We start from the raw sequence: 56,393 nt of genomic DNA on the forward strand, positions 1-56,393 counted from the left end.
TATAGAGATCCAGGGATGTCTATAAATCGGTCGCGGTAGGAACTGACTGATCCCGAGACTACTGGGCGACCTCGGTTTTGACAGCATTTGAATCCTTAACAATGCGTCTTCGGACGGTTTGCTTTCGCTCATCGTCTCAATACGTACCTGACGCCGCTATCGGCGCCTTTTCCAACGGTCGCTCACCACGTTCAAATTGGAATGTTGCACCACCTGCGCCAAACCGACCAAACGACCGTTGCGATAGCCCAAATGAACGCAAGGTAATAGGGCCACAACACCCAACGTTTGAGCGCTAAAGGAATAGACGCCAGTTCGGCTTCGGTCACAAGACCGGCTTTCACATGGCGTTTAGAGTCTGCAAGGTATTCAAAAATCAGCATCATGCGATATTGCCTGTCGATCCACTGATTTCGTCGCCAAAAGCGCTTGTTATTGCGAACTTCTTCGTTTTCACTGAAGTAACTTTCCAATTCGTCGAGTTTTGTATATTCGGCAAATAGCAGCAGTCCCAAGACGACAGACATCCCAACAAACAACACAATGGAATATGCGAGAAAAAAATCCATGGTTAAGCCCCCTCTGGCTGGAATATCAAATCACCAATGAAGTTGGCGTCGAAATATAGGCAAGCGAATACCGTCCGAACACAATCCCTTAGGGGGCTCAATCACATTTAGGAAGTTGCCCACACAGAAGAAGATCGGCGCCTACAGAAAAGTGCTAATACCTGGTCATCTCCAGAGCCCCTTAAACCTCGCCGGCCCTTCCAGTACGGAATACTCAGGTTCATCCAGGTGGCGGTGAAGACAGGTGAGCTACCATCGGTACCAAATGCCCCAAACGACTGATGCAGCCAGCCAAATAAAAGCAAGACGATACGGCCAAAGTGCCCAACGCTTGAGGGATATCGGGATTGAAGCCAGCTCTGCCTCAGTCACATCGCCCCGCTTTACATGCAGTTTTGGCATTCCTAACAATTGATTGATCAAGAGCATGCGCTGAAACCTGTCGATCCGCATATTTCTTCCCCAAAAGCGTTTGTTATCGCAAACCAGCTTGTTTTCACTGAAGTAGCTTTCCAACACTTCGAGCTTTTTGCACTCGGCGTATAACATCAGCCCTACGCCAACCAGAGAGCCTACACACAGTAAAATACTAAAGACGAGAAAAAGATCCATAGTCAGGCCCCCTCGGGTTGAAAGATAAAAACACCATCGTTCTCTATGATCTTGCCGCCCAGAAACGCACCGCTATCCCCCCCTGCATTTCCTCCTATATACCCTCCCCCGGCGCCGCCGATAATTCCACACGTCAGTGCTCCGGGGCCTTTAGTTGCAATACCCAAAAAAATCGTACAGGCGCGACGCGTAGCAATAGCACCCGCCGCAGTGAGCCAGGATGCTCCTGCCACCCCGATTACTAGCCTCCCCGTCTCCACATACTTCGCCCGCCGACACTGCGCCTCCCGCCCCACCATACACGCCTCCTTGATCTCCAAACCCGCTGCACCCACATCCAGCGCCAACCCAATATAAGTGCCCTTGCCCAACCACTTCGACGTCTGCGAAATCGCCTTCAACCGCTGTGCATACCCGGCGATCTCACCTTTATTCAGATAGCTTTTGGTCGAAATCCCCAGCACCTTCTTCAGCGATTGATTGCCGCGCAACCCCGTGCCAAATCGTGCGGCACCGCGCAGTTGCGTGCCCAGCAGCGCCAGCAGCACCTGGCGCTGGCGGATAAACGCCTGGCGATCCAACCCGCCCGCTTTCAGGCGTTGATGCAGGCGCTCGATTTCCTCCAACGTATTCACGACTTCATCCAGGTGCCGCGACCACGCCGATGTTGTACTGCCGATACCTATCGAGCCATACGTCAGAAGGCTCTGCAGCAGGTCGTAGTTATCGATCATCGTCTGTGCAGCCGCAGCATCCAGCTCCAGGTTGCGATCAATTTCCTCGGCATAACGCACCCACCAGGATTCGTTCCAGGAGCAACTGACGCTCTCTGTGTCTGGAACAATCACCATCCGCCCCGGCATCACCCACCCGCCGCGCAGGTGCTGATTCAATACGTCAAAATGATCAGAGTGCTGGCGGCTCATGCTGTGGCCCATCAGCCAGGTTTTCAAACTGCTGTAGCTGATTGGCTTGTCGTTGATGTATCCCCGCGCCATGCCTTACATCCCGAATGCAATGAAGATGGCGTCGGAATATAAGCAAGCGAATACGGCCAGGACACAAGCCCGAGGGGGCTAAATCACATTTGGGAAGTTGCCTACGCAGAAGAGGATCAGCACCTACAGAAAAATGCTAATACCCGGTCATCTCCAGATACCCAACCCCACCCTCAAACTGCACCGGTCCTTCCCAGTACGGAATATTGAGGTTCATCCAGGCCTTCGGGTTGACGGCTTCTGTGGTGATATCGAGCTGTTTGCCGGGAATTTTCAGCGACCAGCGTGTGGGAATACGCCGCCCGTCGATGTCAGTGGTGGCCAGTGGCGTAAGTTGGATATCGGCGTTGTGCAAGGTTTGGGTATGGCCCTCGCGGTCGATCCAGGTGCCGGTGAGATAACCCGTGCCGTCCTTTTGTCTTACGCGAAACAGCATCAACTGCTCGCCACGGTCCAGGTGCAGGGAAAACCAGTCCCAGCCGGTCTGGCTGGCGGCCAGGGGTTGGCTGCTCCACTCGCGGTCGAGCCAGGCCGGGCCCGTGACCTGATACACCTTGCCGTCGAGACTGACGCTGCCGTTGGCGGTGAAAAACGGCTGACTGTAGTAGTACGATGCCTGGCCTTGGTCGGACTTGCGGCTGTAGCCGTTGTCGCCTTGCAGCACCAACGGGCGACTGGACGTCAGGTGCAAGTCGTAGGCGAATTGCGGGCCACTGGCCTTGAGCTGCATGTCCGCCAAGGGGCCGGTTGCGCCTGGGCGGGTGGCGAAGTTCCAGTCGTCGATCCAGGCACTGAACGGCGCGGCCTGGGCCCCGGCTTGGCCGACGCCGCCACGGGCGTAGCGCTCGGCGGCGTAGTGCCGGGTGGCCGAGGTGACGGCGGCGTGGCCGAGCCAGATCGTTGAATCCTGCCAGCCCGATTGCGTCGGCCCGGCCTTGAGAGCATTGCGAAACAAGGTCCATTGCACGCCGAATACATGGCCCTGGGCGTCTTTCAGGTTGGCGGTGACGTACCACCACTCGATGCGAAAACCGGCGTGGGGGCCGTGGTCCTCGGGAAAATCGAAGACTTTGCCTGGCAGCACCTGGGCAAAATCTGCCGCCTCACTGCCCAGGCCGGCGAAACTTTCCTCGGGCGCGGGGGCTTTGTCACAGCCGCTCACCAGCAACAGAACGACGCACAGCAGCGCCTTAATCTTCATGGACGAACGTCCTCAACAAATCCGCCGGGCGACTGCGGTACAACTGCCACAGTGGCCACGCCGACGCCAGCAACGTGGCAAGCAGCGCCAGCCCCAGCAGTTGCGCCAACTGCCAGGGGAAAACGTGCAATGGCAGGCGCCAGCCAAATGCCTGCACATTGATCACCGCATCCAGGCACCACGCCAACAGCAACCCCAAGGGCAGAGCCAGCAGCAGCGTGAGCAACGCTAATAACCAGGTCTGCCCCAGGTTGAGCAGCATCAATTGCCGGCGCGTTACGCCCAATGCCCACAGCGGGGCGAGTTGGCCGAGGCGGCTTTGGCTCTGGGTCAGCAGGCTGATGAACAGCGCCACGCCTGCCACGCCGAGGGTCAGGCTATTCAGCGCGGCGGTGGCGGCGAAGGTGCGCTCGAAGACCTGGCTCGACCAGCCTTTGAGTTGCTGCTGATCAACGATACGGCTGTCGTCCAGGGCAAACTCGCGCTGCACTTCACGCACCAGCGGCGCCACGTTTTGCGGGAGTACGCGCAGGTTGAAGCGCGCCGGCGACAGCGTCGGCCAATGCGCTAACAGGTGCTGCGCATTGACCAGCACGTGGCCCTTGGGGTTGCCATAGTCGGCGTAGATCCCCACCACCTGGGGCGACCACACACCCTGGGGCGTGGGGATCTCAACGGCGTCGCCGACTTGCACGTTCAAGCGCCGCGCCAGTTGCTCGCTGAGCATCAGCGTGTCATTGCGCAGTAATTGGTCCCACGGCGCACGCGCCGCTTCCAGCAACGGCCAGTGCTGGCGATAGGTCGGGGCGTCGACCACGCCGAACACATCCGCCGGCCAGCCCTGCAATCGCACGGCGACCTGCCAGGTGGGCAGCACCGCCTGCACCAGCGGTTGTTGCGTGAGCCAGGTATTCAACTGTTCGGCCTGGGCCGGGTTGCGTGGGTTGAGGTACAGCTCGGCGGTGAGGCGTTGTTCCAGCCAGTGGTTGAAGGTCAGGCGAAAGCCCGAAGTCATGGAGCCCGCGCCGATGTTGGCCGCCAGCGCCAACAGCAACGCCATCAGCGCCAGGCTCAAGGCCGGCAACTGCTGGCGGCAGTCGGCAAGAAACCATTGCCCGAGCACCGAGCGACTGCGCCCCAACAGCGCTTTCAACAGTGCATTGAGCAGCACCGGCAGCCCCAACGCGGCACCGAGCAGCAAGGCCGCCATCAGCACAAATCCGGCGGCGAGACTGTCGCCCCACCACAGCGCCAACAGCGCGATCAGCAACGCCGCACTCGCCACCCAGCCTTGACGCCGCAACCAGCGCCCATGGGCCTCATGCCAGGCCTGGGGATTGGCCAGCGCCAACAACGGCAAACGCGCCGCCCGCCACACACTGCCGGCGCCGGCGAGCAACGCACCGAGCAGGCTCAGGCCCAACCCGGCGAGCCACCACCAGGGGCTGAGGCTCAGTTGCCCCGGCACTTCGGCACCGTACAGGCCGCGCAGGCTGGCCGCCACGTCCGGCAACAACAGACTGGCGAGCACATAGCCACTGGCAACACCGAGCACACCGCCAAGCAAGGCCAAGGCACCCAACTCCACCCCCAGGCCGAGGATCAACATCCGCGCACTCACCCCACAAGCGCGCAAGGTGCGCAGCAGCCCACGCCGTTGCTCCAGGGCCAGGCCGATGGCGGCATGGACAATAAACAGCCCGACCACAAAAGATAAAAAGCCCAACGCATCCAGGTTCAGGTGAAAGCTCTCGGTGAGGCGCGCGAGGTTATTGTCCTCAGCCTGTTTGAGTTGCAGTCCGGCCGGCGGCGTGGGATGGGCGGCGGCGAACGACTTGTCGAGCAGCAGCCGGGACAGGCGCCCAGGCATGTCCAGCAACGGTTGGGCAAAACCGATATCGGTCAGCAACATGCCAGGGGCCATGTCCTGTTGCACCTGCAACGGCGGCAGGGCTTGCCCGCTCGCCGTCAGCGGCCGTTCACCGGCCTGCAACCCCAGCGCCTGCAAAGTGTGCGGGGCAATCCAGGTACGCCCCGGCGGGTCGAAGAACGCGACCATCTGCGCCTGACTCAAGCGCTGCCCCGCCACCGCCCCGCTGCCGGGCAGCGACAGCGGATCGATGCCCATCAATTGCAGGCGCTGATCCTCATGCCCCTTGAGCAACACCCGCCCCTGCACCACCGGCGACACCGGCCAGCCGGCGCGGCGCAACTCGGCAAACAGCGCCTGGGGGAAACTGGCAGCGTCCGGCGTGCTGAGGCTGGCCTGGGGTTCGCCGCCGATCAATTGACTGGCTCGCGCGTAGCTGTCCCGCGCCTGGCTGTTGAGCGCTTGCACCCCGGTCAGCAGCGCGGTGGCGAGCCACAGACCGGTCAGCACACTGAAAAACTGCACGGGATGGCGCCGCCAGTGGCTGAGCAACGCGCGTAACGTCCAATAGAACACCGCCATCTCAGCCGACGTCCGCAGGCAGGACGTGGCCGCGGTGCAACACCACCTGCCGGTCGAGCCGCGCGGCAATGCGCGGGCTGTGGGTGACCATCAACAGGCTGGTGGGGGTGTCGCGCAACAGGTCCAGCAGCAGTTGCAGCACTTCATCGCTGGTGGCCTCATCCAGATTACCCGTCGGTTCGTCCGCCAGCAGCAAGCCGGGTCGAGACGCCAGCGCCCGCCCCACCGCCACCCGTTGCTGCTGGCCACCGGAGAGTTGTTCCGGGTAGCGCTTGAGCAGATCCCCCAGGCCCAGGCGCTCGATCAACTGCGCTTGCCAGTGCGGATCAAAGCGCCCTGCCAGGCGCGCCTGGAACGCCAGGTTGTCATCGACGCGCAAGCTGCCGATCAGGTTGAATTGCTGGAACACCAGGCCAATCTCAGTGCGCCGCCAATCGGCCAGTTGCCTCTCACTCAACTGATCCAGGCGCTGCTCACCCACGCGGATACTGCCGCCGTCGACGCGATCCAAACCGGCCACCAGGTGCAGCAGCGTGCTTTTTCCGCTACCGGACTCGCCCATCAGCGCCAGGCTGCCACCCTGCGCCAAGTGCAGATCGACCCCGGCCAATACCGTCAGCGGGCCCTGCGCAGTGACGTAGCATTTATGGACACCTTGCACCTGCAACATGGGAATGCTCGCTCGCCAATGGACTGCAACCGAGGATAACGGCTGACTGCCCTTGTCACGCAAATTTTTCACAAGCATTTCACCGGTTACCTACCGATCACCGAATAAAGTGCCGAACAAGCGCCAATAACGCTCAACTTATTAGTTGTCGGCACACATAACTTTTAACGCTCCAGTTTTCAGCAAAAAGACAGCAACCGTATGACAGGCTCTTGCTCCACTACGGGCACAGTCAAACGGTTGTGCCTGACTAATAAAAAGCTGCCTGACATCCCACGGTGAATAGTGTGGTTAACCTGACCTTGACCAAACCGCGTTCGTATCAAGCTCAAGCAAAACGCCTGAAGAAACTCTGGCTGGGCATGGCTGCGCTCGCCCTGTTCGGCACGTTGCTGACAGGTTTGCTGGCCTGGCCGGTGTCGCCACCGGACCTGGGCTCGGGCAATCGCCTGCTGACGTCGGGCCTGCTGGCCAGTTGGCGCGACGGCAATCTGGTGGTGCTGGTCCGCCATGAAGAACGCTGCGACCGTTCCTCCAATCCTTGCTTCGGCCCCACTGACGGCCTGACGATCAACGGTACTCAACAGGCCGTCGACATAGGCAAAGCCTTTAAAACGCTGGGCATGGAGAACAGCGATGTACTCAGTAGCCCGACCACACGCACCGCCCAGACCTCGCTGTTCATGTTCGGCAAGACCGAACTATTGCCAAGCCAACTGGCAATTTGCGGTGATGCCATGGGTGAAGAAATCCTCAGCCAAAAGGCGCCTGGACACAACCTGGTGCTGCTCACTCACAGCGCCTGCATCAGTGACATCGAACGGGCCCTAGGCTACCCCCACGCAAAAGCCACCGAATACGGCAGCGCGTTGTTCGTCGAGGTGCTGGGCAGCGGCAAGCTCAAGGCCGTGGGCATCATAAACAGTGGAGATTGGCCGGCGGCGCTCAAGCAACTGTAGACACTTTTCACCTATACAAGACGCAGATGTTCAGCCAAACGACAGCCAACTTCTGGCATGTTTAACTGCGCCTGTTAGTTAAGGACGTCATGAATACTTTCAGCCAATTAGTGAACACTGTGAGCTTTTATCGCACTATTTTCTTACATCCTTTTCCTGCACTTAAACGTCAAGGAGCGACGTTCGCATGACCCGATTCAAACCCCTGCCTTTATTGCTGCTGGCCTTTGTCGCATTTTATCTCCTGCCCCTGAGTCTGCATGGTCTATGGATACCCGACGAGACCCGCTACGCCCAGGTCAGCCAGGAAATGCTCATGAGCGGCAATTGGGCCGCACCGCATTTCATGGGCGTGCGTTATTTTGAAAAGCCCGCCGCCGGCTATTGGCTGATTGCCCTCGGCCAGGCGGTGTTCGGCCAGAACCTGTTCGGCGTGCGCATCGCCTCGGCGTTGACCAGCGGCCTGAGCGTGCTGCTGGCCTACCTGATCGCCCGGCGCCTGTGGAACGACCCGCGCAAAAGCTTCGCCTGCGCCTTGCTCTACTTGAGCTTTGGCCTGGTGGCGGGGCAAGCCGGCTACTCCAATCTCGACCCGCAATTCACCTTCTGGGTCAACCTCAGCCTGGTGGCGCTGTGGTTTGCCCTCGATAGCCGCACCCCGCGCGCCCGACTCGGCGCCTGGGCAGTGCTGGGGCTGGCCTGCGCGATGGGCTTCATGACCAAGGGCTTCCTCGCGTTGCTGCTGCCGGTGCTGATCGCCGTGCCCTATATGCTCTGGCAACGCCGCCTGGGCGAGTTGCTGCGATATGGCCCGCTGGCGATCGTCGTGGCAGTCCTGATATGTCTGCCGTGGGTGTGGGCGATCCATGTGCAGGAGCCCGACTACTGGCGTTTCTTTTTCTGGCATGAACACATCCACCGTTTTGCCTCCGGCACCGCGCAACATGCACGGCCATGGTGGTTCTTCCTGCCGATCATGGTCGTCGCGTGCCTGCCCTGGGCGGCGCTGCTACCGACCACGCTGCACAAAACCTGGAAAGAAAAGCGCCAACCGGCGATAGCCTTTCTCGCCCTGTGGATGCTACTGCCGCTGGGCTTTTTCAGCCTGAGCAACGGTAAGCTACCGACCTACATCATGCCGTGCCTGTTACCGCTGGCGTTGTTGATGGGGCATGCCTTGATCGACTTGATAAGCCAGGGCAAAACACGCGCCATCTGCATCAACGGCCTGCTCAACTTTGTGGTCGGCATGGCCGCGATGGTGACGCTGATCTATCTGCAAATCGATGATCCGCTATACGGCAACAGCCACGCGGAGATGTTCAGCCTGTCGTTGACCTTCATTGTGCTGCTGGGCTGGGTCCTGACCAACCTGCTGCAAGCCTTTCGCCCGCTGACACTCTGGGCGACGCCAGCCCTGGGCATCGGCTTGCTGGTGCTGCTCCTGCCAGCAGGCATGCCGGCGCGGATATCGAATAACGAAATGCCTGACCAGTTTGTGCTGGAGCATCTGGAAGAACTGCAGCAAACCCACGCCCTGCTGAGCAACGAATTAGGCTCGGCCTCGGCACTGGCTTGGCGCCTGAGCCGGCCGGATGTCGCGTTTTATAACACCGAAGGCGAGCTGCAATACGGCCTGCAATACCCAGACGCGGCACACCGCAAAGTCGGGCTGGACGATGTCCAGTCGTGGCTGGCCGAGGCCCGCCAACAGGGCTCGGTCGGGGTGCTGATGCGCGTCAGGAGCACCAGCGAACACCTTGAAGAAGGGCAACTGCCACCCGGCGGCAAGCGCTATCGCAAGGGCGACCTGGTGCTCACCCTCTATCCAACATCCCCTTAGGAACCGTCCATGACTGTCTGGAAAACCGAACGTGGCGCCTTGCTGCTATTGCTGGGCGTTTCCGCCCTGCTCCTGCTGCTCGGCCTGGGCAGTCGCGACCTCTGGGGCCCGGAAACCCGCTGGGCGAACATCGCCGTGCAGATGCTGCAAAGCGGTGACTACTTCGACCCCTACCTCAAAGGCACGCCGTATTACGACAAGCCCCTGCCCTCCTATTGGCTGATCACCGGCTTCGCCAATCTGATGGGCGGGCTGGGGCCGTGGTCGCTGCGTCTGTCGTCGGTGATTTCCGCATGGTTGAGCATCTGGCTGGTGTACCTGATCGGCGAGCGCCTGTTTCGCAAAGGCACCGGGCTGATTGCCGGCTGGATGCTCGCCACCACGTTCTATTTCCTGTTCTGGGCGCGCGTGGCCACGGCGGATGTGCTCACCGTGTGTGGCGTGCTGGCGGCGGTGTGGTGGTACTGGCGCGGGCCGGATGACACACGACTGTGGCGCTACACGGTGTTTTTCCTGCTGTTGGCCGCGACCTCGCTGCTCAAGGGCTTGATCGGTTTTGTGCTGCCGGGCCTGGTGCTGCTGCCGCACCTGCTCAGCGAGCATCGCTACAAACGTCACCTCAACCTGCGCCTGGTGCTGGCGCTGTTGATTGCCGCAGGGTTCTATGCCATCCCCTTTGTGCTATCGCACCTCTACGGCGCGCCGACCTATGGCGAGAGCGGCCTGGCCCTGGTATTCCGCGAAAACGTCGTGCGTTTCTTCGACCCCTTCGACCATATGGGGCCGATCTATACCTATCTGATTTACCTGCCCGCCTACACCCTGCCCTGGGCACCGTGCTGGTTGCTCGGCCTGTGGCTGGTCGTGCGACATTGGCGTCAGACCCCGCCCAACGTGCGCTGGCTGGTATGGGGCCTGGGGCTGCTATTCGTGTTCTTCACCGCCAGCGGCAGCCGCCGCAGTTACTACGTGCTGCCACTGGTGCCGTTCGCCCAGTTGTTGGGCGCGTGGTGGCTCAGCGAACGGCTGGCAAAAAAAACCGCCAGTTGGCCGCGCTGGCAGAAAGGCTTTGGCATTGCCGCCGCACTGATGCTGCTGGTGCTCGGCGTGGCGTACCCGTGGACCAACGGCAACGGCGGCGTGACGCGTTTCGTCGAGGACGTGCAAGCTCAAGCCGAGAAGACCGCGCCGTGGAACCAATGGCAAATGGTGCTGGTGGAAGTCGACAATAAACTGCCGATGTACCTGCAAAACGGCGGCCAGCCGTTCTACTACGTCGCCGAAACCCAGGACTTCCCCCGCCAGGGCGACAGCGCTGCGTTCATGGCCTGGCTGGAACACACCAGCGGCCGCCGTTTCGACCCACAACACACGATTATCATCGTGCAGTATTCCAAGGACGATCCCGCGCCCCTCGCGTACCTGGGCACGGATCATCAGGTGATCACCACTCAGCCGGACAATGGCGAGCGGCTGTTTCACCAGCGTGCGGGGGGGAGTGTGGCGTTTATCCCGATGAGGAAATAACCGAGCTTAACGAGCGCCTGTCTTTAACCTTTTGGCAGGCTCGCCGCATGAATAAATGCCTCATCCAAACTGGATGCACCATAAGCGTTCATGAAACCCTGCGCATCAGTGAAGCGGTTGAAACGCTGCTGACTCAGCATGTAAAAGTCATCGCAGTGAGCAACGATCTCATCGACGTTATGCGATGAAACTAAAACAGCGACACCTTCTGCGGCAGCCCCCTCCAGGCATTTCCAGATGTGATAACGAAACTCAGGGTCGACACCTGCGGTGGGCTCATCCAGTATCACCAGATCTGCGTTAACGGAGAGTAGGGATAATGTAAAAAACCATCGTTTTTCTCCGTAACTGCAAAGGGATGATTTTTTCTTCCATATTTGACAATAGCGCTCAGCTATCCCCGGGCTCCATTTCTCAATTTTTTCCAGCGCGTGCTTTTGTGTGACCTTTGTATCGGAGCAAAATAGCATCATCATCTTAAAAACATCAAACATACGCAGCACCGGCGGCGTAGCAATGATTTGCGATAGATAAAGCAGCCTTGAGAACGAATTAGATATTTCACCGGAGTTTATTTTTTTCAGACGACAAACCGCATCAAAAAAAGTCGTCTTACCAGAACCATTAGGTCCTAACAGGCCTGAGATCGATCCAGCCTGGATCGTCAATGACGCGTTTTCAAACACGACATGACGCGCGTACTTGATACCAAGTGATTTTACGACAAGCCGCTTCATCAATAACGACTCCAAACTGGGTTAATGAGCAAAAAGCGTAAAGTTGTCAAAAATGAAAGAATAAAAAAACAAAAAACCATTATAACAAGGAGTGAACATTCAGCGACACCGATCAACATAATCCGGTTAGCCCACCACATCGGATTGAAAAACCTAATCACTTCAAATAGCGGGTGAGACGAGTTCATACCGACAATTCCCAGTGCCAACATCAGGAACGACAATATAGAGAACAGCGTGTTGGCATTTTGAAAGCCTATAGGAATCAACGTCAACAGAAGCGACGGAATGGAAAACAGAAGAAAGCATATGTAGAACCTTACAAGAACAGTAAGAAACTCAGCCACTTCCATCACACCAAAGTAATTTCTCGTAAACACATAAAAAGCTGAGCAATAGACAATCGACATAACAGAATAGGCAAAAAATTGCCCAACAAGAAAGACGGCCTTTGTACGCCAGGCATATACGAAAGACCTTAGAAAACCACTCTCTCTTCTTCCCACTATATAAAAAGCCAAGCCAAACAGAGCAACACTCGACGATACGAACGCATAAAACCACGAGGTACTATCTAGATAACCTTTAGGCACTTCGCCACCACCTACCCTGGCATAGCTTATCAAATAGAAAGTTACCGCAGGAGATATAACAATCCAAAACAGCGCGACGGGCTCCTTTAACTGTTCTTTAATAAATAGTCCCGCCAATAAAAACGACTTATACAAAGGGTAGTACTTCATCACTCACCTCAGGGAAACGGTACCATTTTCTCCACGCGCGACTGCAGTATCGCGCCCGCAAATCTTTTGGAGTACTTATTGCTCAAATTTATATTCTGTGAATTATTCATATGAAGAAAAAGATCAGGCGAAACATATTTACTAAAAATACAGCCAACACCATTAACCATCGAATGCCTTACATAAAAATAACCTAAAATACCCTGATCATTTAAAGCAGACAAAAAACCGGACAACGTAAATTCCACAGATGACACCAAACTTTCTCCGTCAACAACAACCTGAACATCAATGATTTCCTGATACGTTTTATATAAATTACATTCTAAAAAATATCGCAAATAATAGTCCTCAACTCGTTTCTCATCAGAATCGACAGACTTAAACAAATCCATAAATCGATAAGTTTGCCAAAGCTCCAGTATTGATTTTTCAAGTGCATCACTAACCGTCGCCGAATAGGACATTCCTGCGCAATAATTCACATGATGATTTGCCTTGCTTTGGCCATACACAACCAATATGCAAACACCCGGAAATCTAGCATCAGAAATATCAAATGCCGAGATCTCACCCGCAGAAATAAGAGCATGATATAAATGCCTGATTTTTTTGCGCGACAATAGCTCTAACGCTCGATCAGTGGACACTATGGAGCGACATTTTTTCGTCAACCAAAACCTCACAAGGAATTGCCGCTCAAGATACTCCTTCACGGCGCCTAAAAAAGCAAAATTTGGGCGCCAATGGAAACTGCACCCACAGGTATCTCTTAGTGGGTAAATAAAATTATCATCATCAAGACCATATGAAGAAAGAGAAATACAGACTGTGGGAATCAAGCACGTAGAGAAATCTAGAGCTCTCACAACCTTACTTAAAGTAAACTTATGTTCCTCAACCTCTCGAATAGAAACTTTTTTAGATGCCGTCTGAATAAAGGCACGGGCAAAGCTATCAACTTCTGTGTCCGTCAATGAGTCACTGAGAAAACCATACTTACTCGAAAGAACTTCTCTATAAAAATGACGACGTTCAAAATATTCACCTAAGGCAGTTTTGATTGAATTCGAACCTCAACCCACGCCGGACCCATTCACCGATAGCGCATCAGATACTTCTACAGAGTTTGGTAACGCGAGCAATCCTGCAGGCTGAAACAGCAATGAACCAGGCAGGTCTGGCTTCTGCATTAAATTAATAACTTTCATGCTGCTTGCCTATAAAATGAACACACATAGGAAAGAACAGGGCTGGATTTAACCCCAGTACCTTACAAAGCATAGAATCTGTATACGCAGACCAGAGTCGGCATGCAAGCCCCAGTGATTTAGCTTGGAGTTCCACCAGCATGTAGATCGAGCCAATTTCCATCAGCGCCATTCGGTAGCCGCGATACCGATACTTGAACAAGTTTTTCGGCATATAGGCGACGTAAATCAGTGCCAAACTGGGGCTGCCAATATCATTGGGCGGCGTTAGTATGGCGGCTTTGAGTTTTTCAATATCCGTCTCAACCTGCATCACCTCAAACCTTCTGGATTTTGGGAGTAAATGCAGAATCTTTCCCGCACCCGGCCAAGTACTACATTCATTAGAAAGAGAACAAAGAAAAATTTCGGCTGGGTAAAGCGCCCCACCACTTGGATAGCCCCCCTTGTAAGATTCCGTATTCATTGATAGCAATGGACCAACCAACTTTTCGACGTCTGCAAACTCTAACTCTCCTGGCACAAATCGCTCACAAGACTCATTTCGGCATAGCAGCCCTTTCCTGTGTTCATCGGAGAGCTTTAGTTCAACCGTCAAATCCATGTCAGGATAGAGAACCAATTCGTTCCCTGTTAATTGTGCAAGATGCCCCTCATCCAGAAAATGCAAGCTGGTGTGATGTTGAAATGCCTTATGGAGAGTAAAATTACCCTTACTATGAAATTCAAGTACCTCTTCATAGACTGACGCGTCTATAAACCTGAGATAATAATCATGCGGGACTTTTTTCATATTTCCGCCCCCAAACAATCACACATATACCAGTGCGAGTTCGACTCCTCGAAAATCCTACCATCACTTAACTGGAGGTATGTCGCATACAGAATATTATCCTGATACTTGCGCACCATGCCAACATCAGTAAAAAACTTAACTTTCCTGACTATAGCACCGATCACAATCAATTCTTGATAAAGACTTAATGCCTTGAAAGGCACACTGACATGCTTTCCTTTACAAAATGCCAGAACGCTTGCCCAGCTATTTTTAGAATGCGTAACAGACTCATTATTGACCAGCCTGTCAACGGTGCAAAAATGGCAAGGATTTCCTATTTCTGCAATATATGGCTGTCCTATACAAAAAAAACCACCCATCGGCCAGCAAACGCTAATAGCACTTTGTGGCGAAGCTTTCGCCAAATCAAAATGCAGCTTCTTTATAGAATCATACTCATAACCATAACACATCAACACCACAAAACATCTGCCCCCTCTAACGGACTCAACGACGTCGTCTGAAAACTCTTTGAACTCTAAAACCCCAGAAAACTCCTGCCTAAAAACATCCTCAAAAAAGCCTTTCCTTCCCAAAGAGTGCACAACCACTGTCTTTTCAAAATATAATTCCTCAACAGCGCCAAAAGGAATAATCCCCTTCAAAAATTCAAACGCACTGTTTGCCTCCAGGCCATTTTCAGAAAGCACCTCGTCCACATCGCCCTTGGTCATAACACTCGACAGTTTAAGCTGCCGAAGTGCTTTCAGCAGCGGTTGCGAGTGCACCTTTGAAACACCCATATCAGAGATAATTAAGCTTTCCGTTTCAAAATTCAAAATCTCATAGTTAGGTATGGTTATATTCATCATGCATTCCCCTGTAGAGGTTTTCTAGCCTCCGCCGGAAAACCTCGTTAAGTGGGTGACGGTTAAATTTACTCACTCGTCGGTTGTTGCTCGGTTATTGAATTGTGACCACACCCACCACTACCGCCGTTGCATCCACCGCCGCCACCACATCCACCGCTTCCGCCGCACCCACCTTGGCTTCCTGATGCGCCGGCGTTACCTGCATACGGATTGAACCCGTACTCATTATCAAAACTAAAAAACAGCTCTCCAAACTCTTCACTTTTCATCTCAATTCTCCTGAGTCCACACAGACACTATCTTTGCCCACTTATAAACAAGTGACGATAGCAATCTAGCTTTTCTGGAAAAAAATGCAATTTTTGCATACCTCATAATGTAGGAAAATTTACCAATAACTTTAGGAAAATTCTTTCACAAAAATCAGAAAACAAATAACTCCATGTAAGATAAAAAATCGCTACCCACGCTGAATAGGAACACTTAACCCTCGCAGAATTAATACCTTACGAAGCCTCAACCTGCACACATAACTTTTATTTAAATCCAGGAAGAGCATGTAGGACGCAGAACACATTCAAAGAAACTTATAAGAGAATCCGACATACGGTCTAACTTCAACTATTCGCCATATGTTCTTAGAGGAAAGGTCTGCGCGTTTTTTGCTGATCGAACCGGGATTCGGGCGGCGGAATAGAGACGCTCATCGGCGCTTTCCATTATGTTGCAGGGAAAACTCGGTGGTGGTGTCGATACTCTGGGACAAGGGCAGCAAAAACAGCGTCGCCGTACTCAGCAGAATTACCGGGAAAGGTGGCAAATCGCGCTGGCTATTGAAGCGGATCAACACCGAATAATCCCCTGCCTTGCCCTGGCCGGTTTCGACACTGCGAAACACCCCGGTTTCGCGTAACTGGTTACGACTTTGCGCGGCATTCAGCGGGTCGTCGACCATGACGTGGATCGGCTTGAGGTAGTCCTAACCGTCGGGCAACGCGCGCTCGGGCAGGGTATTGGTGGCCGCACAGCCAGTGCCCTACCAACGCCCCATCGCCAGGCTGTACGGCGAAAACTCCGCAAACCGCCACCTCAACGCCAACGCCGCCGGGCGGCGGACCACCTGTTCCACCGTGACCGTCCACAACCGCTGCGCGCCCTCGAACCGCGCCACCTCGGCCCCGCTGAGGATCAGTGAAGTGCGCCCGGCCAGGTGCATCACGTCCCCCGATGCAAAGTCGATGAACAACAACCCCGCCACCGGGTTGGCGTGCAGGTTGCCCAGGGTGTTGAAGAACAGGTTGCCGGCAAAGTCGGGGATGGTCAGCACGTTGCCTTCCACGCGCACGAAGCCGCGGTTGCCGCCGCGATGGGAGACGTCCACCGAGCGCTCGCCGTCGATGTCCACGTAGCTGGCGACAAAGAAGGTGTCGGCGTTGCGGATCATCGCGTGTGCGGCGTCATCCAGGCGGTTGCTGCGCTCGGCCACCTGCCCGGGTTTGCGGGCGACCCCGTCGACAGGTCGCAGTTGGATGTATTTGGGGCAGTTGCCGAAGGACTGGACCACATCGACCGCAAAGCCCCCGTGATCCAGCGCGCCGACACGCCCATTCAGGCGATTGCGGCGGCGCGTGTCGAGGTCGATGCCGAGCAAGCCGACGGCGGCCCCCGGACGCAAGCCGGACCGCGCCGGGTCGCTGATACCGGGCAGGCTGTCGATCTGCAAGGTGTGCGGGTCGGGCGAATGGGCAAACCCCGGCGCGCCTTCGATCATCGTCGCCCAGGGCATGCCGTGCGCGTCCACCACGCCGAGCATCAGGTACGGCAACAGCGGATAAAACCCTCGATGCTGCTCGGGCAGATGATCGCGGATCACCTTGGCGCCAATCATGTCCATGCGCTCGGCAGCACCGGCGCTTGCTTGCATCTGCCGTTCACCGGCATGCCAGGGGGAGTGTTCGGTCGGTTGCATGGCAATCACCTCGTGTCAGATAGCCAGATGCTGCGCCCCGCCAGGCAGCGAGAGAATACCCACGTTCGGCAATCGAGCATTACGCCAACTGAAACGCCGGATGCTCGCGCAGCGCCGCCACGCAGTGATCGACAAAACTGCGCACGCGCATCGGTGCATGGCGGCCTTCGCGGTAGACCACGTTGACCGGCAACGGCGCCAACTCGTGGGCGGGCAGGACGCGGCGCAACTGACCGCTGATGAGGTGCTCGTGAATCGGGTAGCTCAGGCAACGGATGATCCCTGCGCCATGCACAGCCGCATTGATCGCACCTTGCACCGTGGCGCAGCGCAGGCGTGTACGGGCCTTGAGGTGGGCGTGGGGGAAATCCCAGTGGACCTGATCGGCGCTGGCGATCAGGCGATGTTGTTTGAGATCGTCCGGGTGCGCGGGTTTGCCGTGGGCCGCGAGGTAATCGGGGCTGGCGCAGAGGATCTGCCGCACCTGGCCGACCGGCCGTGCGATCAGCGACGAGTTCGGCAACGCGCCGACCAGGATCGCCACGTCCAACCCCTCTTCGTGCAGGTTGGGGTAATAGTCGTGGTAGCGGGCCGTCAGGTACACATCGGGGTGGCGGTCCATATAACCGGCCAGGATCGGCGCCATCACGTACCGGCTGAACAGCAACGGCAAGAACACCCGCAGATTGCCCTGGGCCTGCACATGCGCGCCGTTGGCCGAGGCTTCGGCGGCGTCCACCGCGGCCAGCAGGCGCACGCAGTCGGCCAGGTAGGCGCTGCCTGCGTCGGTGAGGCGCACTCCCCGCGTACTGCGCTGCAGCAACGCCACGTGCAGGCGTGCTTCCAACCGCGCCAGCGCGCGCACCAGCGTCGCGCTCGACACCTGGGCACTGCGCGCCGCCGCAGCCAGGCTCGGTTGCCCGGCCAGCGCCGCAAACAGCTGCATGTCGCGATAGCGCTCCATCAGCTAGGCCGCTGCGGCGCCGGGTTCAGGCCACGGTCCTGGGCGAAACGCTGGGTGAGGAAGTCGACGAAGGTCTGCACCTTCGCCGGTACGCGAACGCCCTTCTGGAACACCACCTGGATCGGCAGCGGCGCGGGTTCGAACGCGTCGAGGACAATCTCCAGCTCACCGGCCGCCACCGCCGCCGCCACCTGATAGGACAGCACCCTCGTCATGCCCCAGCCGATGCGCGCCAGGTTGATCGCGGCGTTGTTTGCCGTGACCACCAGGCGCGGCGCGATGGGCACCGTCAGCAGCCGGTCGCCGTCGACGAATTGCCACTCGCTGATCAACTGGCTGGCCGACGACGTGGCGATCTTGGCTTCACGCAACTGCTCGGGACGTTGCGGCCGCCCGTGCTGATCGAGATAGCCGGGCGATGCGCACACCACCCGCCGCACTTCACCGACCTGGATCGCCTGTTGCCAAGGCTCCTGCAGATGACCGATGCGCACGGCCACGTCGACGCCTTCGTCGGTCATGTTCACCACGCGGTCGACCAGCAAGGCGTTGATGTTCACCAGGGGAAAACGATCGAGATACGCCCCCAGCAACGGCGCCACATACAGCTCGCCAAACAGCACCGGGGCGGTCACGCTCAGTTGGCCGCAGGGGATGGAATAACTGCCCGCCGCCGCTTCCTCGGCTTCGTCCAGCTCGGCGAGGATGCGTCGACAGTCTTCCAGGTAGCGCTGGCCGGCTTCGGTCAGGTGCAGGCTGCGGGTGGTGCGCGCCAGCAGTTGGGTGCCGATGCGCTGTTCCATCGCAGCAATCGCCCGGGTCACGCTGGGCGGCGAAGTTTTCAGGCGGCGCGCGGCGGCGGCGAAGCCCTCCTCCTCGGCCACCGCGAGGAACACCTGCATTTCATGAAATCGGTCCATCGGCGTCCCTCTTGAAGGTTACTGTGCTTGCAGGCCCACCGCCGTGCGTGGCATGCCGACAAACCCCGGCAACGCTTCGATACTGGCCAGCCACGCGCGCACTTGAGGGTAGTCGGCCAGCGACACATTGCCTTCCGGCGCGTGGGCCACGTAGGTATAGAAGGCGATGTCGGCAATGCTCGGCTGCTCACTGGCCAGGAAGCGGCTTTGGCCCAGTTGCTGTTCAAGCAATTGCAGCAAGGCATGGGAGCGGCTGATGGCGGTGACGGTATCGACATCCGCGCCAAACACCACCGCCAGCCGCGCGGTCGCCGGTCCGGCGTGCAACTGACCGGCGGCGGCCGAGAGCCAGCGCTGCACACGCGCCTGGCCCAGCGGGTCGCTCGGCAGCCATTGGCCGTTGCCGTACTTGCTCGCCAGGTACAGCAGAATCGCGTTGGAATCGGCGAGTACGGTGCCGTTGTCATCGATCGCCGGCACCTGGCCGAACGGGTTGATCGTGTCGACGAATTCAGCGGCCTTGTGCGCGCCTTGCTTGAGGTCGACCAAGATGAATTCACTGGGCAGGCCCAACAGCGACAACATCAGCTCGACCCGATGGGAATGGCCGGACAGGGGAAAACCATAGAGTTTGATCGCAGATTGGGACATGAAAGGCTCCAAAAAAGTGGGGGTCTTGACGCCAGGCATGTTCCGCCGCTGCCTCAATCGATGGAATCACCAGGATTTACAATCGAGCATTTCAGCTGGTGAAACAATCATCGGCGGTTCGTCGCCTGGCCGTCAGCGCTCTTGCAGCCGATCACGCAAAAACCGATGACTCCTGGAAAACAGGCGCCGGTAGGTGAGCAGCACCGCGCCGACCGTGCCCAACGCCGACGAGGCGGCGATCAAAAACATGATCACGATCTGGTACCGCACCGCGTCCACCGGGCTCTCCCCCGCCAGCACCTGGCCGGTCATCATGCCGGGCAGGCTGACGATACCGACCACGGTCATCTGGTTCAGCGTCGGGATCATCCCGGCGCGCACCGCCTGGCGGATCGCTTCCTGCGCCGCTTCCCAGCGTGAGCCGCCGAGGGCCAGGATCATCTCGATGGTGTTGCGACCCGAGGTCAATTCCTGGGTCATGCGCTCTATGCCCAGGGACACGCCGGTCAAGGTGTTGCCGAGGATCATGCCGAGGATCGGGATCGCGTACTGCGGCTCGTACCACGGGTGGATACGAATCACCGCAAACAAGCCCACCGCCGTGACCAGCCACGAACTGCCCCACACTGACACGATGCTGTCGATCCGTTGCCCACGGTAAGTGCGCCGCCCGCGCCCCGCCGCCGACAGGCCGGCAATCAGGGTCATCGCGCACATCAGCGGCAGCACCACGTACCAATAGGCGAACGCGAACACCCAGCCCAGCAGGTAACCGATCGCCAACAGTTGCACCACGGTACGCACGGCGGCCCACAGCAACTGGCGCTCCAGACCCAGGCGCAACGCCAGCGACAGCGCGCCGTTGATCAGGATCAGCGAGGCGGCGATGGCCATGTCCAGCGCGGTCAGGTTCTGATAGTTCATGGTGGTGTGGCTCCGCTCAGCACACCGGCGCGCATGTGCAGGTGGATGTCACTCATGCGTTGGGCCTGTTCCAGGTCATGCGACACCCAGACATACGCGCGGGTGGGATCATCGGCGAACCAGGCGTCGATCAGCGCTTCGACATCGTGCGAGGACGCGGGGTCGAGGGCGGCGGTGGGTTCGTCCAGCAACAGCACGTCGGGGTTGAGCTGCAGCGTGCGGATCAACGCCACTACCTGAGACTCGCCGCCCGACAGGTCGCTGGCGTTTTTTGCCAGGAAGTCGGGCGACTTGCCGGCGTGCTGCAGCAGCGCAGTGACGCTCGCCAGCTCGAAATGGCGTTTACGCAGGATCTTGAGGCTGAAGGGAAAACGCAGATTGTCTTGCACCGTGCCGTCGATCAGCGCCGGGCGTTGAGACAGATAGCAGATGCGGCTGCGGTACTCGGGAATGTCTGTGTCAGCGATCGGCCGGCTATTCCACAGGACCTGCCCCGATGTGGGCGCGTCCAGCAACGCCAGTGCCCGCAGGAACACGCTTTTGCCGGAACCGGACGCGCCAGTGATCGACACGCGGTCGCCGCGGTGCAAGCTGAAGTCAGTGGGCTGGAGCAAGGCCACCTGGCGACGCTCATCCCGGCGCGCAAGGGCGCGGGTTTCGATCAGTGCGCTCATGGACGCGATGCTCCTCATGGTTCGGTCAGGCGCAATGGTGAAGCAGGCGAGCGGGCGTTTCATAGCAAAAGTTCATACGATGGCGACCGGCCCTGTGGCGAGCGCCTTGCAATCAGCCCCTGCCCTGCCTATATTTGCCGCCTGGCGCTCTCTACGCCACCTTCCGCGGAAAGGGCTGCGCCCAAGACAGTGAAGCACTCCCTCGTTTCTACGACTCCCAACCTTAAAGCGGAAAAGGTTTGTGCTAGGAGCTCGTATGTCGCAACGCCGCGTATCCTCGACCGCTGATGGCCGTCTCAACCTTGAGCAGCAGCGCAAGCGCGCCAAGGAACTGTTGGCACGCCTGAAAAGCGAAAACCCCGACGCCACCTTGTCCCAGGCTCAATGGCAGATCGCCAAACAGCTGGGTTTCAGCAGTTGGCCCCAGCTCAAGGCCCATGTCGACGCCATCGACTTCGCCGCCCGCCATCCCGACTTCGCCGCCAGCGACGAAGCCCGCACCACCCATTGGCGCTGTGGCAACGACATTGCCCATAGCCTGCAATTGGCGGGGTTCAAGGGGCGCTTCCAGATGCTCAGCGACCCGTTGTGCATGGGCCCGGTTCGCGACCTGCCCCGCGACGAATTCCGCACCATGCGCAGCGCATTCATCAGCCAGGCTTTTGGCCTGGGCGAAGCGGATGTCGCGCGCCGTGTCGCCGATGAATACAACCAACTGGAAACCTTGGCCAGCGCCGAACACAGCGTGCAGTGGTGCGAGGCGGATGCGTATGACCAACTGTTCCTGATCCGCGCCCTGGCCGGTCTTGACCAGGCACCGCGCAAGCTGGAACTGATCGAGGTGGACCGCATCCCGGGGGTAGAACGCTTTATCGGCATTGGCCAATTAGCCCCCGATGTACTGGCGTGGTTATGGCCGCAGCGGCGCTTGATCGATGACGACGCGGTGCAGTTGGCCCGTGAAGCATGGTCAGCCTACTGCGCCAGTTCTCCGCTTGAGCTGGCGGCACTGGCCCAGGGTACGCATCCCGCCCTGCCCTTGCTGGCACCCGCCTTGCGACGCCAGTTGCAGGAATTGCCAGGGGCGAGGGATGGCTTGTCACTGACCGAACGCCTGTCTCTGGCCTACATCGCCGAAGCCGGGCCGGTCGCGTTCGGGCGCGTGTTTGCCGAGTTGATGGGCAAGCGCGAACCACTGCCGTTCCTCGGGGACATGATGTTCCATGCACTGCTGCGGCCGTTGATCGACGGCGAGCGGCCTTTGTTGACGGAAACCGAGACTCATCTTGAATGGCCTCGGCGGGTACTGGCGTTGACGGCGTTGGGGCACACCGTACTGAGCGGCGATGCTTATTGGCTGGACCACGCCAGCCATGAACGCTGGGTCGGCGGTGTTTGCCTGAGGCCCGGCCAATCTCATTGGAGCCTTGATGAACAGCTGTCGCCGGTATGGCGGCCTTGATTCGCGGGGGGATTTCGTCCGGGCCGGACACAATATCGGTGAGGCCCGGCGCAAGGTGCTTTCAACGTAATCACCACCGTCGATGACGACGAAGACTGGCGTCAAAAAGCTTTAGGTGGATTTTTCGGTTTTATCTATTTCCCTGGAAATCCAAGCATTACCCAGGGTCACTGCAATTAAAAAAGTTTCAACAATTGCCAGCCAAATAAGGGTCGCCCAATACTGCTTTGGCTGTGCCACAAGCGTGTAAGTGATGGAAGGCCTCACGCGACTGTGAGACACCACCACACCGCGAATTAACCCATCAATTATTTGGTAGCCCAAAAGCCCCACAATCAAGGTCATAACCGCAGTCATGATCCAGAACGGCCGACTGTCTGAACGCTTCATGGTATTTCTCTTGAGATCCAACTATTCAGAAATAGCTTACGTAATCTGCTGATCACGAGGTAAAACAACATCCCCAGCTTGAGCTCGAGTTTCAATGATCTCGATCCAATCACGATATTTTGGAAATTCTATTTTTAGCCAGTCGCTGGGGACGAAGGGGTGATTGAGATACTCCGCCACAGGCTGATTTTCAGTGATTGCCAATACTACAACCAAGTATGTCGGGGTATCTTCGGCCATAGCAGCAGGCACGAACACGCGTCTTTCTTCATTTACTCCGAAGGACCGACGCCATTCGGGATAACGCTTTTTCTCAAGATTGGGAACAGAAAACCAATAAATATCGCTCATAAATTTCGTCTCGTAAGTTGATCGGCACAGTCAATGAAAAACAGCCGGTGGAGTTCGACCAGGAATTCTGGCGCCCGGATGCGCAAAGACACGCTATCCGGGCACAAGGGGAGGCTTCAGGCTTTGACGTTCTGCCGGATATTCCAGCCGAACTTCACTGGCCCGCCGTCCTTGGCGCCGTCGGCCTTCTGCGGCTGGTAGCTGACGTCGACGCTGGCGAAGTTCAAGGCGATGCTGTCGTAGAGCACCTCATCCTGACTTTCAGCACCGGTGCCGTAGGACACCACCATGACTTCCTTCAGGGTGATCACCAGATACTCCACCGGGCTGGAACCGCCCGCCTTGCGCACCACCAGTCGTGCTTCGGGATAATGCTTGCCGGTCGTGCAGGCCATCATCAGGTTGGGGCTGGATTTATCCAGCGGCTTTTTCAGGTTCAGGTTGGCAAAGTCGGCCTTGCCCGCACCGCCACCGGTGCCGGAATGCATCGACCCGGTCTGCGACAACCCCCACGCCCACTCGGTGACATCAATCTCATCCCGATGGGCCTGGTCCCGTGATTCACCCTTGATATCGCCCAGTTTCAAAAACATATCGACGGCCATGTGAGCGCCCTGTCCTGTTATGCGTCGGTAGTGACGTGGGGCGCACTGTTCCTGAATCAACACCCCGCTCACAAGACGTCAGGACGGAATTGAGAAGTGCCTTTCTTGAAAAAACGAAACTTCCGACATTCATCCGCGCGAAGCCATCTTTACTCTCTCGACTCCCACAAACCAGGAGTTAAGGAATGACGATCTCCCTGTTCAAGGATGGATTTCTCTCAGCCCATCTCAACACGCGCCAACGTCTCGAAGGCAGCCTCAACCTGCGGCGGTTGTTCTTCGCCATCGACGCCGACCCGGCGCTGATCGGCGCAGGGGTGGTGTACATCGACGAAGCGTTCAACGTGGTGACACTGCGTGAGTTCCAGGCGATTTGCAGTGTGCGGCCGATTACCGTGGTGCTGCGTGAAGCGCCCCGGTATGTGGGGCCGGTGGAATTCAAGCGGATGTTGGAACATGAGCCGCGAGAGTCGAGGTTGATGGCGGAGGCGATGAATATGGCGGTGACGTGTGCGGGGGCGCTGTTGAGTTGGCATGTTATATACAGCGGGATAGCCTTGATGCCCTTTATTGCTGGCGCAAGCGTTGTCATCTCTTTCATCGGCACAACCGCAGCAGTGGCGAGCTCGTTCCAGTGCGCAGCAGGAGTCTATCGAACCGTAAACGAAGTTTGGGACCCTCAGAGGAATGACCATCTGGACAGTAGCGCTTGGTACGAAGGAATGATGGCGGCTCTGGACGCTGTTTCCTTACTTGGGGTGGCCACTTCTGCCGTAACGACAGTGAAAGTTATCAACCTGTCCAAGCGAGCAACAGGCAAACCACTTCGAGAGGTACTTCGTGGGCTGAGCCGACAGGAGCGGGCAAAATTGACGGATGAACTGTTGAGAATCCAAGACCCACGACTGACACCGAAGCTCCTCAAGCTCAAACAGGCCGCAGGCAATGCCCCCAAACGCATTCCAGCGACACAGATAAAACCAATCACCGCCATCCATCGCAGGGATACTTTTGCAGCAGCGCTGGGTCTCACCAGCAGCGCGATGTCCGGAAATACGAAGACGCTGGCCATCGGTATTTACCAAGAGTTCAGCGAATGAAAAACCACAGAGAGCCCTTTTACATCGTAGATCCTCGCCCACTTTTGGCTCACTACAGGCTGGCGTTGTTTGGCGGAGTTTTAGCCCTGTGCTTTTCGATTGCCACTGCCAGCACGCTAATGAACCTTACTTACTTCTCTGACGCATCTGATGGGGTTAGCGATGGGGTATTTTTTCTCGGAGGCGGTATGGCATGCGTGGTATTTGGCGTCGCACAGAGCATTGTCCTCCACGGTTATCCTCAGTGGGTTTGGCTTCAGGTTGGCGTGTTCATGATTTATTTGCTGCTTGTAGTTCCGACAACCATTTATAGCCCAGATCACGCCCTATTTACCTTTGCCCTGCTGAGCCCGTTACTTGGACTGCTGTGCCTTAACAGCAAGCGCCAACGGGAAATGCGTCTAAAGATGGTAGAAATCCGCCACAAGCGCGAAGCCATCATCGCCACCCTGAAAAAACAAGGCCGCTGGAAATGGTGGTAACCCGCGCGGTTGCTGGCACAGTCGACATCCGATCACCGAGACCCGAACGCCACCCTATCGCGAGCAAGCCCGCACACGTTTTTTACCGCAGTCCTTTAGTTTGCCGGCTTCAGCAACTGCATCTGCTGACGATAATCATCCGTCACCTGCCGCGCCTGGCTGCTGCTGGTGATCACCCTCGGCGTAATCAGCACAATCAGCTCAGTGCGGTCCTTGGATTTGCTGGTGTTGCCGAACAGCCAGCGCAGGCCGGGGATTTTGCCCAGGTATGGCACGGCACTGACGCTTTCGGCGTTGTCTTGCTTGATCAACCCGCCGAGCAACACCGTCTGCCCGCTTTGCACCGCCACTTGAGTCGAGACCGAGCGCGTTGAGATACGCGGATTTACCGCCGTGTCACTGCTGCCGCTCTGGCTCTCGGCATCGCTGACCTGCTGCTGGATGTCCATGTACACCAGGCCGCCCGGGTTGATGCGCGGCACCACATCCAGAATCACCCCGGTCTGCACGTATTCGACGCTGCTCAGGGTGGTGTCGGCGTCGCCGGTATTCACCGTGGTCTGGCTGATGGGGATGTTGTCGCCGACCTGGATCTGCGCCGGCTGGTTGTTCATCACCACCAGCGACGGTGCCGACAGCACCTGCGTGCGGCCGTTGGTCTCCAGCGCGTGTAAGGCTACTTGCAAGTTGGAGCTGACGAAGGAATAGAACAACGAATCCGACGCCCCCAGCCCTGCCCCGCCACCGCCCAGCGCGCCCTGGCTGCCGGACTCGTTGGCGACGGTGGTGCTGGAGGAATTGCCCGCCAGGCGACCGAGGTACCACTGCACGCCAAGGTCCAGTTCACCGGTGAGTTTGACTTCGAGGATGCGCGTCTCGATCTGCACTTGCAGCGGCGGGTTGTCGAGGCGTTTGATCGCGGCTTCGATCTCTTTCCATTGCGCGGGGCGGGTGCGCACCAGCAGTTGGTTACTGCTTTTTTGCGCGGTGATGCGGGTGCCGGCTTCGAGGCTTTTATCCGCTGCGGGCTCGGGCGCTTCCGCGCTTTGCTCGGGTTCTTCAGCCGGCGGCGGAGTGTTCGGCTGGCCACCGGCATTGTTGTTGAGCGATGACAACGTAGTGGTGCGCAACCCTGGTGCGACCTTGGCCGGCGTATCGTCCTTGATCGCGCCGTTGCCGTAGATCTGCCGCAGGTATTTGGCCAGGTCCGAGGCCTTCATGTTGCGCACGTCGTACACGTACATCTGTGGCTCATTACCGCCGCCTTCGTCGATGGTGCGAATCCAGTCGCCCACCTCGCTGAGGTACTGCGGCTGGGAAGAAATCGCCACCACCGAATTGGTCCGCTCGATCGGCAGAAAGCGCAGCATGCCGGCCAGGGGCATGCCGCTGTCCGGGCCGAACATGGCTTGCAGCTCGGGCATCAGCTCGGCCACCGACGCGCGTTGCAAGCCGAATACGCCCACCGACATGCCCTTGAGCCAGTCCACATCGAAGGTGTCGATGGTGGCCTGGTAGTTGGCCAATTCTTCCGGTGTGCCGGCCAAACTCAGGACGTTGCGCGCCGGGTCCACCAGCAGAAAGGCGTTTTCCCGGGCGAACGGCTTGAGCAGTTTCTGCATCTCGGTGGCGGAGATATAACGCAACGGAAACAGCCGCGCCGACAGGCCGCTGGACGGTTGAGCCACGTTCATTTGCGGGACCAGCTTGCCCGCCACCGCCTGGTTGGCCGGCAGGATCACGTAGCGCTTGCCCTGCTTGATCATCGCGTTGTCGGTCCAGGACAGCAGAGTTTCGAGAATCGACAGCGCCTGCTGTTTGTCCACCGGTTTAGACGTGGAAAAGCTGACGCTGCCTTTCACCCCTTGGGCGATGCTGTAGTTCTCGTGCAGCAGGTCGCCCATCACGCTGTTGATCACCGCTTCGATAGGCTGGTCGGCGAAGTTGAATACAATATCGCCGCCGCCCTGCTCTTCGTCACGCGGGCTGGCGCTGGGTGGGCGCACGAATTGCTGGTTGCCACGTATCAACTGGCGTTGGGCCGGGGCCTTCGCTACGGGCCGCGGGCTGTCCACCGCTGGCGTCTCACTCGGCGGGCGTTGCGCGCCGGTGCCTTGCATGGCTTCGTGGAGTAAAGCGTCGTCTGCGTCGAGACGCTCGGGCAGCGAGCCACAGCCTCCCAGGGAGACGGCGGTAGCCAGGCAAAACAACGAGGTGCGCATATCGATCAAGGGAGGGGCTCGCGAGGCAGGGAAATCGGTGGCCGGGTCGACGGCGGCGGCAAACGCTTGGCGTACAGGCTCAAGGTTTGCGTGCGACCGTCCAGGGTAAAACGGGCGGATTGCGGCGTGAGGTGTTCCAGGCGCCAGCCGTTGGGCAGCACCTGGCCCAGACGCACCGTCAGCGGGCGGCCGTCGGTTTGCTTGAGCATCACCATTTGCAGGTTGCCGGTGATCAGGATGCCGCTGAGGGTCAGGTTGGCCAGGCTGCTGGCCTGGGTGTTGCCGACCGCACGATCGGGGCTGCGATCCGGGCTGAACAGCGGGGTTTGCCACGTGCCGGCGAGGCGGTCCAACGCCACGCTGGGCGCGACGTGCACCCGCGCAGAGGAATGCTCGCGCACGCCCGGTTCGGGCAGCCACTGCGGTTCGTCGCCGATGCTGCTCAGGATGACCGCCATCAACAGGCCCAATACCCCGACCAACCCGAGCAAGCCCCATTCCAAGGGGCGCAATACACCGATCATCGGGCCACCTGCGGTTGCAGGTAGCCGCGCACCAGCAACTGCACCACCAACTGCCCTGCCCCGCCACTGGCCGGCGCCTGTTTGCCACGGCGGATGCGCAGCTCATCGACGAACAGAAACGGCGGCGGGTATTCCAGCTCATGCAGGATCGCGGTCAAGGGTTCGATGGCGCAATTGAGGGTCAGGCTGACCTGCACCTGTCGATACGGTTCGCCGTCGTCCTGCTCCGGGGTGATCGGTTTGCGTTGGCTCAGGCTGCAGCCGCCACCGAGGGTGGCGTGGCGGTTGATCAAATCGGCGAGGCGTTGCATCAGGTCGGCGGCGACCGCATCCGGGTCATCCCCCGGCAGCAGGCTGGTTTGGCTGGCCGGGTCTTGGCGGGCCTGGTCCAGTTGCTCGCGCAGTGCATCGCCCTGGCGCAACACGCCGGCATAGCGTTGCTGCTGTTCGCGCAACTGCTCGGCCTGTTCGCCCATGGCACGCAAAGGCCCGGCAAACCAGCTGTCGATCAACAGCCAGTACGCCGCGCCGAGCACCACGGCCAGGATCAGCAAGGCCGTGCCACGGCGTTCACGGGGTGTGAGGGGTCGGCGCATCGGCGGCCTCCGGGCGAAGATGGGCACGCAAGGCAAACTGATCCTTGCCGCTGCGCACATCGGGTTGAATCACCCCTTCAAACTGCGCATTGTCCAGGCGGTGGCAGCCTTTGATCCGAGTGATCAGGGCGCTGGCCTTGGCGCTTTGGCCGGAGAAAGCAATCTCGCTGCCCTTGATGTCCAACTGGTCAAGCCAGGTGTCGGCGGGCAGGCACGTGGTGAGGTCGTCGAGCAGCGCCACCAGCGGTGGCTGGGCCAATTTGCGCCGGGTCAGGTACTGCGCCGCGCCGCGGGTGGTGAGCAGTTGCTGACGCAGCGCATGCACCTCGGCGACCTGGGCTTTTTGCTGCTGGACGCTTTCGTGCATGGCGTCGAGCACGCGCTGGCGGTCGTTGAGCCACAGCAGCATCGCCGCGATCAGCAACGCGCCGCACAGCCACGGCAAGCTGCGTTGCAAGCCCTTGCCTGCCGGGCGCGGACGCGGGCGCAAAGGCGCGGGCAGCAGGTCGATGCCCAGGTTGCCCACATCCACGCGATGAGGATGCAGACCGAGGGCGGCACAGTCGCTGAGGATCTGATCGAGGCGTTCGCGCAGGATCGCCACCAGCGTCACCTGCAGGTGGGTCGGCGTGCGCCGCTCCTGGCGTGCGACGAAGTACAACTGGTCGGCCTCGAACGGCGTGTAGCGATCCAGTTCATAGCCGACCACAGCGCTGAGGTTGCGGGCAGCGGCGGCGGGTAACTGCACGGTTTGCACCAGCACGGCGTCGGCCGCGAGCACCAGCACCTGGCGCGCGTTGCCCGGCGCCAGCTCAACCGGCTCGCGCAACGGCCAGTGATAGCGCAGCTCGGGCGGCTCGTGCAGCGCCAGCCATGCTGGCACGCACGCACGCAGCTCCGCGAGCCACAGGCGCCAACCTTGTTGCGCCAGGCTGCCACGCCAATACCGGGCGACGGGTTCCAGTCGATTCATTCTTGCCAACGCAACACCCGGTAGGGCTGTGCGCCGTCCTCCGTTGGGCTCAATAAAACCGTGACTTGCAAACGCGCTTCATAACCGCCGGGGCGCTGTGCGCGGCTGTCGACCACCAGCACCTCGCCGGGATCGGCGCCCTGCGCGTTCTGCTGCGGCAGGTTCAAGGCCTGGCGCATCAGGGCGCTGGCGAACGCCGGGTCGGGCCGATCGAGGTCGCTCCACAAAGTGATCTCGGGCAACAATTGGCTGTACAGCGCCTGGGTCATGCCCGGCAATTGGCGCACTTCTTCGAGCACGCGAAACGGCGCCAGGCCCTGGTTGCGTCGCGCCTTCAACGCCTTGGCCAGTTGCGTGGCCTGGGCCGGGGTGGCGCCGCAGGCCAGGGCCAGGTGCGTGAGGTCATCCGCCTCGGCGTTGATCAGGTACAGCTTGCCGCGCTCGCTGCGCAGGCTGACGTGCAACTGCGCGTCGTCGAAAGTCAGCGGCATTTCACGGCCATCGGCGATCCAACGTGGATCGGCCATCGCCAGGGCGACGCCGGCTTCAGCCGCCAGCACCGTCTGGGTGTGCTGGCGATGCCACAGTGCCTGGCGACTTTCCAGCTGCACCCAACCGGCCAAGCCACCCAGCAACACGCTGAGCAAGGCCAGCACCCAGAGCACCAGCAGCAGCGCCGCACCGCGTTGACGCATCATTCGCCCGTGGCTCCGCTGGACAGGTTCAAGCGCAACGCAATCACCTGGGTGACCCAGGGCACCGGCCCGTCGACACGCGCGGCAATCCGCACCGCAGACGGCAAGCGCCGGGGCCACGGCCACTGATCGATCCATCCGGTGGGTTGGCCCAGGGGCGATACACCGCGATAACTGAACTGCAGCGCCGCAAGGTTCGTCAGCAGCACCTGCGGCTCATCGCGAGAGGCAGTGGTCTGCGCCTCCAACCGCGAGAACGCCACCTGCAAACCCTCTGCGCCCCGTTGCAGGGTAAAACGCTGAATCCCGCCGCCGAGCACACCGGGCAACGTCGCGACAAACTGCAGTCGCTCGGACGTGCCCACGAAAAACCCATCGGCCTGGCTGTCGTCTTCCGTGACATCCAGCGGCAATGCTTCACTGATGGCGGTGCGTAAGAACTGCTGGGCGGCGCGCATTTCGTCCAGGCTGACGGTATAGCGCTGGGCCTTGGACACCGCGCGATTGGCACCGAGCAACGCGCCGCTCAACAGCACCAGCAGCACCGCGAGCAAGCTGAGCACCACGAGGATTTCCAGCAGGGTGAAACCCCGCTCGCGGCGCCTCACTGGCGCACCTTCAATGTGCTGAAACGGGCCTGGTGCGAGCCCTCGCTGACAATCAGGTCGAGGCGATACAGATGGGGTTGCTGGCGCACGCACGTCAGTTGCCAATGGATGCCGTCCAGCTCGCCCTGGCGGACCCCGTCGACCAGGTGCCCCGTCGTTTCCTGGTCCAGCACACTGAGGGCGGCATGGCTCAGGCGATCGCTGCGGGCCACTTGCGCCAACGAGCGCGCGCTCTGGCCGAAGGCGACCAGCAACACCGTGCTGCACACCGCCATCAACGTCAGGGCGGCGAGCATTTCCAGTAAGGTAAAACCGGCCTGACGCTTCATGGCAGCGCCTTGGACTGCACGCTGCCGGTCAGCCAGCCGATGTCGATGCGCCAACGCCGGCTGCCGTTGGCCAGCAGCAGATTGCCGCCGGTGGAACTGCCGTCGGGGTAGAACTCTACGGCGCTTGCGACCTGTTCGGCGGTGTGCAAGGTGACCTGCAGGCTCGGCGGCCAGGCGTGAGGGGCGCGGCCCGGCGCCTGGAAGGTCAGGCGCTGCAGATCGAATTCGGTCCTGGCCGCACGCCCGCTGACAATCGCCCCGGCCCGCGTGGTGCGCAGGGCGTCGACCATCTGCCCGACCACGCGCCGCTCGTTCGCCGCCTGCACAGCCTGGCGCGCACCGAGCCCCAACAACCCGACAGCGAGGCTGATCAACAGGATGACCACCAGCATCTCGAATAAGGTAAAGCCGCGTTGGGGCATGGGCGGGTTATTCCCAGTTGCCCAGGTCGGCGCTGTAGCCGTCGCCGCCCGGTTGGCCATCCTGGCCGTAGAAGATCAGGTCGAAGGCCCCGTGTTCGCCCGGGAAGCGATAGCCGAATGCATGGCCGAACGGGTCTTTCAGCTCCGACGGCTTGGCATACGGCCCGGCCCAGCTTGCCGCATTCCCGGGTTTGTCCACCAGTTGCTGCAGGCTGTTGGGCGGTGAACCGACATCGAGGGCGTAGCTGTCGATCTTCATGCTCAGGCTGGCCAGTTGCGCCTTGCCCGCGCCGTACTTGCCCTTGTCCACATTGCCGCCGACCTGGCGCACCACGATGGTCGCGACAATGCCCAGCAGCACGATCACCGCGAGCATTTCCAGCAGGGTGAAACCGCTTTGACGGCGTTGAGTTCTCATCGATCGGGTTCCTTGAAGGTTCATATATGGCTGGTCAGGCTCATCAGCGGCAGCATGATCGCGAGCATGATCACCGCCACCAGCACCGCCATGACCACGGTCAGGGACGGCACCAGGGCCGCGAGCAGGCGGTCGATACCGCGTTTGGCTTCGACGTCGAAGATGTCGGCGACCTTGAGCAGCATGCTGTCGAGTTCGCCGGCCTGTTCGCCGACGTCAATCATTTGCAGGGCCAGGTCGGGCAACAGCGGTTGCGTGCCGAACGCGCTGGCCAGGGTGCCGCCGCCTTTCACCGACTCGGCCGCATCGGCCACTTGGGCCTGCAATGCGCGGTTGGTGCAGACCTGCCGCGCGATGACCAACGCTTGCAGCAAGGCCACGCCATTGCTGAGCAAGGTGCCCAGGGTGCGGGTCAGGCGCGCCGCTTCAACCCGCTGCAACAACGGGCCGAGCACGCGCAGGCCGAGCAGGCGGCGGTCGTAGCGTTCGCGGCGCTGGGGATCGCGCAGGCGTGCCGCCAGGGTCCCCAGCGCGACGCTCGACCCGGCCAACACCAGCAGACCGTAGGCGCCGAGGAATTGGCCCAGGGCCAGAATCACTTCGGTGATCAGCGGAATCGGCACGCCGAGGTCCTGGAAGATCGGCACGAACTGCGGCACCACATACGCCAGCAGCAACGCCAGGGAACCGAGCACGCCGACCACCAGGAATGCCGGGTAGATCAGCGCATTGATGACCTCGCCGCGCAGCCGCTCGCTGCGTTCGAGGTAATCGCTGAGTTGGCGCAGGGTGCTTTCCAGCGCGCCACCGGCTTCACCGGCGCGCACCATGCTCAGGTACAACGGCGAGAAACTCGCGCCCTCGTCCTCCAGCGCGGCCGATAACGGTTTGCCGGCCTTGACCTGGTCGCGGATGCGTTCGATCAGCGCACGCACCTGGGGCTGGCCGGGTTGCTTGAGCAGCAGGCCCAGGGAGCGCTCCAACGGCTGACCGGCGCCCAACAGCGTCGCCAACTGCTGGGTGAAACTCACCAACGCGGCGCCCTTCAACGACCCGCGCACAAAGGCATGGCGCAGGCCCTGGCTACCGGCCGCGTCGATCTGCAACAGCAGCCAACCGCGCTTGTGCAAGATTGCGACGGCGGCGGCTTGATCCCTGGCTTGCAGCGTGCCGCGCTGGGTCACACCCTGGCTGTCCAGGGCGCGGAAGGTGAACAGACTCACGCGCCGTCCCCACGGGTAACGCGCAGCACTTCTTCCAGCGAGGTGACGCCCGCCACGGCCTGGCGCAGGCCTTCTTCATGCAAGGTGCGCAGGCCCGCGCGACGGGCGGCCTGCTCCAGCGTCGCGGCGTCGGCGTGGCGCATCAGCAGGCCACGCAGTTCGTCATTCATCACCAGCAATTCGGTGATGGCGCTGCGGCCGTGGTAACCGCCTTCGGCGCCGGGGCGGTAGAGCAGGATCGGGCGCTCATCGGTAAAACGCTCCAAGCCATGCTCCTCGATCAGCTCCGGCGGCGCTTCGAAGGCGACGCGGGTCGCCGGGTCCAGGCGTCGCACCAGGCGCTGCGCGAGGATGCCGGTGACGGTCGAGGCGATCAGGTAACTCTCCACGCCCATGTCCAGCAGGCGCGTGATGCTCGCGGCGGCGCTGTTGGTGTGCAGGGTGGAGAGCACGAGATGGCCGGTGAGCGACGATTGGATGGCGATGCGGCAGGTTTCCAGGTCGCGGATCTCGCCGATCATGATCACGTCCGGGTCCTGGCGCACGATGGAGCGCAGCGCCCCGGCGAAGTCCAGGCCGATGGCCGGTTTGACCTGGATCTGGTTGATGCCTTCGAGCTGATATTCCACCGGATCTTCGACGGTGATGATCTTGCGCTCGGCGCTGTTGAGCCGCGCCAGCGCGGTGTAGAGCGTGGTGGTCTTGCCGGAGCCGGTGGGCCCGGTGACCAGCAGGATGCCGTGGGGCCGTTCGAGCACGTCGAGGAAGGCGGCCAGGCGCTGGCCGTCGAAGCCCAGGCTGGGGAAGTCGAACTGCACGGTTTGCCGGTCGAGCAGGCGCATCACCACCGACTCGCCAAAACTGGTGGGCACCGTGGACACCCGCAAGTCCAGCTCCTTGCCCTGGATGCGCAACATGATCCGCCCGTCTTGGGGCAGGCGCCGTTCGGCGATGTCCAGGCGCGCCATGATCTTCACCCGCGAGATCACCGCCGCCGACGAACTGGCCGGCGGCGCTTCGGCGTCGTGCAGCACGCCGTCGACGCGGTAGCGCACCTTGAGCTGGTTTTCGAAGGGTTCGATATGGATGTCCGATGCACGCTGCTCCACCGCCCGCTGCAGGATCAGGTTGACCAGGCGAATCACCGGTGCTTCGGAGGCCATGTCCTTGAGGTGTTCGATATCTTCCAGTGCGCCGCCCTGCTCATCGAGGTTCTCGATCAGGGTGCCCATGGCGGAACGGCCCTGGCCGTAATAGCGCTCGATCAACGTATCGACTTCGTTGCGCGGGCCGATGGCCAGCCATATCGGCACATCGCAGGCGTAGGCCAGGGCCTGAAAGGGATAGTGCTGCGCCGGGTTGGCCGCGAGGACGCGCAGCCCGCCTTGGGTCCACCCCATCGGCACCACTTGGTAATGGCGCATAAAGCGCTCGGTGAGCGTGGGCAACGGGTCGAGCAGCGGCGGCGCGGCATCGGCCAGCAACAGCGGCGCACCGAGCAACGCCGCCCAGGCGCGGGCCAGTTCGATTTCGGACACCAGCCCCAGGCGCGTGAGCAACCCCAACAGGTCGCTGGCGTCGGTGGACAAGCGCCGGGCGCGCTCCAGATCAACGGTTTTCAGCCCGGCGTGCTGCATCAGCCACGCGCACACGGTGTCGGTGTGCGGTATCTGCGTATGGCAGGCATCGATGGGCATGGACGACATAGTGGGGTGTCTAGTTGCGAGAAAGTATGGCTATTTGGAACTACTGGATATACAAAGAAAATGCCATTAGTTCGCCACGCCGCAGTCGGAGTTAACTGGGTTAATCGACTGAAAGTTCCAACGCTAGTTCCTGAAGCGGGGAAACAAACTGAAAAGAATAGGCTTCGGCCATCTTGAAATGGCCTTACAAACCTTGATTTAAAGCCTCAGCGCCAAAAAGACCGAATTTAGCTAATTGCAATTAGCCACTTCTCTAATTAGCGCCAGGCGCCGAAGTTTTCCCTCGGCGGGCATCACGCTCAAACTTTCAAATAGCCTTTGTGATTTTCACCGCCGCTGGCACCTGCGAACCGCGTGAGAGCAAACAAAGGCGATCTGCCGATCAGAAGTCGACGGTCGCCGACAACAGGTAAGTACGCGGCGTCGACAAGGTCAATCCCGGCTCACTGTCGTCCGACGCGCCCGCCGAACTCCAATAGCGTTTATCGGCGACGTTCTCCACATTCGCGCGCAGGGTGATGTGTTTGTCATCGACCTTGAACGCATACCGCGCGCCCACGTCGATGCGGTTCCAGGCCTCGATTTCCTTGACGTTCGACTGGTCCAGGTACTGCGAACTGGAGTGGATGCCGCGACTGGTCAAGGTCAGGCCTTCGAGGCTCGGCACGTCCCATTCCGCGCCGAGGTTGACGTTGTACTTGGGCGTGGCCGGGGCCCGGTTGCCGTCGTAGGTGCCGTTGGTGGTGTGGGTCAGTTCGCTGTCGATGTACATCACCCCGCCAAGCAAACGCACGCCCTTGAGCGGCTCGCCGAATACGCTCAGTTCCACCCCTTCGTTCTGGCGCTTGCCGTTGGGGCCGAACACTTTCGAGGTGGCGTTGGTTTCATAGGCCGGTTGCTTGATGCGGAACACCGCCGCAGTCACCGCGAAAGCACCGGCGTCGTATTTGGCGCCCACTTCCACCTGGCGGCTGATGAACGGCGGGAAGATTTGATTTTCGTTCTTCGAGGTCGACGGCGCGACCTTGCCCTGGCTCAGGCCTTCCATGTAGTTGGCATACAGCGACAGCGTGTCGGTAGCCTTGAACAGGATGCCGCCGGACGGCGAGATTTTTTCTTCGTCGTAGCCGGTGCGGCCTTTGACGTTGTTGGTCCAGTCATCCACCTTCACGCGTTGCCAGCGTGCGCCGAGAGTCAGCAACAGGCGGTCGTCGAAGAAGCCCAGGGTGTCGGACAACGCCACGCCGCTGAATTTATTCTCGGTGTACACCTTCGCATCCTGGCGGGTGGCGGTGGACGGCGTCGGCGTTTGTACCGGGTCGTAGAGATTGCTCGACGGCGACGCATACCGTGCGCCGCCGTTGGTGAAGTCCATGTAGAAGTAGCTGGCAGCCAGGTTGACCTCGTGACTCACCGGCCCGGTATGGAACCCGTTGCGCACGCCCGCCGTGGCGGTGCGCACATTTTCATCGCGGGTGAAGTCACGGGGCTGCACGCTGAAATCCCCTGCGCTGTTGCTGACGGAAACGGCGTGGCGCAGGAAGTCGTGGTTACTTTTGCGCGCGCCTACGCCGCCGTACAGCATCACGTTATCGCTGAGGTCGAACTCGGCATTGACCGTGCCAAACGTGTCGTTGGTGCTGGCCTTGCTCCACGACTGCGCGTAATTGCGGCGCACATCGTTGGCGCTGGGCACCGGGGCAGCGGCGGCCACCTGCACACGCTCCTGGGGCGCATCGGTGTCGCGCTCGGTGTGGCCGATATCGGTGGAAAGGCGCAGGCGCTCGCCGCGAAAATCCAGGCCCAGTACGGCCATCTCACGATCGACGCTCTGATGGTCCCATTCGGTATCGCCGGACTGCTTCACGCCGTTGAAGCGCAGGCCGAACTTGTTGTCCTCGCCAAAGCGCCGGCCCACATCCACCGCGCCGCCGGCCTGGCTGCCGGAGGCCCAGGTGCCGGTGAACGAGGTGATGTCCTTGTCGGTGGCGCGCTTGGGCACCACGTTGATCCCGCCGCCCACACTGCCGCGCGGCGAGATGCCGTTGATCAATTGGCTGGGGCCTTTGACGACGTCGACGCGGTCGGCCATTTCCATGTCGATGGTGTACGTCGGCAACACGCCGTACAGGCCGTTGTAGGCCACATCACTGTTGAACAGGCTGAACCCGCGAATGGTGAACTGCTCATAACGCCCACCGGCCGGGTTGGTGGCGCGCACCGACGGGTCGCTGGCGATCAGGTCGCCGAGGGTGCGCGCCTGTTGGTTCTTCACCGCCTCCTGGGTGTAGGTGGTCATGCTGAACGGCGTGTCCATGAAGTCCCGCGAGCCCAGCAGGCCTTGCGAACCACGCCGCGCCACTTGCCCACCGGCGTAGGTATCGCCGTCGTCCAGACTGCTGGTGCCGAGGATGGAGGTCGGCGCCAGTTGCAGGCTGCTGCCATCGGGCACCGGCACCAGCATGTAGGCCTGCTCCCCCATCGGTTGCAGTTGCAGGCCAGAGCCTTGCAGCAGGCGTGCAAAGCCTTCTTCCACGGCGTACTCGCCGGACAAGCCAGCGCTGCTGCGGCCACTGACGAGCGCCGGGTCCACCGACAGGTTGACCCCCGACAGCCCGGCGAAACGCGTCAGCGCCGCACTCAGGCTACCGGCTGGCACCTGGTAGCTGCGCCGGCTGACGGTGTCTTCGGCATAGCTGACGGGCACGAACAACGGGCTGGCGCTGAGGCTCAGCAGCAGGCTCAGGTTGAGCAACGGGCGCAAGCGCAAGGAGGGGACTGCGGACATGGGAAGAAGCTCTCGATTTTGTTCACTTACCTGGAATGACAGGCGAGGTGAAAAAAAGGGACAGGCTTCGACGAATACTTTTCAGAAAAAGTTCAAGCGCTCCTTAAGCAGCATTCATGGCGTGTTTACGCACTCTGACCGGATGCGTCGGCCGAATAGATGACCGTTTGCGCACTGCCCGGCGCAACGGTTGGCCGGGTGAAGTAGGTGTCGCCTTCGTCGGTGAGGATCTCGTAGTCGGCTTTGCGCGTGGCGCTGGCGTGCTTGATGATTTTCAGCACGCGCTGGAATTTCACGCTTTGCGTACCGTTCTGGTTGGGCCCGGTCAGCACGTTGACGCTTTGAAACCAACCCGCGTGCTGCTTGTTGCCCACCAGCGCGCTGGTCATCGCCTCGAACCGCTCCAGTCGGGTGAAGCCCCACAGCGTCTGTTCCTCGACCGTGGCGTCCGGCGTGGCGGCGCCGGTGAACACGAAGAGATTGATCGCCGGGCTGTCTTCGCAAAAGAAGTCGTAAGGCACCAGGCCGTCGACCATTTTCCTGCCGGGCACAAAGCCCTTTTTATGCACCTGAAACATCGCCACCTCCGCTCAATCAATGGCGACCAGTCTAATGAGCGGCGACGTACAGGGCGGTCAAGCCAATGTAATGTCGTGTAAAGATCGTGCGCTGTGCAGGTTGATTTCCACGGTCAGCCCGCCCGCCGCTTCGTTGCGGGCCGCGATGGTGCCGCCGTGCATCTGCACCGCCCGTGCGGCGATGGCCAAGCCCAGGCCGAAACCGACGCGGGCATCCCCCGCGCCCCGCTCGAACGGCTGGAAGATGCTGTGCAATCGGTCATTGGCAACGCCCGGCCCGTGGTCGGTGATGCGCACCGTGAGACGGTTCGCGTCGCGGCTGATATGCGCCGAAACCCGCACCGTGGTGTCCGGTCGGGTGTAGCGCACGGCGTTGCGGATCACATTCTCGAAGCAGCGGTACAGCAACTCACCGCTGACACACGCGATAAACGGCGGGCAGGCCTGCAGGTGCACGCGACAGCCTTTGATCCCGGCCTCGAACTGCGCGTCTTCGACGATCATCGCCAGCAACTCAGTGATGTCCACGGGCTCACGCTCGATGCTTTCGGGCCGGCCTTGCAGGCGTGCCAGGGTCAGCAGCGCTTCGATCAGGGTGTCCATGCGTTCGGATTCATGCTCGATGCGTTCGAGCATTTCCAGGCGCGCGGCATCCTGGCGCAACAGGCCGATAGCCGCTTGCATGCGTGTCAGCGGTGAGCGCAGTTCATGGGAGATGTCGTGCAGCAAATGCTGCTGGGCTTGCACCAGCACCTTGAGCTGGTTGGCCATGCGGTCGCAGTCTTCGGCCAGGTCGACGATTTCATCACGGCGCTTGCCCATCGAGGGCTTGACCCGGGTTTCGAAGCGTCCCTGGGCCACATCGCTCATCGCCCGACGTAAGTACGCCAATGGCCAGGCCAGGTAGTACGCCATGTAACCGCTGAACAGCGCACTCATCAACGTGCCGATGATCAGCGGGATTTGGTGCCACGGCCTGCCGCCGTCAATACCGGGGAAGTGGGTCGAGCGCAGCGAAAGCGCCAGGCCTTCCTTGCTGATGACCGCGTGTTCATAGGCCGGCCGCGTAACGGGGGCACCAACCAGCAACTGGCCGGCGCTGTCATAGACACCGATGGCTTGGTCCGACGGATGCTCCCATACCGCCAGAAGCTGGCCGGCCGCTTCGACACCAAATTGTTGTAGCAGCTTCTGTTCACTCGCGAGGATGGCTTCAACATGCGGGTCGCCTGGGCGGAAGCGGCCCAACTCAAGCACGCCGACCCCGACCAGAAACGTCAAGGTGGTCGCCAGCCAGAAAGCCAGGAACAGTTTCCAGAACAGCAGGCTGGGCTTGATCATTCGGCAATCAACAGGTAGCCGAGACCGCGCACGCTCTGGATCCAGGCCTTGGCATCCGGGCGCGGCCCGAGCTTTTGCCGGATGCTGCTGATGTGAACGTCGATGCGCCGGTCATAGCGGGTCAGCGGACAGCCCAGGGCGTTGAGCGACAGGTCCCTTTTGCTCACCACTTGGCCGGCGCTGCGGGCCAGTTCTTCGAGCAGGCTGAACTCGGTGCTGGTCACACCCAGCTCGGCACCGTTCCACAGAGCCTGGCGCTTGCCTGGCCACAACACCAGCGAGCCGGTCTTGATCACCTCGGTGGTCGGCTGGCCCACCGCCTGCACCCTGCGCATGATGGCGCGCAGGCGTGCCACCAATTCACCTGGGGAACTGGGCTTGGGCACATAGTCGTCGGCACCGAGTTCCAGGCCGGTGATGCGATCGATGTTGTCGCCACGGGCGGTGAGCAATACCACCGGTACTTGGCTGACGGCACGGATACGCCGGAGTACCTCGATACCCGAGCGCTGGGGCAGCATGACGTCCAGCACCACAATGCTATGGCGCCCCGACAGCGCCTCGACCTCACCCTCCTCACCTGTATGCACGGCCGTGACCTCGAAGCCTTCACACGCCAGGTACTGGCTCAGCATTTCAGTCAATTCCTGATCGTCGTCGACTAGCAGTACGGAGATCATTGCGGGCTCGTCAGTGGAGTGGGGGCGCATTATCAGCCTTGCAGCAGGGATTCGGGCCAACCTTTACCTAACTTGACATTCAGTTAACCGCACCAAACGCGATGCGCTCTTATGCTGGGGGTTCACCAGTCTGGCCGCGTGGCGATTTATCCAAGCGAGCCGGCGCTGCTTGTCGATGTATTCTGGAAAAGATCTTGATGAATTTTTCGCGCCTGCTCTGCTCGGTTGCGCTGCTGCTCAACACCTCACTGGCACTCGCCCAAGGCTTCAAAATCTCCGATATTCGAATCAATGGCCTGCAACGGGTCTCGGCGGGCAGCGTATTCGGCGCATTGCCGCTGAACGTCGGCGACGAAGCGGATGACCGGCGTTTGGTGGATTCCACTCGCGCGTTGTTCAAGACCGGGTTCTTCCAGGACATCCAGTTGAGTCGCGAAGGCGACGTGCTGATTATCAATGTAGTCGAGCGCCCTTCGGTTGCCAGTATCGAGTTCGAGGGCAACAAGGCGATCTCCACCGAAGACTTGATGAAAGGCATGAAGCAATCGGGCCTTGCCGAAGGCGAGATATTCCAGCGGGCCACCCTGGAAGGCGTGCGCAACGAGTTGCAGCGCCAGTACGTCGCCCAGGGCCGTTACTCGGCGTCGGTCGACACCGAGGTCGTGGCTCAGCCGCGCAATCGGGTCGGCCTGAAAATCAAGATCGATGAAGGCCAAGTGGCGTCGATCCAGCACATCAACGTGGTGGGCAATACGGTGTTCCCCGACGACACGTTGGGCGACCAATTTACGCTCAAGACCAGTAACTTGCTGTCATTTTTCAAGAACGACGATAAATACGCGCGGGAGAAACTCTCCGGCGACCTCGAACGGCTGCGCTCCTATTACCTGGACCGTGGCTACATCAACATGGATATCACCTCGACCCAGGTCTCCATGACCCCGGACAAGAAGCACGTCTACATCACCGTGAACATCCAGGAAGGCCAGAAATACACGGTGCGCGAGGTCAAGTTGAGTGGTGAGCTGAAAGTCCCGCAAGACCAGGTCCAGTCATTATTACTGGTGCAAAAGGGCCAGGTGTTTTCACACAAGTTGATGACGACCACCTCGGAACTGATCACCCGCCGCCTGGGCAACGAAGGCTATACGTTCGCCAACGTCAACGGTACGCCTCAGGTACATGAAGAAGACCACACGGTGGACATCACCTTCAGCGTCGACCCCGGCAAGCGGGCTTACGTCAATCGCATCAACTTCCGGGGCAATACCAAGACCGACGACAAGGTGCTGCGTCGCGAAATGCGCCAGATGGAAGGCGGCTGGGCGTCGACCTACCTGATCGACCAATCCAAGGTGCGCCTGGAGCGCCTGGGGTTCTTCAAGGAGGTGAACGTCGAGACGCCAGCCGTGGCCGGGCTGGATGACCAGTTGGATGTGAACTACGCCGTGGAGGAACAAGCCTCCGGCTCGATCACGGCCAGCGTCGGCTTCGCCCAGAGCTCGGGCCTGATCCTCGGCGGGTCGATTACCCAGAACAACTTTCTCGGCACAGGTAATTACGCCAGCCTGGGGCTGACCCGTTCGTCCTACCAGAGCAAGTACAACATCGGTTTCACCGACCCCTACTTCACCACCGATGGGGTCAGCCTGGGTTACAACGCGTTCTACAGTAAGACCGACTACAACAAGTACTACGATGACGGGGTGTCTTATTACGCCATCAACAGTTTTGGCCTCGGCGCCAGCCTCGGTTACCCGATCAATGAGACCTCCCGTCTGACTTTCGGCCTGACGGCACAGCACGACAACATCGAGCCGGGCACCTACAGCGCCGACGAGATCTACGACTTCATCGAGCGCGAAGGCAAGCAGTTCACCAACTTCAAGGCCAGCGCAGGCTGGTCGGAATCGACCCTGAACAAAGGCGTACTGGCGACGCGCGGGCATTCGCAAAACCTCAACCTGATGGTGACGGTACCCGGCAGTGACCTGAGCTTCTACAAAATCGACTACACGGGGCAAACCTTCCTGCCGATCAGCAATGCCACGGCCCTGCGCTTGCACACCAAGCTCGGTTACGGCAACGGCTATGGTTCCACGGACGGGTTGCCCTTCTATGAAAGCTATACGGCGGGCGGCGAAGGCTCGGTGCGCGGGTTTAAAAGCGGTACCCTCGGTCCACGCAGCACGCCGGCGACCGGGGCTTATGCCAGTGAGGGTCAGGCGTACTATTCGGACCGGGACACGGACGCGCTGGGCGGCAATATCCTGATTACCGGTGGCGCGGAGTACTTGTTCCCGGTGCCGTTCATCAAGGACAACAAATCCGTGCGCACCTCGGTGTTCTGGGATATGGGCACGGTGTATTCGGACAAGTGCTACCTGAGCACCACCCTAGGTTGCGACGGTGTGGACCTGAGCCAGATGGCCAGTTCGGTAGGGGTGGGTGTGACGTGGTACAGCCCGCTGGGGCCGCTGAGTTTCAACCTGGCTTATCCGATTCGCACACCCGATAACGCGGAAAAGCAAATATTCCAGTTTTCCATGGGGCAGACGTTCTGATTGTTTCAGCGCGCTAAGGCGCTTAGCTCCGCGCCTAAACCGAGAAAAACCCAAGACAGGACATTCATCTGCAGCCACTTCCCCTCGGAAAACTCACACCGAATCTGACGATTCAAGAATTCCGGCGAGGGTCATTCGTGCGTAAGCCGAGTATGGATTGACGATCCCGCCGCCCCGCAGAGACGCCAGCGTGGCGCCGGGATCGTCCGCTCTCAGTGCAGGAACTTCAACCAGCCAGCCAGTGCCAGCGCGCCAAAGCAGGTCCAGCCCGAGAACAGCCAGCGCCACGCGCGCGTGCGCGGCACGAAGCCGACACCGCGCACAAACGCCACACTCATCGCCACGAACAAGGCCGTTGCCAGCCCGTGATCGGCTTTCCCGTCCGGGGACGCCATCAGCGGCGGATAGAGCGTACACACGAGCATGATCGCAATCGCAATAAACAGGCTCAGCGGGTGAAGGCGTGAGGGTGCCGGGGCGTCGGCGACACGCGGCATCATGGCCGCGGCTCCTCACGGTCGCTCAGGGCGCGACCGGCTTCGGTCTCGCCCCACATCGCATTCAATATCGCCAGCAGCAGCGCAAAACCGACTCCCAGCATCCAGGCGAAATACCACATAGTCTTTACTCCTCTGATGGCGTTAGTAGGCCGAATGTTCGTTGGCGTTGATATGCGCCACGGTGACCTTGCCGCGCATGACGCGATAGGCCCACGAGGTGTAGATCACGATCAATGGCATGAAGATCAACGTGGCCCAGAACATGATCGCCAGGCTCAGATGACTGGACACGCTGTCCCACACGGTCAGGCTCGCCGCAGCCACGGTTGACGACGGCATGACGAACGGGAACATGGACACACCGGCAGTGCTGATCACACCGACCACCGCGAGCGACGAGGCGACAAACGCGGCCAGCGTGCGGCGCATCAGCATCAACAATGCGGCACCGGCGGCGCCCGCCAGGCCCAGTGCAGGCAGCAGCCACAACACAGGATAATGACCATAGTTGGCCATCCAGGCGCCGGCTTCGCGTACCACGGTTTTGTTGAGAATATCCGGCAGCCCGGCGGTATCCACCACCGAGGTAATGCGATAGCCGTCGATCCATTGCAACCACACGCCGGCAATGACGAATGTGCACATCAGCACCAGCGCCGCGCCAACCCCGCCCTTGATCGCACGGGCCTGGATCACGCCTTCAGTGCGGTGCGCCAGATAGGTACCGCCTTGCAGGGTGATCATTGCACTGCTCACCACACCGGTCAGCAACGCGAAGGGGTTCAGCAGTTGCCAGAAACTCCCGGTGTACGTCGAAACCAACATGTTATTGAAGTGGAACGGTACGCCTTGCAACAGGTTGCCGAACGCGATGCCGAACACCAGCGGCGGCACGGCCCCGCCGACAAACAGCCCCCAGTCCCAGGTGCTGCGCCATTTGGCGTTGTGAATCTTGCTGCGATAGTCAAACCCCACCGGGCGGAAGAACAGCGCCCACAGGACCAGAATCATCGCCCAGTAAAACCCGCTGAACGCGGTGGCATACACCACCGGCCACGCGGCGAACAGCGCGCCGCCCGCGGTGATGAACCACACCTGGTTGCCGTCCCAGTGCGGCCCTACGGTGTTGATCGCGACGCGGCGTTCCACGTCCGAGCGGCCGACGAAGGGCAGCAAGGTGCCGACGCCCATGTCGTGGCCGTCCATGATGGCGAAGCCGATCAGCAGTACGCCGACCAGTGCCCACCAGATAATTTTCAGGGTGAAGTAATCAAGCATGATGGAGTTCCTTCATGTTGGCATCGTAAGCATAACGACCGGTTCCGAGGCTGCCCGGCCCTTGGCGGGCGAACTTGACCATCAGGAACATTTCAACCACCAGCAGCACGGTGTAGAAAGCGACGAAGCCTGCCAGCGAGCCATAGAGGTTATTGACGCTAAGGGTGGAGACACTCATGTGAGTGGGCAGCACGCCGTAGATGGTCCAGGGTTGACGACCATATTCAGCGACGAACCAGCCCAGCTCACAGGCCAGCCAAGGCGCAGGCAGCATGCACAGGGCCCAACGCAGCAGCCAGCGGCGGCGTGTGCAGGCCGACTGCAAGGTGCTCCAGAAGGCCAGCCCGAACAGCAGGAGCATGGCGAAACCCAGCGCGACCATGACGCGGAACGCCCAGAACATCGGGGTCACGTGCGGTACGGTGTCGTTCATCGCCTTGTCGATGATCTCCGGCGTGGCTTGGTTCACATCTTCAACGTACTTTTTCAGCAGCAGGCCAAAGCCGAGGTCCGCTTTGTACTCTTCGAAGGTATCGAACGCCGCCTTATCGGTGCGATCGGCCCGCAGGGCTTCAAGCGCATTGACGGCGGTAATGCCACGCAGGATGCGCGCGCGGTTCTTCGCTTTGATGTCGTGAATGCCAGGAATCTGCTTGCTGATCGAGCGTGTGCCGATCAAGCCCATCACCCAGGGCACATCGACTTCCCAGTTATTCCTGGACTCGGCTTCGTTGATGCTGGCCAGCAAGGTCAGGCCCGCCGGCGCGGGTTTGGTTTCCCACATGGCTTCCATGGCCGCCAGCTTGGTTTGCTGCGCCTCACCCACGGTGTAACCCGATTCATCCCCCAGCACGATCACGCTCAGCACCGAGGCCAGACCGAACGCCGCCGCCACCCGGAAGCTGCGTTTGGCGAACTCGACATCACGGTTCTTGAGCAAGTACCAGCTGGAAATCGACAACACGAACATCGAACCGGTGACATAACCGGCCGACACCGTGTGCACAAACTTGGCCTGGGCGACCGGGTTGAACACCACCGCCCAGAAATCGACCATCTCCATGCGCATGGTGATGTAGCTGAATTCCGAGCCCACCGGGTTCTGCATCCAGCCATTGGCGATCAGAATCCACAGCGCCGACAGGTTGGTACCGACGGCCATCAGCAGCGTGACCAGCAAGTGGTGTTCTTTCTTCAGGCGATCCCAGCCAAAGAAGAACAGACCGATCATGGTCGATTCGAGGAAGAACGCCATCAAGCCCTCGATGGCCAGCGGCGCACCGAAGATGTCGCCCACGTAGTGCGAGTAGTACGCCCAGTTGGTGCCGAACTGGAATTCCAGGGTGATACCGGTTGTCACCCCCAGGGCGAAGTTAATGCCGAATAACTTGCCCCAGAAGCGCGTCATGTCCTTCCAGATGACATTCCCGGTCATCACATAGACGCTTTCCATGATGACGAGCAGCCACACCATGCCAACCGTCAGCGGTACGAATAGAAAGTGGTAAAGCGCAGTAGCTGCGAACTGCAGCCGTGACAAATCCACCAGTTGTTCTGATATCACTTGCTTGCCCCTTGAGTCGAGGTGGGTACACCGAAACGGTTGCCGACAATGTTCGGGTCGACACTGACGTGCGAATCCCGGATGAACAGCCACCACAGCACGCTCAACAGCAGGAGCTTGATCAGCACCGCTGTAATCAGATGGCGTAGTAGGCGTTTGTCGGAAATGGTCATGCCTATGCAGTAAGCACAGGACATGCCAAAGGCAGAATTTCTATTTTTATCGTTTAAAAACAGTAATTTATAGATTTTTAGCGGCGAGTTTGACGCACCACCGCAGATCAATCCGCTGCCAATCTGCCAGCATGGCAGTCATTGGCAGTCGTAGATGACTAGGCCAGGCCCTGTTCTTTCAGGCGTCGGTACAAGGTGCGGTCGCTGATCCCCAGGTGCTTGGCCAGCTCGCTGCGGGTGCCTTTGAACGTCGCCAGTGCCTGCGCCAGCGAGCTGTCATCGAACGTCGTCGAAGCATCAGCATCAGCCTGAAGCGGCAGCGCCACGGACGCCTGGGGTAAATGGATGGCGCGGATGACGCCATCGTCAGCGAACAGACTCGCTCTTTCCAGGGCATTGCGTAACTCACGGATATTGCCAGGCCACGGATACTGCTGAAGCCTTGCCAGGGCTTCGGCGTCGATGGTCAGCCGACGCTTGCCGGCACCGCGACGTTGTAGAAATGAATTCACCAGCAAGCCGATGTCTTCTACCCGGTTGCGCAAAGGGGGCAAGTGAATGGGAAAAGCGCTGATGCGGTAGTACAGGTCCTGCCTGAACTCGCCCTTTTCCATCATTTTTTCCAGCGGTTTGTGGGTGGCGGCAATCAATCTGAAATTGGCGTGGAAGGTCTCGACACTGCCGACCCGGCGATAGGTGCCCGATTCGATCAGGCGCAACAGTTTGACCTGCATGGACAACGGCACATCGCCAATCTCATCTAGAAACAACGTGCCGCCCTGGGCCGTTTCAACCAAGCCGGGCTTGCGCGTGACGGCGCCGGTGAAGGCACCTTTTTCATGGCCGAACAGCTCGCTCTCAAAGAGTGTTTCGGTCAAGCCAGAGCAATCCACCACGACAAACGGCCCGCTGGCCCGCTCGCTGGTTTCATGGACGGCGCGCGCGAACAGCTCTTTGCCCGTGCCCGACTCGCCCAGGAGCAGCACCGGCAACATGGAGGGCGCCACCCGCTGCAGTTCCGACAGGGCGAGGTTGAAGGCCGGTGAACAGCCTACCAAGCCATCGTTGCTCGGGCGCGCCGACGCGCTGCGCACCAGCGTCAGGCGCTCCACATAAGCGGTGATCGCACCGTGCTCGTCGAGGATCGGGCGTAATTCGACATCGACGTGCTCAGGCCCCCGCGGTGTGTGGTGGATGTGCAAGACACGATCCGGCCCACGCATTTCCTGGGCCTTTTTCATCGGGCAATTCTCACCCGCCTGGTCACAGGGGACGTCGTAATGGTGTGAGATCTGATAACACTTATGGCCGATAAACGGTTTGTCAGCGCTACCGAACTGGCGCTGATAGGCCGTGTTGGCCGCCAGGATGTTGTAGTCCGGATCGAGCACGATCATTGGATTGGGCTCGTGTTCCAGAAACGAAACAAGCGACTGCACTTGATCCGGGCGTGGGACGGCGTCGGGTGGGGTAGGCAGAAAAGTCTTCATCACGGCTCCTGGTATCCATTCTTCCATCCTGTTGTGGCACTGCCACCTCTGTCAAGGCACTGCCAATGGCAGATTAATCCGCCAGACGCAGGCCTGAACAAGCCCATAGACAAACACAAAGCCCAATAAAATCAATTGGATATTAGGCTATTTGGCTAAAATCCTGGCCTGGCAAACTTATTGCAGCGTCAGTCCTTAGTCTAAGCGGCTCGAAAAAAAAGCCCCCCCTAAGGAGACAGTTCATGCGCGTCAAACTTCACGTCGAAGGCTTCTTCGACCCTGCTACCCACACCGTCAGCTATCTGGTACTCGATGAGGCCACCCGCCACTGCGCGCTCATCGACAGCGTATTGGATTACGATCCTAAATCAGGCTACACCGCCACCACCTCCGCCGACCGTCTGATAGCACGGGTGAACGAGCTGAACGCAAAGGTCGAGTGGATTCTCGAGACCCACGTCCACGCCGACCACCTGACCGCCGCGCCCTACCTGAAAGAAAAGCTCGGCGGAAAAATAGGCATCGGCAGCCAGATCTCGACCGTGCAAAAGGTCTTCGGCACGCTGTTCAATACCGGTAGCGAGATGCCCCGCGACGGCAGCCAGTTCGATCACCTGTTCGTCAACGACGAATCGTTCAGCATCGGCACGCTGCACTGCACCGCGCTGCATACACCCGGCCATACGCCAGCCTGCATGACTTACCTGATCAGCAAGGGCAGCGAAACGGCGGCCTTCGTCGGCGATACGCTGTTCATGCCCGACTACGGCACCGCCCGCTGCGACTTCCCCGGCGGTAATGCGCGCACGCTGTTCCAGTCAATCAACAAAGTGTTGAGCCTGCCCGCAGATACGTTGCTGTATATGTGCCACGACTACCAGCCAGGCGGCCGCGAGGTGCAATTCGTCAGCACCGTTGCCGAACAACGCGAGCACAACGTGCATGTGCGCAATGGCATCAGTGAGGAGGAGTTCGTGGCGATGCGTACCAAGCGGGATGCCTCGATGGACATGCCGACACTGATCCTGCCCTCGGTCCAGGTCAACATGCGAGCCGGGCATTTGCCCGAGCCTGAATCGAACGGGACCCGCTATCTGAAAATCCCGCTCAACGTCGCCTGACACTCACCCCCCCCCCAAAAAAACATATAAGAAAAAATACCCATAACGGAGACACTTATGGATATCCGCCGCCTTGCACCTGCTTTATCGGTATCAGAACAGATTCTCCCCAGCCAATTGGCTGAACTGAAAGCCGCCGGCTTTCGTGCCATCATTTGTAACCGCCCCGATGGCGAAGGCAGCGACCAACCGTTGTTTGCCGAAATCAAACGCGCCGCCGACGCAGTCGGCATCGAGGCGCACTACCTTCCCGCCGAATCGGGCAAAGTCACCGACGAGCAAGGGGCGGCCTTCGGCAAGCTGTTGGAAACGCTGCCCAAGCCGGTGTTGGCCTATTGCCGGTCCGGTATGCGCTCGACAACGATGTGGGCGCTGTCACAAGCGGGTCAACACGACCTGCCGCACATCGTCGAGAGCGCCAAAAAAGCCGGCTTCGACATGAAAGGCGTGATTCGGCGGATTGCGAACCAGGGTCGCACGCCGGTCGAAGTGGCTGAGGCGCAGCACACCGTGGTCATCATCGGCGCTGGCGCGGCGGGTATCGCCACCGCCTCCAGCCTGCTGGCCCGCGCGCCGGGGCTCGACATTGCGATCGTCGACCCGGCCGATGTGCATTACTACCAGCCCGGCTGGACCTTGGTGGGTGGCGGTGTGTTCGACGCGCGCCAAACGGCTCACACGATGGGCACCACCCTGCCCCGCGGCGTGCATTGGATCAAGGCGGCGGTGGCGGCTTTCGAGCCCGAGCGAAATGCGGTCATTCTGGATGGCTGCCGGGTCGTCAAATACGAGCAACTGATCGTGTGCCCCGGCCTGAAGCTCGATTGGCATGCCATCGAGGGGTTGTCGGAGACCCTGGGCCGCAACGGCGTGACCTCCAATTACCTGTATCACCTGGCGCCTTATACCTGGGAAAGGGTGCAGCAACTGCGGGGTGGCCGGGCGATTTTCACGCAGCCGCCGATGCCGATCAAATGTGCCGGGGCGCCGCAAAAAGCCATGTACCTATCGGCCGATCATTGGAAACGCAGCGGCGTACTGGATGCCGTCGAGATCGAGTTCTACAGCGCCGGTGCGGTGCTGTTCGGGGTTCCCGACTATGTGCCGGCGCTGATGGAATACGTCACTGCTTACGGTATCGACCTGAATTTCGGCAACACCCTCACCCACGTCGATGGCCCGGCACGGACGGCCACGTTCAGCGGCGTGAATCCGGATGGCAGCCCCCGTGTGGTGACCCGTGAGTTTGATTTGCTGCATGTGGTGCCACCGCAGGTCGCGCCGGACTTCATTCGGGTCAGCCCGCTGGCTGACGCGGCCGGCTGGATTGATGTCGACCCCGCCACGCTACGGCATAAAACCTGGGCAAACATTCATGCACTGGGCGACGCGGCCAATTCGAGCAACGCCAAGACCGCTGCCGCCGCCCGCAAGCAGGCGCCGGTGGTGGCCCATAACGTGTTGGCGGTCATGGGTAAGGCGAACGGTTGCGCCCAATACGACGGTTATGGCTCCTGCCCGCTGACGGTGGAACGCGGCAAGATCGTCCTGGCGGAGTTCACCTATGGCGGCAAGGTCGCCCCCAGCTTCCCGTCATGGCTGATCGACGGCACCCGCCCCTCCCGGCTGGCCTGGCTGCTCAAAGAGCGGATTCTTCCACCGCTGTATTGGAAGGGCATGCTCAAGGGCCGCGAATGGCTGGCGAAACCCGAGTTGACCGACCGATGAAATCAGGGCTGAACGCAAGGAGACTGAAATGATCATGGTCTTACTGCTCGGACTGACAGTGGGCGTGATTCTGGCGCTGACCGGCGCCGGCGGTGGAATACTCGCGGTGCCGTTGCTGGTGTTCGGGGCGGGCTTGAGCATGGCCGAGGCCGGGCCCATTGGCCTGCTGGCCGTCGGCCTGGCCGCGACCCTGGGCGCGGTGATGGGCCTGAAAAACGGCACCGTCCGCTACAAGGCAGCGCTGTTGATTGCCTTCGCTGGGATCATCTGTTCGCCCCTGGGCCTTTGGCTGGCGCAGCGCACGCCGAATCGTCCGTTGACGATCATATTTGCCTGCGTGCTGATGTATGTGGCGTTCCGGGTATTCAAACGGTCGTTGCCACCGTCCCCGGCGTCAAAGGCCGCCGTCGCGACCAAGCCGCCGCCCTGCGTATTGGACGCCCAACGCGGCAAGCTGAACTGGACGGCGCCGTGCGCCTGGGCGCTCACGGTGTCGGGCGTGGTTGCGGGCGGGCTTTCGGGCTTGCTCGGCGTGGGCGGCGGCTTTGTGATGGTGCCGGCGCTGCAGCGATACACCAATTTGACCGCGCAGTCGGTGCTGGCAACGTCCCTGGCGGTGATTGCACTGGTGTCGATGTCCGGCGTTGCCGCCAGCTCTGCGGCCGGGCATCTGCAGTGGGCGATTGCCCTGCCGTTCTCCATAGGTGCATTGTTTGGAATGGCCTGCGGGCGCCTGATCGCAGCGCGGCTGGCAGGCCCGCACTTGCAACGCGGGTTTGCCGCCGTGTCGATGCTGGTCGCGGTGGCCCTCTTGGTCAAAGCGATTGGAGCATGAGCCTAGACTAGCGACTACCAGGCGTGCCTGAGCCACGCCTGTCACCCATGACGGGACAAGCCCCATGCAGTTCCCCGGCAAGCGTGAACTGGACCGACGCCTGGTTGGCAGCAGCCTGTTATTTGGCATCGGTTGGGGCATTGCCAGGATTTGCCCCGGCCCGGCGGTGGCCATCCTGCTGAAAGAACACTGGCAAGCCGTCGTGTTTTTGCATCTAAGACGCAACTACCGCCGCAGTATTTTATTGAATAACGGTTAAAGGCAGACTCAACTTATCAGCTGAATCGAATCATCTGCTTAATGCGACAAACCACTGTAGCTGCGCGCGCAACATTATAAGTCGGGTGAATATCCGCACCAAAAAAATCCAAATTTACTGTGCCACCGCGTTAGCCATTAGTCGAATACTGCCCCTCACAAGCAGGGCTTTATAGTGCATGATAGAAAAACCAACCACGATTAAAATCGACTCTCGGTACTTTTAATGTCGCCCATACACGCCTCACCCAACACCCTTCAGATAAATGAGGAACTGTTGCAATTACTCCGAGCGACGGCGAACGCCCAAACGCTCTGGATGACAACTGTCAATCATTTAGAGGCGGCCTGTGATGAGGTATGGCTGGCTCGCATGTTTGAGGTGGAGAGCCTTGAAAACCAATACAGGGCTTGCCAGGACCAGCTGTTTTCCTATCTAAAAAAAGCGATCAAGATCTAAATCCCTAATTACGACCCTGCACTTTTTTCGAGCGTTGGAGCCCTGAATACGGGCCGGCCATAACCCGGACTCTCTGAATATTCGACTAAAGTACAAGGCCGCACTGTTACGCTCGCAAACACCCCCTTAGTTGAAGAGCCAGCCTCTTCTCCAACGCCCTACAGACGTGGGCTGTAACCTTTCAGCCCCACCGCCCCACAATGTCTCGCACATTCCAACATTTTTTAGACACGGCGCGAATTGTCCTTCGGAACAGCGCAACCGTCAGACTAAAACTAAAGCATTGGGATGGATGGTCGACATTCAGGGAATCAAGGATCACTCAACCTGCGTTACAACCTGGAGTCCATATGTTCGGCTGGATCAGCAATATCCGAGTCAGTGCTAAATTAAGTTTGGGATTCGGCCTGGTACTGGGGCTTGCATTGCTGCTGGCCGCCACCGGCTGGTACGCCGTTGTGACATTGACCGATCGCGGGCTGAAGGTTGAGGAAATTGCTCAGATCAGCGATTACACCAAAGACTTGCGCATCATTCGTTTACGCATCGGTACGAACAGTCAACCGGATGCCTATCAACCGCTGCAGCAAACCCTGGACCGCCTAGCAGCCCACCTGGACAGCATCAGCGAAACATTCATCGACCCACGGGATCAAGACCTGATTCAACAGCAGGGAAATGCGGCCAAAGAGTACGGCCAACTGCTGCACGACCTGTCCACGCCCAACGTTGACCAAGCATCCCTGTTTAAACGGATGGGACAGTTGGGTGACGTGCTGCTCGACACCACGCAAAAACTGATTGAATCGCAAAATACCAAACGCGATTCCGATGCCGCGTCCGCCAAGACCTCACTCGGACTCGTCGCGACCCTGGCCCTGCTGCTGGGCGCACTCGCCGCATGGGTCATCACACGGCAAATCGTCAATCCACTGCAGCACACGCTCCAGGCGGTGAACCGCATTGCCCGGGGCGATTTGACCGAGCCTGTGGCGGTGACCCGGCGTGATGAACTGGGCCAACTGCAGTCAGGCCTCCAACAGATGATGCTCAACCTTCATGAGCTGATCGACGGCATTCGATCCGGCGTCATCCAGGTTGCCAGCGCTGCCGAACAGCTGTCGGCGGTCACCGAGCAAACGAACTCCGGCATCAGCAACCAGAAAGCCGAAACGGATCATGTCGCCACCTCAATGAACGAGATGACCGCCACCGTCCACAACGTCGCCCGCAACGCCGAGGAGGCCTCCGCCGCCGCCTCCGCCGCAGATCAGCAAGCCTGCGAGGGCGAGCAGATCGTCGGGGAAGCCATCGCGCAGATCCAGCGCCTGGCGGCAGAACTCAACCAGTCGGCAGACGCCGTGCGCCACCTCCAGGAACAAAGCGATAAAATCGGCGGCGTACTGGATGTGATCAAGGCCGTCGCCCAGCAAACCAACCTGTTGGCGCTGAACGCTGCGATTGAAGCCGCCCGCGCCGGAGAGGCCGGTCGCGGTTTTGCGGTCGTGGCTGACGAGGTGCGCAACCTCGCCCTGCGTACCCAGCGCTCCACCGAAGAAATTGAAATCCTGGTCGCCGGCGTACAAAGCGGCACCCAAGCCGTGGCCACCGGCATGGAAAGCAGCCTGTTGCTGAGCGAAAGCAGCGTGGAACACACCCACCGCGCCGTCAGCGCGCTGGAGAACATCACCAGCAAGGTCTCGATCATTCAGGCGATGAATCAGCAGATTGCCACGGCGGCGGAACAGCAAAGCGCCGTCACCGAGGAGATCAATCGCAGCGTGATCAACGTTCGCGACATCTCCGACCAGACGGCAAACACCTGCGAAGAAACCGCCGCGTCGAGTAACGAACTGGCGCGGCTGGGGCATGAGCTGGAAAAGCTCGTGGAGCGTTTCAAGGTCTAGGAATGAGTCCGGCTCGGTGGCGCAGACACGCCCTGTCGATCGCTCGACAGCGCGCCGGCGCTACGCCCCAACCCATAGATCGCAAGGGCTGCCAGACCGCAAGGCACCACCAGTGCTGCAAACACTTGCGCGAAGGTCCAGCCCCAACTCAGCATCTGCGCGCCGGCAAAGGCGCTGAGGATCGCGCCCAAACGACCGATGCCGCTCATCCAACTGGCGCCAGTGGCTCGCGCCTGGGTGGGGTAGAACGTGGCGGCCAGCGCATTCATGCCGACGCTGGCGCCATTGAGGCCAAACCCGACCAGCCACGCGATCAGGCACAGCAGGAGGAAGTGCCCCGTGGCCTGGCCGATCGCATAAATCACCCCACCGCTCAACACGAACACCGCCATCAACACCCGGTATTTGTTCCAGCGATCCATGACCCAACCGACACACAGCGCGCCGGCAGGTCCGCCGATCTGGAACATCGCGGTCACAATGGCCGCGTCCGCCACGCTGTAACCGCCCCCCTCTTTCACCAGGGTCGGTAACCAGCCGCTGAACAGGTAGACCAGAAACAACGCCAGCACATAACCACTCCACAGCATCAACGTGCCGACGCGATAGGACGGGGACAATACGATGCGCATCGCCGAAGCGCGCAGCAGCGGATGAGCCGGCAGGCAGAAGGTCGATTTCGCGTGACTGACGCCCGGCGCGAGTTTTTCCACAATGGCGCGGATACGCGCGTTCGGCGCCCGTTTGGCGACCAGGAAGGTCACCGACTCGGGCAGTTTGAAATACAGCAACGGCGCCACCAGCAGGGGCAAGACGCCGCCCAGCACCAGCATGCTTTTCCAGCCGAAGGCCGGGATCATCCAGGCTGACAGAAACCCGCCTCCGGCGGCGCCCAGGGAGAACCCGCAAAACGCCACCGTAATCAGGAACGAACGGCTGCGCTGCGGCGCGTACTCCGAGACCAGGGTACTGGCATTCGGCATGGCCGCGCCGAGCCCCAACCCGGTGAGGAAGCGCAGGATCACCATGGTGCTGATGTCCGGGGAAAACGCCGTCGCCAGCGTCCACAAGCCAAACATGGACACACTGCTCACCAGCACGATCTTGCGCCCGTAACGGTCGGCCAGCGGCCCGGCGACCAATGCGCCGACCGCCAGGCCAATCAACGCCGCGCTCAGCACCGGGCCCAACTGCTGATGGCTCAAGCCCCAGTCCATTTTCAATTGTGGTGCGATAAAGCCCATGATTGCCACATCGAAGCCATCCAGGCCGATGATCAGGAAACCGAGAAACACCACCCACTTCTGAAAGCCGCCAATAGGGCGACTGTTGATCAGCGCGTGAATGTCGATGGGTTGAGTGGTCAGCATAAAAGTCACCTCTGTGTTGTGGGGGCGCTCAACCACTGCGCCCGCTTTTTTATTGGGGTGAAACGGCAACCGGCAGCTCAAACGCGGCCGAGGCTGTGGAACCGCACCGGACGGATAATCCGGGTTTCCTGGGCAACGATCAGATGCGCCGAAGCCTGCAGGTAGACCGGGAAGCGGGGATCGCTATCCCGCGCCTGACTGCGTCGTTCGAAGTCATCGAGACTGTCGTAGCCCCACAGGTGCACGACCTGGTTCAAAGGGCCGATGCTGCTGGTATAGAACCCCAGCGGCGCGCCCAGATGCTCGAGCAAAACCGGCATCGCCAGGCGATCGAAGACCTCGATGAACTCGGGCATGCCCCGTGGGCGAATGGTGTAG

56 protein-coding genes and 1 pseudogene (1 of these 57 running past the window's edge) are annotated in these 56,393 nt (G+C 60.0%); 12 read left to right on the plus strand and 45 right to left on the minus strand.

The annotated features are described in order from the left end of the window. Positions 1-191 precede the first annotated feature (191 nt). From J2Y83_RS17515 to J2Y83_RS17540, 6 genes are all read right to left on the minus strand, one after another. On the minus strand, positions 192-569 hold the full coding sequence (locus J2Y83_RS17515; RefSeq protein ID WP_253397099.1) for a hypothetical protein: 378 nt from the start codon (positions 567-569) through the stop codon (positions 192-194). A 249-nt stretch (positions 570-818) separates the two neighbouring features. Next, positions 819-1,181, minus strand: a complete 363-nt coding sequence (locus J2Y83_RS17520; RefSeq protein ID WP_253397100.1) for a hypothetical protein — start codon at positions 1,179-1,181, stop codon at positions 819-821. Positions 1,182-1,183: 2 nt separating this feature from the next. Continuing rightward, positions 1,184-2,179 carry a hypothetical protein gene (locus J2Y83_RS17525; RefSeq protein WP_253397101.1) on the minus strand — a complete coding sequence of 332 codons (996 nt, stop codon included), beginning with the start codon at positions 2,177-2,179 and terminating at the stop codon, positions 1,184-1,186. A 136-nt stretch (positions 2,180-2,315) separates the two neighbouring features. Continuing rightward, positions 2,316-3,380 carry a lipocalin-like domain-containing protein gene (locus J2Y83_RS17530; protein WP_253397102.1) on the minus strand — a complete coding sequence of 355 codons (1,065 nt, stop codon included), beginning with the start codon at positions 3,378-3,380 and terminating at the stop codon, positions 2,316-2,318. Further along, positions 3,370-5,832 (minus strand): FtsX-like permease family protein, encoded by a 2,463-nt coding sequence (locus tag J2Y83_RS17535; protein WP_253397103.1) that lies wholly within the window; start codon positions 5,830-5,832, stop codon positions 3,370-3,372. The genes J2Y83_RS17530 and J2Y83_RS17535 overlap by 11 nt, the downstream gene beginning before the upstream one ends. Before the next feature lies 1 nt (position 5,833). Beyond that, complete coding sequence (locus J2Y83_RS17540; RefSeq protein WP_253397105.1) at positions 5,834-6,502, minus strand: ABC transporter ATP-binding protein; 669 nt, start codon at positions 6,500-6,502, stop codon at positions 5,834-5,836. Between the two features lie 278 nt (positions 6,503-6,780). On the opposite strand from J2Y83_RS17540, the gene J2Y83_RS17545 reads away from it, so the two are divergent. The 3 genes from J2Y83_RS17545 to J2Y83_RS17555 all read left to right on the plus strand — a co-directional run bounded on the left by J2Y83_RS17545 (position 6,781) and on the right by J2Y83_RS17555 (position 10,831). Beyond that, complete coding sequence (locus J2Y83_RS17545) at positions 6,781-7,461, plus strand: histidine phosphatase family protein (protein WP_253397107.1); 681 nt, start codon at positions 6,781-6,783, stop codon at positions 7,459-7,461. Between the two features lie 187 nt (positions 7,462-7,648). Continuing rightward, positions 7,649-9,304: a lipid IV(A) 4-amino-4-deoxy-L-arabinosyltransferase gene (gene arnT / locus J2Y83_RS17550; RefSeq protein ID WP_253397109.1), complete on the plus strand. Its 1,656-nt coding sequence runs from the start codon at positions 7,649-7,651 to the stop codon at positions 9,302-9,304. A gap of 9 nt (positions 9,305-9,313) precedes the next feature. Next, entirely contained in the window at positions 9,314-10,831 is a 1,518-nt protein-coding gene (locus J2Y83_RS17555) for an ArnT family glycosyltransferase (protein ID WP_253397110.1), read from the plus strand. 23 nt (positions 10,832-10,854) lie between these two features. Here the strand turns inward: J2Y83_RS17555 and J2Y83_RS17560 are convergent, their stop codons facing one another. From J2Y83_RS17560 to J2Y83_RS17615, 13 genes are all read right to left on the minus strand, one after another. Next, positions 10,855-11,568 (minus strand): AAA family ATPase, encoded by a 714-nt coding sequence (locus J2Y83_RS17560; protein WP_253397112.1) that lies wholly within the window; start codon positions 11,566-11,568, stop codon positions 10,855-10,857. Beyond that, on the minus strand, positions 11,568-12,311 hold the full coding sequence (locus J2Y83_RS17565; RefSeq protein WP_253397114.1) for an ABC transporter permease: 744 nt from the start codon (positions 12,309-12,311) through the stop codon (positions 11,568-11,570). The genes J2Y83_RS17560 and J2Y83_RS17565 overlap by 1 nt, the downstream gene beginning before the upstream one ends. An 8-nt stretch (positions 12,312-12,319) precedes the next feature. Beyond that, a complete protein-coding gene (locus J2Y83_RS17570) occupies positions 12,320-13,375 on the minus strand; it encodes a YcaO-like family protein (RefSeq protein WP_253400410.1) in 1,056 nt (351 codons plus the stop codon). A 133-nt stretch (positions 13,376-13,508) separates the two neighbouring features. Beyond that, positions 13,509-14,315 carry a SagB/ThcOx family dehydrogenase gene (locus J2Y83_RS17575; RefSeq protein WP_253397116.1) on the minus strand — a complete coding sequence of 269 codons (807 nt, stop codon included), beginning with the start codon at positions 14,313-14,315 and terminating at the stop codon, positions 13,509-13,511. After that, the gene (locus tag J2Y83_RS17580) at positions 14,312-15,172 is read right to left on the minus strand and encodes an McbB family protein (protein ID WP_253397118.1); all 861 of its coding nucleotides are present in this window, start codon (positions 15,170-15,172) and stop codon (positions 14,312-14,314) included. Before J2Y83_RS17580 ends, J2Y83_RS17575 begins: the two co-directional genes overlap by 4 nt. Before the next feature lie 91 nt (positions 15,173-15,263). After that, positions 15,264-15,398 (minus strand): hypothetical protein, encoded by a 135-nt coding sequence (locus tag J2Y83_RS29615; RefSeq protein WP_301295024.1) that lies wholly within the window; start codon positions 15,396-15,398, stop codon positions 15,264-15,266. 477 nt (positions 15,399-15,875) lie between these two features. Continuing rightward, positions 15,876-16,127: a hypothetical protein gene (locus tag J2Y83_RS17585; RefSeq protein ID WP_253397120.1), complete on the minus strand. Its 252-nt coding sequence runs from the start codon at positions 16,125-16,127 to the stop codon at positions 15,876-15,878. An 81-nt stretch (positions 16,128-16,208) separates the two neighbouring features. Beyond that, positions 16,209-17,141 carry a pyridoxamine 5'-phosphate oxidase family protein gene (locus tag J2Y83_RS17590; protein ID WP_253397122.1) on the minus strand — a complete coding sequence of 311 codons (933 nt, stop codon included), beginning with the start codon at positions 17,139-17,141 and terminating at the stop codon, positions 16,209-16,211. A gap of 79 nt (positions 17,142-17,220) precedes the next feature. Beyond that, a complete protein-coding gene (locus J2Y83_RS17595) occupies positions 17,221-18,105 on the minus strand; it encodes a LysR family transcriptional regulator (protein WP_253397124.1) in 885 nt (294 codons plus the stop codon). Then, complete coding sequence (locus tag J2Y83_RS17600) at positions 18,105-19,025, minus strand: LysR family transcriptional regulator (protein WP_253397126.1); 921 nt, start codon at positions 19,023-19,025, stop codon at positions 18,105-18,107. Before J2Y83_RS17600 ends, J2Y83_RS17595 begins: the two co-directional genes overlap by 1 nt. Before the next feature lie 18 nt (positions 19,026-19,043). Continuing rightward, complete coding sequence (locus J2Y83_RS17605; protein ID WP_253397128.1) at positions 19,044-19,676, minus strand: glutathione S-transferase family protein; 633 nt, start codon at positions 19,674-19,676, stop codon at positions 19,044-19,046. Between the two features lie 132 nt (positions 19,677-19,808). Further along, positions 19,809-20,600, minus strand: coding sequence for an ABC transporter permease (locus tag J2Y83_RS17610; protein WP_253397130.1), 792 nt, complete (start codon positions 20,598-20,600; stop codon positions 19,809-19,811). Then, a complete protein-coding gene (locus J2Y83_RS17615; RefSeq protein ID WP_253397132.1) occupies positions 20,597-21,274 on the minus strand; it encodes an ABC transporter ATP-binding protein in 678 nt (225 codons plus the stop codon). The genes J2Y83_RS17610 and J2Y83_RS17615 overlap by 4 nt, the downstream gene beginning before the upstream one ends. Positions 21,275-21,530: 256 nt before the next feature. Between J2Y83_RS17615 and J2Y83_RS17620 the strand changes: the two genes are divergently transcribed. Continuing rightward, positions 21,531-22,736 (plus strand): DUF1835 domain-containing protein, encoded by a 1,206-nt coding sequence (locus J2Y83_RS17620; protein WP_253397134.1) that lies wholly within the window; start codon positions 21,531-21,533, stop codon positions 22,734-22,736. A gap of 111 nt (positions 22,737-22,847) precedes the next feature. Here J2Y83_RS17620 and J2Y83_RS17625 read toward each other — a convergent pair whose 3' ends face one another. From J2Y83_RS17625 to J2Y83_RS17635, 3 genes are all read right to left on the minus strand, one after another. Next, a complete protein-coding gene (locus tag J2Y83_RS17625; RefSeq protein WP_253397136.1) occupies positions 22,848-23,126 on the minus strand; it encodes a hypothetical protein in 279 nt (92 codons plus the stop codon). 36 nt (positions 23,127-23,162) lie between these two features. Next, positions 23,163-23,477, minus strand: a complete 315-nt coding sequence (locus J2Y83_RS17630; RefSeq protein WP_253397138.1) for a hypothetical protein — start codon at positions 23,475-23,477, stop codon at positions 23,163-23,165. Positions 23,478-23,593: 116 nt separating this feature from the next. Further along, positions 23,594-24,082, minus strand: coding sequence for an Hcp family type VI secretion system effector (locus J2Y83_RS17635; RefSeq protein WP_253397140.1), 489 nt, complete (start codon positions 24,080-24,082; stop codon positions 23,594-23,596). Between the two features lie 185 nt (positions 24,083-24,267). Between J2Y83_RS17635 and J2Y83_RS17640 the strand changes: the two genes are divergently transcribed. After that, entirely contained in the window at positions 24,268-25,182 is a 915-nt protein-coding gene (locus tag J2Y83_RS17640) for an NAD synthetase (protein WP_253397142.1), read from the plus strand. Next, entirely contained in the window at positions 25,179-25,664 is a 486-nt protein-coding gene (locus J2Y83_RS17645) for a hypothetical protein (RefSeq protein WP_253397144.1), read from the plus strand. The genes J2Y83_RS17640 and J2Y83_RS17645 overlap by 4 nt, the downstream gene beginning before the upstream one ends. 95 nt (positions 25,665-25,759) lie before the next feature. On the opposite strand, the gene gspD is transcribed toward J2Y83_RS17645, so the two are convergent. The 15 genes from gspD to J2Y83_RS17720 form a co-directional block, all read right to left on the minus strand. Further along, positions 25,760-27,886 carry a type II secretion system secretin GspD gene (gene gspD / locus J2Y83_RS17650; RefSeq protein ID WP_253400411.1) on the minus strand — a complete coding sequence of 709 codons (2,127 nt, stop codon included), beginning with the start codon at positions 27,884-27,886 and terminating at the stop codon, positions 25,760-25,762. Between the two features lie 5 nt (positions 27,887-27,891). Then, on the minus strand, positions 27,892-28,410 hold the full coding sequence (locus J2Y83_RS17655) for a general secretion pathway protein GspN (protein ID WP_253397146.1): 519 nt from the start codon (positions 28,408-28,410) through the stop codon (positions 27,892-27,894). After that, the gene (gene gspM / locus J2Y83_RS17660) at positions 28,407-29,006 is read right to left on the minus strand and encodes a type II secretion system protein GspM (RefSeq protein ID WP_253397148.1); all 600 of its coding nucleotides are present in this window, start codon (positions 29,004-29,006) and stop codon (positions 28,407-28,409) included. The genes J2Y83_RS17655 and gspM overlap by 4 nt, the downstream gene beginning before the upstream one ends. After that, positions 28,981-29,979 (minus strand): type II secretion system protein GspL, encoded by a 999-nt coding sequence (locus J2Y83_RS17665; RefSeq protein WP_253397151.1) that lies wholly within the window; start codon positions 29,977-29,979, stop codon positions 28,981-28,983. The genes gspM and J2Y83_RS17665 overlap by 26 nt, the downstream gene beginning before the upstream one ends. Then, on the minus strand, positions 29,976-30,677 hold the full coding sequence (locus J2Y83_RS17670; protein WP_253397152.1) for a general secretion pathway protein GspK: 702 nt from the start codon (positions 30,675-30,677) through the stop codon (positions 29,976-29,978). Before J2Y83_RS17670 ends, J2Y83_RS17665 begins: the two co-directional genes overlap by 4 nt. Then, on the minus strand, positions 30,674-31,282 hold the full coding sequence (locus tag J2Y83_RS17675; RefSeq protein WP_253397153.1) for a prepilin-type N-terminal cleavage/methylation domain-containing protein: 609 nt from the start codon (positions 31,280-31,282) through the stop codon (positions 30,674-30,676). The genes J2Y83_RS17670 and J2Y83_RS17675 overlap by 4 nt, the downstream gene beginning before the upstream one ends. Continuing rightward, positions 31,279-31,611, minus strand: a complete 333-nt coding sequence (locus tag J2Y83_RS17680) for a type II secretion system protein (RefSeq protein WP_253397154.1) — start codon at positions 31,609-31,611, stop codon at positions 31,279-31,281. The genes J2Y83_RS17675 and J2Y83_RS17680 overlap by 4 nt, the downstream gene beginning before the upstream one ends. Then, positions 31,608-32,033 carry a prepilin-type N-terminal cleavage/methylation domain-containing protein gene (locus J2Y83_RS17685; RefSeq protein WP_253397155.1) on the minus strand — a complete coding sequence of 142 codons (426 nt, stop codon included), beginning with the start codon at positions 32,031-32,033 and terminating at the stop codon, positions 31,608-31,610. The genes J2Y83_RS17680 and J2Y83_RS17685 overlap by 4 nt, the downstream gene beginning before the upstream one ends. Positions 32,034-32,040: 7 nt before the next feature. Then, complete coding sequence (gene gspG, locus J2Y83_RS17690) at positions 32,041-32,451, minus strand: type II secretion system major pseudopilin GspG (protein WP_253397156.1); 411 nt, start codon at positions 32,449-32,451, stop codon at positions 32,041-32,043. Between the two features lie 20 nt (positions 32,452-32,471). Beyond that, positions 32,472-33,674, minus strand: a complete 1,203-nt coding sequence (gspF, locus tag J2Y83_RS17695; RefSeq protein WP_253397157.1) for a type II secretion system inner membrane protein GspF — start codon at positions 33,672-33,674, stop codon at positions 32,472-32,474. Further along, positions 33,671-35,380: a type II secretion system ATPase GspE gene (gspE, locus tag J2Y83_RS17700; RefSeq protein WP_253397159.1), complete on the minus strand. Its 1,710-nt coding sequence runs from the start codon at positions 35,378-35,380 to the stop codon at positions 33,671-33,673. Before gspE ends, gspF begins: the two co-directional genes overlap by 4 nt. Positions 35,381-35,762: 382 nt before the next feature. Beyond that, complete coding sequence (locus J2Y83_RS17705; RefSeq protein WP_253397160.1) at positions 35,763-38,168, minus strand: TonB-dependent receptor; 2,406 nt, start codon at positions 38,166-38,168, stop codon at positions 35,763-35,765. 125 nt (positions 38,169-38,293) lie between these two features. Then, positions 38,294-38,746, minus strand: a complete 453-nt coding sequence (locus J2Y83_RS17710; RefSeq protein ID WP_253397161.1) for a hypothetical protein — start codon at positions 38,744-38,746, stop codon at positions 38,294-38,296. Positions 38,747-38,803: 57 nt separating this feature from the next. After that, entirely contained in the window at positions 38,804-40,087 is a 1,284-nt protein-coding gene (locus tag J2Y83_RS17715) for a HAMP domain-containing sensor histidine kinase (protein ID WP_253397162.1), read from the minus strand. Beyond that, the gene (locus J2Y83_RS17720) at positions 40,084-40,767 is read right to left on the minus strand and encodes a response regulator transcription factor (RefSeq protein ID WP_247407170.1); all 684 of its coding nucleotides are present in this window, start codon (positions 40,765-40,767) and stop codon (positions 40,084-40,086) included. Before J2Y83_RS17720 ends, J2Y83_RS17715 begins: the two co-directional genes overlap by 4 nt. A gap of 197 nt (positions 40,768-40,964) precedes the next feature. Between J2Y83_RS17720 and bamA the strand changes: the two genes are divergently transcribed. Continuing rightward, positions 40,965-43,331 carry an outer membrane protein assembly factor BamA gene (bamA, locus tag J2Y83_RS17725; RefSeq protein WP_253397163.1) on the plus strand — a complete coding sequence of 789 codons (2,367 nt, stop codon included), beginning with the start codon at positions 40,965-40,967 and terminating at the stop codon, positions 43,329-43,331. Positions 43,332-43,543: 212 nt separating this feature from the next. On the opposite strand, the gene J2Y83_RS17730 is transcribed toward bamA, so the two are convergent. The 6 genes from J2Y83_RS17730 to J2Y83_RS17755 form a co-directional block, all read right to left on the minus strand. Continuing rightward, positions 43,544-43,831, minus strand: a complete 288-nt coding sequence (locus tag J2Y83_RS17730; RefSeq protein ID WP_253397164.1) for a cyd operon YbgE family protein — start codon at positions 43,829-43,831, stop codon at positions 43,544-43,546. Then, positions 43,828-43,950 carry a cytochrome bd-I oxidase subunit CydX gene (cydX, locus tag J2Y83_RS17735; RefSeq protein ID WP_198865031.1) on the minus strand — a complete coding sequence of 41 codons (123 nt, stop codon included), beginning with the start codon at positions 43,948-43,950 and terminating at the stop codon, positions 43,828-43,830. The genes J2Y83_RS17730 and cydX overlap by 4 nt, the downstream gene beginning before the upstream one ends. A gap of 22 nt (positions 43,951-43,972) precedes the next feature. Next, complete coding sequence (cydB, locus tag J2Y83_RS17740) at positions 43,973-45,109, minus strand: cytochrome d ubiquinol oxidase subunit II (RefSeq protein ID WP_253397165.1); 1,137 nt, start codon at positions 45,107-45,109, stop codon at positions 43,973-43,975. After that, positions 45,102-46,673: a cytochrome ubiquinol oxidase subunit I gene (locus J2Y83_RS17745; RefSeq protein WP_253397167.1), complete on the minus strand. Its 1,572-nt coding sequence runs from the start codon at positions 46,671-46,673 to the stop codon at positions 45,102-45,104. Before J2Y83_RS17745 ends, cydB begins: the two co-directional genes overlap by 8 nt. Beyond that, on the minus strand, positions 46,670-46,846 hold the full coding sequence (cydP, locus tag J2Y83_RS17750) for a cytochrome oxidase putative small subunit CydP (protein WP_253397168.1): 177 nt from the start codon (positions 46,844-46,846) through the stop codon (positions 46,670-46,672). The genes J2Y83_RS17745 and cydP overlap by 4 nt, the downstream gene beginning before the upstream one ends. A gap of 158 nt (positions 46,847-47,004) precedes the next feature. Further along, positions 47,005-48,336, minus strand: a complete 1,332-nt coding sequence (locus tag J2Y83_RS17755; RefSeq protein ID WP_253397169.1) for a sigma-54 interaction domain-containing protein — start codon at positions 48,334-48,336, stop codon at positions 47,005-47,007. A gap of 242 nt (positions 48,337-48,578) precedes the next feature. On the opposite strand from J2Y83_RS17755, the gene J2Y83_RS17760 reads away from it, so the two are divergent. The 5 genes and pseudogenes from J2Y83_RS17760 to J2Y83_RS17780 all read left to right on the plus strand — a co-directional run bounded on the left by J2Y83_RS17760 (position 48,579) and on the right by J2Y83_RS17780 (position 54,645). After that, positions 48,579-49,457: an MBL fold metallo-hydrolase gene (locus J2Y83_RS17760; RefSeq protein ID WP_253397170.1), complete on the plus strand. Its 879-nt coding sequence runs from the start codon at positions 48,579-48,581 to the stop codon at positions 49,455-49,457. Between the two features lie 57 nt (positions 49,458-49,514). Continuing rightward, a complete protein-coding gene (locus J2Y83_RS17765; RefSeq protein ID WP_253397171.1) occupies positions 49,515-51,185 on the plus strand; it encodes a bifunctional protein tyrosine phosphatase family protein/NAD(P)/FAD-dependent oxidoreductase in 1,671 nt (556 codons plus the stop codon). Positions 51,186-51,213: 28 nt separating this feature from the next. Then, complete coding sequence (locus J2Y83_RS17770) at positions 51,214-52,020, plus strand: sulfite exporter TauE/SafE family protein (protein ID WP_253397172.1); 807 nt, start codon at positions 51,214-51,216, stop codon at positions 52,018-52,020. Between the two features lie 58 nt (positions 52,021-52,078). Continuing rightward, positions 52,079-52,279 (plus strand): annotated as a pseudogene (locus J2Y83_RS17775) (DUF6691 family protein); the annotation flags it as partial. Between the two features lie 809 nt (positions 52,280-53,088). Continuing rightward, positions 53,089-54,645, plus strand: a complete 1,557-nt coding sequence (locus J2Y83_RS17780; RefSeq protein WP_253397173.1) for a methyl-accepting chemotaxis protein — start codon at positions 53,089-53,091, stop codon at positions 54,643-54,645. Here the strand turns inward: J2Y83_RS17780 and J2Y83_RS17785 are convergent. Together J2Y83_RS17785 and J2Y83_RS17790 are read right to left on the minus strand one after the other, a co-directional pair. After that, positions 54,642-56,015 carry an MFS transporter gene (locus J2Y83_RS17785; RefSeq protein WP_253397175.1) on the minus strand — a complete coding sequence of 458 codons (1,374 nt, stop codon included), beginning with the start codon at positions 56,013-56,015 and terminating at the stop codon, positions 54,642-54,644. The two genes, J2Y83_RS17780 and J2Y83_RS17785, sit on opposite strands and share 4 nt — an antisense overlap. Before the next feature lie 77 nt (positions 56,016-56,092). Beyond that, a protein-coding gene (locus tag J2Y83_RS17790; protein ID WP_253397177.1) for an NIPSNAP family protein crosses the window boundary here: on the minus strand, positions 56,093-56,393 show its 3' portion. Its footprint extends 32 nt past the window's final position; only the last 301 of its 333 coding nucleotides appear in the window; its start codon lies off the right edge, out of view — the gene reads right to left on this strand; the stop codon is at positions 56,093-56,095.

The sequence above is a fragment of the Pseudomonas marginalis genome, from assembly GCF_024169655.1.
In the GTDB taxonomy this organism is placed as follows: Bacteria; Pseudomonadota; Gammaproteobacteria; order Pseudomonadales; family Pseudomonadaceae; genus Aquipseudomonas; species Aquipseudomonas paraveronii.

Coding starts and splice junctions, on each gene's coding strand:
- J2Y83_RS17565 (WP_253397114.1), bottom strand. CDS start 12,311: ATGAAGTACTACCCTTTGTATAAGTCGTTTTTATTGGCGGGACTATTT.
- gspM (WP_253397148.1), bottom strand. CDS start 29,006: ATGCGCCGACCCCTCACACCCCGTGAACGCCGTGGCACGGCCTTGCTG.
- J2Y83_RS17640 (WP_253397142.1), top strand. CDS start 24,268: ATGACGATCTCCCTGTTCAAGGATGGATTTCTCTCAGCCCATCTCAAC.
- gspG (WP_253397156.1), bottom strand. CDS start 32,451: ATGAGAACTCAACGCCGTCAAAGCGGTTTCACCCTGCTGGAAATGCTC.
- gspD (WP_253400411.1), bottom strand. CDS start 27,886: ATGCGCACCTCGTTGTTTTGCCTGGCTACCGCCGTCTCCCTGGGAGGC.
- J2Y83_RS17540 (WP_253397105.1), bottom strand. CDS start 6,502: ATGTTGCAGGTGCAAGGTGTCCATAAATGCTACGTCACTGCGCAGGGC.
- J2Y83_RS17705 (WP_253397160.1), bottom strand. CDS start 38,168: ATGTCCGCAGTCCCCTCCTTGCGCTTGCGCCCGTTGCTCAACCTGAGC.
- J2Y83_RS17605 (WP_253397128.1), bottom strand. CDS start 19,676: ATGTCCCAATCTGCGATCAAACTCTATGGTTTTCCCCTGTCCGGCCAT.
- J2Y83_RS17525 (WP_253397101.1), bottom strand. CDS start 2,179: ATGGCGCGGGGATACATCAACGACAAGCCAATCAGCTACAGCAGTTTG.
- J2Y83_RS17520 (WP_253397100.1), bottom strand. CDS start 1,181: ATGGATCTTTTTCTCGTCTTTAGTATTTTACTGTGTGTAGGCTCTCTG.
- bamA (WP_253397163.1), top strand. CDS start 40,965: ATGAATTTTTCGCGCCTGCTCTGCTCGGTTGCGCTGCTGCTCAACACC.
- J2Y83_RS17715 (WP_253397162.1), bottom strand. CDS start 40,087: ATGATCAAGCCCAGCCTGCTGTTCTGGAAACTGTTCCTGGCTTTCTGG.
- J2Y83_RS17635 (WP_253397140.1), bottom strand. CDS start 24,082: ATGGCCGTCGATATGTTTTTGAAACTGGGCGATATCAAGGGTGAATCA.
- J2Y83_RS17760 (WP_253397170.1), top strand. CDS start 48,579: ATGCGCGTCAAACTTCACGTCGAAGGCTTCTTCGACCCTGCTACCCAC.
- arnT (WP_253397109.1), top strand. CDS start 7,649: ATGACCCGATTCAAACCCCTGCCTTTATTGCTGCTGGCCTTTGTCGCA.
- gspE (WP_253397159.1), bottom strand. CDS start 35,380: ATGTCGTCCATGCCCATCGATGCCTGCCATACGCAGATACCGCACACC.
- J2Y83_RS17575 (WP_253397116.1), bottom strand. CDS start 14,315: ATGAAAAAAGTCCCGCATGATTATTATCTCAGGTTTATAGACGCGTCA.
- J2Y83_RS17585 (WP_253397120.1), bottom strand. CDS start 16,127: ATGGTCGACGACCCGCTGAATGCCGCGCAAAGTCGTAACCAGTTACGC.
- J2Y83_RS17685 (WP_253397155.1), bottom strand. CDS start 32,033: ATGCCCCAACGCGGCTTTACCTTATTCGAGATGCTGGTGGTCATCCTG.
- J2Y83_RS17560 (WP_253397112.1), bottom strand. CDS start 11,568: ATGAAGCGGCTTGTCGTAAAATCACTTGGTATCAAGTACGCGCGTCAT.
- J2Y83_RS17670 (WP_253397152.1), bottom strand. CDS start 30,677: ATGATGCGTCAACGCGGTGCGGCGCTGCTGCTGGTGCTCTGGGTGCTG.
- J2Y83_RS17720 (WP_247407170.1), bottom strand. CDS start 40,767: ATGATCTCCGTACTGCTAGTCGACGACGATCAGGAATTGACTGAAATG.
- cydP (WP_253397168.1), bottom strand. CDS start 46,846: ATGACCATTTCCGACAAACGCCTACTACGCCATCTGATTACAGCGGTG.
- J2Y83_RS17620 (WP_253397134.1), top strand. CDS start 21,531: ATGTCGCAACGCCGCGTATCCTCGACCGCTGATGGCCGTCTCAACCTT.
- J2Y83_RS17680 (WP_253397154.1), bottom strand. CDS start 31,611: ATGAAGCGTCAGGCCGGTTTTACCTTACTGGAAATGCTCGCCGCCCTG.
- J2Y83_RS17630 (WP_253397138.1), bottom strand. CDS start 23,477: ATGAGCGATATTTATTGGTTTTCTGTTCCCAATCTTGAGAAAAAGCGT.
- cydX (WP_198865031.1), bottom strand. CDS start 43,950: ATGTGGTATTTCGCCTGGATGCTGGGAGTCGGTTTTGCGCTGCTGCTG.
- J2Y83_RS17535 (WP_253397103.1), bottom strand. CDS start 5,832: ATGGCGGTGTTCTATTGGACGTTACGCGCGTTGCTCAGCCACTGGCGG.
- J2Y83_RS17580 (WP_253397118.1), bottom strand. CDS start 15,172: ATGATGAATATAACCATACCTAACTATGAGATTTTGAATTTTGAAACG.
- J2Y83_RS17625 (WP_253397136.1), bottom strand. CDS start 23,126: ATGAAGCGTTCAGACAGTCGGCCGTTCTGGATCATGACTGCGGTTATG.
- J2Y83_RS29615 (WP_301295024.1), bottom strand. CDS start 15,398: ATGAGTACGGGTTCAATCCGTATGCAGGTAACGCCGGCGCATCAGGAA.
- J2Y83_RS17665 (WP_253397151.1), bottom strand. CDS start 29,979: ATGAATCGACTGGAACCCGTCGCCCGGTATTGGCGTGGCAGCCTGGCG.
- J2Y83_RS17610 (WP_253397130.1), bottom strand. CDS start 20,600: ATGAACTATCAGAACCTGACCGCGCTGGACATGGCCATCGCCGCCTCG.
- J2Y83_RS17600 (WP_253397126.1), bottom strand. CDS start 19,025: ATGGACCGATTTCATGAAATGCAGGTGTTCCTCGCGGTGGCCGAGGAG.
- cydB (WP_253397165.1), bottom strand. CDS start 45,109: ATGCTTGATTACTTCACCCTGAAAATTATCTGGTGGGCACTGGTCGGC.
- J2Y83_RS17710 (WP_253397161.1), bottom strand. CDS start 38,746: ATGTTTCAGGTGCATAAAAAGGGCTTTGTGCCCGGCAGGAAAATGGTC.
- J2Y83_RS17785 (WP_253397175.1), bottom strand. CDS start 56,015: ATGCTGACCACTCAACCCATCGACATTCACGCGCTGATCAACAGTCGC.
- J2Y83_RS17780 (WP_253397173.1), top strand. CDS start 53,089: ATGTTCGGCTGGATCAGCAATATCCGAGTCAGTGCTAAATTAAGTTTG.
- J2Y83_RS17590 (WP_253397122.1), bottom strand. CDS start 17,141: ATGCAACCGACCGAACACTCCCCCTGGCATGCCGGTGAACGGCAGATG.
- J2Y83_RS17555 (WP_253397110.1), top strand. CDS start 9,314: ATGACTGTCTGGAAAACCGAACGTGGCGCCTTGCTGCTATTGCTGGGC.
- J2Y83_RS17530 (WP_253397102.1), bottom strand. CDS start 3,380: ATGAAGATTAAGGCGCTGCTGTGCGTCGTTCTGTTGCTGGTGAGCGGC.
- J2Y83_RS17595 (WP_253397124.1), bottom strand. CDS start 18,105: ATGGAGCGCTATCGCGACATGCAGCTGTTTGCGGCGCTGGCCGGGCAA.
- J2Y83_RS17770 (WP_253397172.1), top strand. CDS start 51,214: ATGATCATGGTCTTACTGCTCGGACTGACAGTGGGCGTGATTCTGGCG.
- J2Y83_RS17755 (WP_253397169.1), bottom strand. CDS start 48,336: ATGAAGACTTTTCTGCCTACCCCACCCGACGCCGTCCCACGCCCGGAT.
- J2Y83_RS17645 (WP_253397144.1), top strand. CDS start 25,179: ATGAAAAACCACAGAGAGCCCTTTTACATCGTAGATCCTCGCCCACTT.
- J2Y83_RS17655 (WP_253397146.1), bottom strand. CDS start 28,410: ATGATCGGTGTATTGCGCCCCTTGGAATGGGGCTTGCTCGGGTTGGTC.
- J2Y83_RS17515 (WP_253397099.1), bottom strand. CDS start 569: ATGGATTTTTTTCTCGCATATTCCATTGTGTTGTTTGTTGGGATGTCT.
- J2Y83_RS17730 (WP_253397164.1), bottom strand. CDS start 43,831: ATGATGCCGCGTGTCGCCGACGCCCCGGCACCCTCACGCCTTCACCCG.
- J2Y83_RS17765 (WP_253397171.1), top strand. CDS start 49,515: ATGGATATCCGCCGCCTTGCACCTGCTTTATCGGTATCAGAACAGATT.
- J2Y83_RS17615 (WP_253397132.1), bottom strand. CDS start 21,274: ATGAGCGCACTGATCGAAACCCGCGCCCTTGCGCGCCGGGATGAGCGT.